Genomic DNA, 41729 nt, shown 5'->3' with positions numbered 1-41729 from the left:
ACTGCGTCTTGCTCGACAATCCAAAAATAATTGAGAGGCTAGGACTTTTGTCCCACTCTCTTTTCCTTATTTGCTAGGATGAGAGTCTTAGGAGATAGGAGATTCCGCCCTATTTATTGGAAGAAATCGCTTAAAGCCACAGGAAAAGCTAGCAATTTCATCTAAAAAGTGATAAAATAAACAATGTAAGTGGGATCAATCCCACAAAAATTTATAGGAGGCCTATTACACATGGCAATCGTTTCAGCAGAAAAATTTGTCCAAGCAGCTCGTGACAATGGTTATGCAGTTGGTGGATTTAACACAAACAACCTTGAGTGGACTCAAGCTATCTTGCGTGCAGCAGAAGCTAAGAAAGCTCCAGTACTTATCCAAACTTCTATGGGTGCTGCTAAATACATGGGTGGTTACAAAGTATGTAAAGCCCTTATTGAAAACCTTGTAGAATCAATGGGTATCACTGTACCAGTTGCAATTCACCTTGACCATGGTCACTACGACGATGCTCTTGAATGTATTGAAGCTGGTTACACTTCAATCATGTTTGACGGTTCACACCTTCCAGTTGAAGAAAACCTTAAATTGGCGAAAGATGTCGTTGAAAAAGCTCATGCTAAAGGTATCTCAGTAGAAGCTGAAGTTGGTACTATCGGTGGTGAAGAAGACGGTATCATCGGTGATGGTGAATTGGCACCAATCGAAGATGCTAAAGCAATGGTTGCTACAGGAATCGACTTCTTGGCTGCAGGTATCGGTAACATCCACGGTCCTTACCCAGCAAACTGGAAAGGTCTTCACCTTGACCACTTGCAAAAATTGACTGAAGCTGTTCCAGGATTCCCAATCGTATTGCACGGTGGATCAGGTATCCCTGATGATCAAATCCAAGCAGCGATCAAACTTGGTGTTGCGAAAGTTAACGTGAACACTGAATGCCAAATCGCATTTGCAAATGCTACTCGTCAATTCGTACGTGAATACGATGCAAACGAAGCAGAATACGACAAGAAGAAACTCTTCGACCCACGTAAATTCTTGAAACCAGGTTTCGAAGCAATTACAGCAGCTGTTGAAGAACGTATCGACGTATTCGGTTCAGAAGGCAAAGCTTAATTAAAAACAGGAAAGCAAGGTCCCGTGTGGATCTTGTTTTTTTGTATTGAGAAGTCGGATGCGGGTATTCTTTTGGGAGTTATGAAGCCTCTTGCTTACAGGTTTTATTTTTTGTACAATATGCCTATGAAAAAATTTAAACAGTTTAGCTGGATCATTTTTGTTATTCTTATCCTTTTTCTAGGAGGTACATTTGGTTTTCACCAACTTAGTTTACAAAAAGAAAGTAAGCTTCTCACACCTATAGGTAAGAAGGTTGTAGTCAATGGACATCAAATGAATGTATATGTTCAAGGTGAAGGATCTGAAACGATAGTATTTCTTTCAGGTGCAGGTATTGCTTCACCTATATTAGACTTTAAGAATCTAACAGATTCCCTATCCAAAAAATACAAAGTAGTCGTCGTAGAGCGGGCTGGCTATGGTTATAGCGAGGATAGTAATCAATCCAGAGATGTGATGGAAGTTTTGTCTGAGACCCGTCAAGCTCTATCACAAGCAAATGTAACAGGTCCTTTTATCATTCTGTCTCATTCAATGGCTAGTCTTGAAAGTCTGGCTTGGCAGGAAAAGTATCCTGATGAAGTGAAAGCCTTGGTTGGTCTGGATTGGGCATTACCAGCAAGTTATGAGGATTTAAAGGATAATCAGGCCTTGCTTACTGTGGCTTATTGGAGCAGTAAGATTGGCTTATTACGCTATTTCCCTGAGTCCTTTTATATAAAAAATCCAACTCTGACTGAAACTGAACGACAACAATATAAATTACTAGCATATAAGCAGTTGATGTCACAAGCCATGCTTCATGAATCCCGTTTGGCAAAGAAAAATGCCAAGAAAGTTCCATCTAGCATTAATCCGAAAATTCCAGCCTTACTCCTAGTTTCTAACGGTGAAGGCACGTCCTTTAGCCAATCAGAGTGGCAACGTTATGCAGAGAGATTTGCAAGCGACCAGTCTAATGTTCAAGTCGTCTATATGGATGCGCCTCACGACCTCTATCATTATCAAAGCAATGCTATTGTTTCTCGCATTAAAGAATTTTTGGAGAATAATTGAGGGCTTAAAAATCCATTGAGACTGATGATAATAATTAAATACTGAAGGATTAACAGTAGAATCGTTAATTTTTTCAATTAAAAAAATTCTTTTTCTTAACAAAAAACCTGCCCGTGAGGGTGGTTTTTTTGGTGTTTTAAGGAAACTATTTAACAGAATTTTTGATTAAAAGTTTCATTTTAAGAGAGAAATCTCTAATTTCATAATCAATAAGCAAACGCTTGCATTCCTATTTTTATTAGATTATAATAGGTTGGTATAAAGCCTTCTGTAATAATATTGAGAAAGTGTAGAAAGTAAGGATTTAGAATATTTGTAGTCAAAAATACAATGTTGCTTCTTACGATAGGGAGATAGATATGGCAATGATAGAAGTGCAACATCTTCGGAAAAATTTTGTGAAGACAGTTAAGGAGCCGGGGTTAAAGGGAGCCTTACGCTCCTTTATTCATCCTGAAAAGCAGACCTTTGAAGCGGTCAAGGATTTAACTTTTGAAGTTCCAAAAGGGCAGATTTTAGGATTTATCGGGGCAAATGGTGCTGGGAAGTCAACCACCATCAAAATGCTGACAGGAATTTTGAAGCCCACATCTGGCTTTTGTCGGATTAACGGCAAGATTCCCCAGGATAATCGCCAAGATTATGTCAAGGATATTGGAGTCGTTTTCGGACAACGCACCCAGCTATGGTGGGATTTGGCTCTGCAAGAGACCTACACGGTTTTGAAAGAGATCTATGATGTCCCAGACTCGCTCTTCCACAAGCGGATGGATTTTTTGAATGAAGTCTTGGATTTGAAGGACTTTATCAAGGATCCCGTGCGGACTCTTTCGCTAGGTCAACGGATGCGGGCGGATATTGCGGCTTCCTTGCTTCACAATCCCAAAGTTCTCTTTTTAGATGAACCGACTATTGGTTTGGATGTGTCGGTCAAGGACAACATTCGTCGGGCCATTACCCAGATTAATCAGGAGGAAGAGACAACTATTCTCTTGACTACTCATGATTTGAGTGATATTGAGCAACTCTGTGATCGGATTTTTATGATTGATAAGGGGCAAGAGATTTTTGATGGAACGGTTAGCCAGCTCAAGGAGACCTTTGGAAAGATGAAGACTCTCTCCTTTGACCTGACGCCAGGTCAAAATCATCTAGTCTCTCATTATGAGGGCTTGCCTGATATGTCCATTGATAGACAAGGAAATACTCTCAATATTGAATTCGATAGTTCCCGCTACCAGTCGGCAGATATTATCAAGCAAACCTTATCTGATTTTGAGGTCCGTGATTTGAAGATGGTAGATACGGATATTGAAGATATTATCCGTCGCTTCTATCGAAAGGAGCTCTAAGATGGTCAAATTGTGGAGACGTTATAAACCCTTTATCAATGCAGGGATTCAGGAGTTGATTAGCTATCGAGTCAACTTTATTCTTTATCGGATTGGCGATGTCATGGGTGCTTTTGTGGCTTTTTATCTATGGAAGGCTGTCTTTGATTCCTCCCAGGAGCCTTTGATTCAGGGCTTCAGTATGGCGGATATCACCCTCTACATCATCATGAGTTTTGTGACTAATCTTCTGACTAGGTCGGATTCTTCCTTTATGATTGGTGATGAGGTCAAGGATGGTTCCATTATCATGCGCTTGTTGCGACCAGTGCATTTTGCGGCTTCTTACCTCTTTACGGAGCTTGGTTCCAAGTGGTTGATTTTTATCTCTGTTGGACTGCCATTTTTAAGTGTCATTGTTTTGATGAAAATCTTATCTGGGCAAGGGATTGTAGAAGTGCTGGGACTAACTACCCTTTATCTTTTTAGCTTAACCCTGGCCTATCTGATTAACTTTTTCTTTAATATCTGCTTTGGATTTTCAGCCTTTGTATTTAAAAATCTTTGGGGTTCCAACCTACTTAAGACTTCCATAGTGGCCTTTATGTCTGGGAGTTTGATTCCCTTGGCTTTCTTTCCAAAGGTCATTTCAGATATTCTGTCCTTCTTACCTTTCTCATCCTTAATTTACACTCCGGTCATGATTATTGTTGGGAAATACGATGCTAGTCAGATTCTTCAAGCACTTTTGCTTCAGCTTTTCTGGCTTATAGTGATGGTGGGCTTGTCTCAGTTGATTTGGAAACGAGTCCAGTCATTTATCACCATTCAGGGAGGTTAGTATGAAAAAATATCAACGCATGCATCTGATTTTTATCAGACAGTACATCAAGCAAATCATGGAATACAAGGTCGATTTTGTGGTTGGTGTGTTGGGAGTCTTTCTGACTCAAGGCCTGAACCTCTTGTTTCTCAATGTCATCTTTCAACACATTCCCTCCCTAGAAGGTTGGACTTTTCAAGAAATTGCCTTTATCTATGGATTTTCCTTAATTCCAAAGGGACTAGATCATCTCTTTTTTGACAATCTATGGGCTTTAGGTCAACGACTAGTTCGAAAAGGGGAGTTTGACAAGTATCTGACTCGTCCTATCAATCCTCTCTTTCACATCCTCGTTGAGACCTTTCAGATTGATGCCTTGGGTGAACTTTTGGTCGGTGGAATTTTACTAGCGACAACGGCGACTAGCATTGCTTGGACTCTTCCAAAATTCCTGATTTTTCTAGTTTGTATTCCTTTTGCGACCTTGATTTATACTTCCTTGAAAATTGCTACAGCCAGCATCGCTTTTTGGACCAAGCAGTCAGGTGCCATGATTTACATTTTCTATATGTTTAATGATTTTGCCAAGTATCCTATTTCTATTTACAATTCGCTCCTTCGTTGGTTAATTAGCTTTATTGTACCTTTCGCCTTTACGGCCTACTATCCTGCCAGCTATTTCTTGCAGGACAAGGATGGACTCTTTAATATTGGTGGTTTGATTCTGATTTCCCTTGTTTTCTTTGTTATTTCCCTCAAACTTTGGGATAGGGGATTGGATGCCTACGAAAGTGCTGGTTCGTAAGAGGTAAAGTAAGACTAAAATCAAGAAAGGAACTTATGATGTTTGTAATTAAAGAAGTCAAGGGTGAAGATCAAAAAATGGCAGTTGTCGCTGAGATTTTAAGGGATTTGCCAGAATGGTTTGGAATACCAGAAAGCACGCAAGCCTACATCGAAGGAGCCAAGGACTTGCAAGTGTGGGCCACCTATCAGGAGGATGATTTGCTTGGCTTTGTAAGCTTGTCCTATTCTAGTGAAGATTGTGCAGAGATTGATTGTCTCGGTGTAAAAAAAGCTCATCAAGGCAGGGGGATTGGAAGTCAGTTGCTTGCTACTTTGGAAAGTGAAGCCTGCAAAAAAGTCGACTATTTACAGGTAAAAACAGTGGCAGAAGGTTCTAATAAGAACTACGATCGAACAAATGTCTTTTATCGCAGTCTTGGTTTTAAAAAATTAGAGATTTTTCCGCAACTATGGGATCCACAGAATCCATGTCAGATTCTGATTAAAAAGATCAACTAAAAGTGCTTGACATCCGCTATCAGAGTGCTATACTAAGAAGGTAATCGCCGATTTAGCTCAGTTGGTAGAGCAACGCACTCGTAACGCGTAGGTCACAGGTTCGATCCCTGCAATCGGCATAGAAAAAATCTGCTTTGAAGGAGCGAGACGACGAATGATGGTGATCACATATTCGTTCGGTCTCGCTCTTTTTTTGACCGCATAGGCACCTTTTTTGACCACTTAGTCAAAAGTCCTTGTCTCCGTAGGAGCTCTCTGCTATCATAGAATCATCAAAGGAAGAAATACTTCCGAATAATCAAAATGAGGTATATGATGATGAAAAAACTACTTGGACTTGGATTTATTTTGGTTGCTCTTGCAGTTGTGACAATGGGAATGGTTGGTTTTCCAAAGCTTGATGTGAATATCTGGCCTTTATTCCCCGTTCTCTTATTTGCTTTCTTTACTCTTGAAAATCTGATGAAACAGGACTACAAGGCAAGTGTCATCTGTGCTTTAATTGCTCTGATGATTGCAAACGCGATCTACGATCTCTTGCCGGTTTCAAATGGCTTAGTGATCACAGCGGGTGTCCTTGCTTGTGTGGGTCTTAGTTTTCTTTTACCGGATAAGGAAAGCAACAAATAAAGAAAGAGAGTGGGACAGAAATCGGTCATTCGTTAGAATTCGATTTCGTCGTCCCACCTCCGCACAGTTGAGTAGGACTATAAAAGCTGATGAAATCAGCGTAGTAGAGCCCACTCAACCACTGCGTCTTGCTCGACAATCCAAAGACAATTGAGAGGCTAGGACTTTTGTCCCAGCCTCTTTACTTCTCAAAAGCTACCTCTTGATGGGCAAAACGTGCCACTTACTGAAAAGCCCTTGTTTTGTTTTCAACAGCTGTTATAATGGTACTATCAAAACGTTGGGAAAGGAGTTTTATGAAAGTTAGAATCGAATTGGATTCATCAATGGACGAGCCTGAGATCTTGATTCGAGCTCCTCGCTTGACCCCGGAGTTGACCCAGCTACAAGAGAGCATCCTCGAACAAAAGATCGCTCCACTAGCCTTCTACAAGGATCGAAGCGAGTATTTTCTAGATGTAGCATCGATCCTCTTTTTTGAGACGGATGGGGAGAAGATCTACGGGCATACTAGGGACGAGGCCTATGAGGTCAAGCAGAAGCTCTATGAGTTGGAGGAGCTGCTTCCCATCGCCTTTTGTCGGATTTCCAAATCCACTATTGTCAACGCAAAGCAGATCTACTCTCTGGAAAAGTCTTTTTCAGGAACCAGCACGGTCAATTTCTACCAGACCCACAAGCAGGTTCATGTATCCAGGCGCTACTATCAACTCTTAAAAGAACGACTAAATGAAATGAGGTAATATCATGAGAAAAAAATTAATTGGAGTATTCTTAATCCTATTAGCAGCCTTAATCCTTTTACAAGGCTATTTTGTAAAATGGGACATCAGCATCTGGACCTTAGCTTGGGTCACCTTGCTTGCAGTCCTGTCCCTCTCTAGTTTCTTGAAGCGCCATTTTGGTTGGGGCTTTACCTATGGACTGTTAGCCCTCTTTTGTCTCAATGGGCAATACCATTTTCTTCCGGTGTCCAATTCGGTGGTTATCCTTTCTTCAATCCTAGCAGTGATCGGTCTCAATATTTTATTCAGCCCCTCTAAGAAGATAAAGGAACGTTTTGAATCTTATTCCACTGGCTCGATGAGCAGGGCGGATGGCAATGACATCGATGTCTCTTTTTCCACAGTGACAAAATATCTCAATGACCAACACTTTACTCATGGAAGTGCGGATGTGAGCTTGGGAGAAGCTTCTATCTATTTTGACAATTGCCGCATCGAAGGTCCATCTGCCCAGTTTGTTGTCGATGTTTCCCTTGGAAGTTTGAGTCTCTATGTACCAAGTGATTGGCGGGTCCATGTAAATGTGGATAATTCCCTCTCAGCAATCCAACATCAGGAAAATCCAAGTGCTCTGACAAGCAAGGATTTCTACATTACGGGCGATGTTTCCTTAGGAAATCTGGAAATTATCTATGTCGGAGCGAATTCGTTTTCTTAAGTCGGAAATGAAAAACTTTGGCCAAAAGCTTGCCAAGAGAGATTTTTTTTGGTAATATAGTACGGTATGTGGTGCTAGCACATCCGTTATATTAGATCTAATAGGAGGAAACACAGAAATGGCTAAAGTATGTTATTTCACAGGTCGTAAGACTGTATCAGGTAACAACCGTTCACACGCTATGAACCAAACAAAACGTGCCGTAAAACCAAACCTTCAAAAAGTAACTGTCCTTATTGATGGTAAACCTAAAAAAGTTTGGGCTTCAGCTCGTGCATTGAAATCTGGTAAAGTAGAACGCGTTTAATAAAGAATATAGAACCTCATAGAGGTTCTTTTCTTTTTCTCTAGAGACAGCTGTCACAGCGGGAGAAGAATAGTCCCTACCCTTTTACAGCTGATCTTTTTTATGGTAAAATAGAATATAAAATACTTTTGAGGTAGAAATTATGACAGTAAAAATCAATACAAAGGACGGTCAAATTGAATTGACTGATGAGGTTATCGCAACTGTTGTAGGCGGTGCTGCTACTGAGATCTTCGGTGTGGTTGGAATGGCCAGCAAAAATGCGATCAAAGATAATTTCCAAGCCCTCCTAGGGAAAGAAAACTTCTCTAAAGGTGTTGTTGTCAAAACAACGGAAGCAGGAACTATCGCAGTTGATGTTTACACTGTTTTGAGCTATGGAACAAAAATTAGCGAAGTCTCAAAAAATATTCAAGAACGTGTGAAATTTAGTTTGGAAAATCAACTTGGAATCACTACGGATACTGTGAATGTCTATATTCAAAATATCAAGATTGTGGGAGAATAATCGTGGCTAATATTACTACAAGTTTATTTCAAGAAATGGTTCAAGCGGGGGCTACGCGCTTAAATAAACAAGCGGAATATGTAAACTCTTTGAACGTCTTTCCTGTACCAGACGGGGACACAGGAACCAATATGGGAATGACCATCGAAAATGGGGCCAAAGAAGTATCGGACCGTTCTGCTTCAACTGTTGGAGAAGCAGCAGGGATCTTCGCTAAAGGTCTCTTGATGGGGGCGCGTGGGAACTCAGGAGTTATCACTTCTCAATTGTTCCGCGGATTTTCTCAAAGTGTCAAAGACAAAGAAGAATTGGATGGAGCAGCACTTGCAGCAGCCTTCCAGTCTGGTGTAGAAGTTGCTTATAAGGCCGTTATGAAGCCGGTTGAAGGAACCATTTTGACGGTTTCTCGTGGGGCAGCCATTGGGGCCAAGAAGAAAGCAGAATCTACCAATGATGCAGTAGAAGTTATGCGTGCCGCTCTTGAAGGAGCTAAAACAGCTCTTGCGAAGACTCCAGATATGTTGCCAGTCTTGAAAGAAGTTGGCGTGGTAGACTCTGGTGGTCAAGGGTTGGTCTTCATCTATGAAGGATTCTTGTCAGCCTTGACAGGTGAATTCATCGCTTCTGAAGAGTTCCAAGCAACACCTGCAACCATGTCAGAAATGATTAATGCAGAACACCACAAGTCAGTCGCTGGCCATGTGGCTACTGAAGACATCAAGTTTGGTTACTGTACAGAAATCATGGTCGCTTTGAAACAAGGTCCAACCTATGTCAAAGACTTCGATTACGATGAATTCCGTAACTATTTGAACAACCTTGGGGATTCCCTATTGGTGGTGAATGACGATGAGATTGTCAAAGTTCACGTCCATACAGAAGATCCAGGTCTTGTCATGCAAGAAGGTCTTAAGTACGGAAGCTTGGTCAAGGTCAAAGTCGACAACATGCGCAACCAACACGAAGCGCAAGTTGAAAAAGAAGAACGTCAAGCCAAACCAGTTGAAGAAAAAGAATATGCCATCATCGCAGTTGTAGCGGGTGATGGATTGGCTGATATTTTCAAAGCGCAAGGAGTAGATTACATCATCTCTGGTGGTCAAACCATGAACCCATCAACAGAAGACTTTGTCAAAGCGGTTGAAGAGTTGAATGCGCGCAACATCATTATCTTGCCAAACAACAAGAATATCTTAATGGCTGCTCAATCTGCAGCAGAAGTGATTGATCAACCTGCAGCAGTTGTTGAGACCAAGACCATCCCTCAAGGATTGACTAGTCTTCTTGCCTTTGATGAAAGCAAATCGATCGAAGAGAACTACGAACGCATGAGCGCTTCATTGGGTGATGTTGTGTCTGGTAGTGTGACAACAGCGGTTCGCGATACCACTATTGATGGGCTTGAAATCCATGAAAATGATAATCTTGGAATGGTCGATGGCAAAATCGTTGTTTCAAACCCAGATATGATGGAAACCTTGGAAGAAACATTCGCTTATATGTTGGATGAAGACAGTGAAATTGTGACCATCTATGTCGGTGAAGACGGCAGTGAGGAGTTGGCAAATGAATTGGCCCAAGCCCTTGCTGAGAAGTATGAGGATGTAGAAGTGGAAATCCACCAAGGTGGCCAACCCGTCTACCCATACTTGTTTAGTGTAGAATAATTGAACAGAAGGTTCCTTTCGGAACCTTTTTTGTATATAGAAAAACGAGGAGATTCCCTATGAAATCAGTGTGATTCAGAGGGATTGAGACTGAAGTGACCCTCCACGGAGGCTTTATTTGTGAGAAAAAGGAGTTTCTGCAAAAAGTCTCACATTCATCAGATTTTTATTCAAATGGAAGAGCTTGAAAAGAGGGGAAAATGCTTTGAACAGTGGAGTTTTTAGACAAGAAAGACGCGATATGTTATACTGGTATCAGTATGTGAAAGGAGAGTTATAAAAATGAAGAAATTTTTTGTAACCCTTGGGCTAGCCATTTTGGTATTGACTGGTTGTTCGCAATCCCAAACGAAGAAAACTACAACCGCTAGCTCATCTAGCAGTTCCACTGTTAAAAAAGAAGTAAAAAATGAAGAAAAAACCACAACCTTAGTTGGAGATATCAAGGGAACAAAACACCGGGATATCATCAAGTCTAAGGGAGATAAGGTTGAAAACCTTCGCATCGAAGTGACGGCCGATCTGCCCCAACAACTTGGGACCATCGCAGCAGAGAAGTCGCCTGAAGAACTCACAGCAGCCATTCAAGCTTTACTGGAGCAAAATGAAGACTACAAGAAGCTGAAAACCGTTCCTGGTTTTAGCTTGGAGTATAGCGTTACACCAGAGAAGAAATTGCTCTCAACCAGTGTGATTGACCTCAACCAAATTGACGCCAAGTCTCTAGAAGAAATTTCTTACTTCAAAGATGCTGGTCTCAATGATTTGAAAAACATGAAGGCAGATGCCTTGGTGAAGGCCTTGAAATTGCATGGCATGAAAGAAGAAGGCCAGTAAGAAGAATAGAAAAGTCGAGTGAAGTCACTTGGCTTTTTTTAGTGACTTTTGTCATGTGAGCGAGTGACAAAATCATCTAGTTGCCTCTTCTTCCTTTTCATATAATAAAGTCAGAAAGTAAGAGGTAAGGAAAAATGAAACAATGGTTCTATAAAGTGTTTACGTTAACAGTGGTGGGGATGGTCGTCTATTTGATCTTTTCAAAGGATGATAGTCTCTATTACCATTTCCCTTGGGAATTATTTGCTGGGATTGGCATCATGAGCTGGGCGGTTCAAGAAGGATTGAAAATGGTCAAGGCGGTAAAAAAGGAAATGGAGCAATGAAAAAAACGGGAGCGACCTTGGTCGTCTTTGTCATCATTCCAGCTAGCCAAGCCTGCTTGAAAGGAGAGTATCATGAGCATCATTAGAGTAGAGAACTTGAAAAAAAGGATCAAAGGAAAAGTCATTTTAGAAGATCTTTCTTTTGCGGTTGAACGGGGGGATTGTCTGGCCTTGATCGGGCCAAACGGAGCTGGGAAAACAACCTTGATGAACTGTCTTCTGGGAGATATGAAAGCGACGTCTGGGATCATTGAAGTAGAGGGGAAGGCTCCTGGTCATCCTCAGTTAAAGGCTAGTGTGTCCTATCTCCCTCAAGAGAATGCCATTGTGCAAAAGCTAACCGTGCAGGAACTGATCAACTTCTTTCGCTCTATTTATCCCAACCCCTTAACAGGAGAAGAAATTGATGATCTATTGCGATTCAGTCTGGAACAAAAAAAGCAATTGGCCAGTAAGTTATCTGGTGGGCAAAAGCGTCTCCTATCCTTTGTGTTGACCTTGATTGGTCGTCCGAGTCTTTTGTTTTTGGACGAGCCAACTGCTGGAATGGATACATCCACTCGCCAACGCTTTTGGGAGATCGTTGGGCATTTAAAGGAAGAAGGTGTGACCATTGTCTATTCTTCGCATTACATCGAGGAAGTAGAGCACACGGCTGATCGAATTTTGGTCTTGCATCAGGGGCATTTGCTTCGGGATACGACGCCTCTCGCTATGAGAAGCGAAGAAGTTGAAAAACATTTCACCCTGCCTTTGCGTTACCAAGCTCTAGTGGCAGAGATGGAAGGTGTTAGTGAAGTAATCATTAAACCCGATGCTCTTCAGATTGTGACACGTGATGCCAATAGTTTGTGGACTCGCTTGCAAGAAGAAGGATGTTCGATCCAAGAAATCGAAGTAAGCAATCGAAGTTTATTGGATTCTATTTTTGAAAATACAAAGGAAGTAGGTAGAGAAGATGAAACGCATGAAAGCTCTCGGCGTGGTTGAGTGGCATTTGACCAGTCGCCAAGCTATTTATTACTTGTTATCAATTGGGATGCCCACGGCCTTTTATCTCTTCTTTTCAGGGATGTACCAGGAAACACCAGGAGCACCTGCTCACTTTATGAGGGATTATCTCCTCTCCATGACGGCATTTTCTATGATGTCTACGGCTATCTTTTCTTTTCCAACCGTTCTTGAAACCGATCGACTCAATAATTGGCAAAAAGTCTTGCGCCATACCCCCGTATCTATGGTAGAATATTATCTAATAAAGGTTGTGGGTCTCTTTGTCGATTTTCTCCTATCGATTGGAGTTGTCTTTACCGTGGGCCATGTGGTGCGGCATGTGAATATGCCCCTACAGGATTGGGTCTTAGCAGCCTTTATTCTCATCCTAGGAAGTCTAGCGTTTGTGGCTCTCGGTCTGATTTTGACCCTGCTTCCTTCCAGTCAATTGATGTCTGTTGTGGGCAATCTCCTTTACATGGGGCTGGCTGTCATGGGTGGACTATGGATGCCCATTAGTCTCTTTCCAGAATGGATGCAAGCCATTGGCAAATGCCTTCCAACCTATCAATTGATGGAGCTGATTAAGACCTTTTTAAACAAGGGACAGGTCAATGTCTTTGCGAGTGTCTATTTAACCTTGTTTACCCTGGTCTTGTTTGCCCTTGTTATCGTTTATCGTCGTCATTCTGAGGTTCGTTCATGATTGAAAAACTCAAACATATTCACCATATGTTTTACGTAGGCTTAATCTTTATGGCCTTTCCCTTTGCTTCTATTTTCTTAGGGCAGATTCCCTGGTGGCATTTCTTTTTAGCCATCTTCTTTATGATAAGCTATCTAGGTATCCTCATTACTGAAAATAAGAAACTGACCTGGCTTTTTTGGATTTATCTTCTGCTGTATATTGCAGGAAATACCTTTTTTGTTGGAACTAGCTTTTGTTGGTTTTACTATTATGTGAGCAATATTTTGATCTATCGTTTTGGGATTCGCGATTTTCGCTCGCCCTTTCTTTGGACGGCTGTTGGATCACTACTGATCCTTTTTGGAGCTCTATTATTTAATAGGGAGATGAGAGAAAATGATTGGCTTTTTGTCCTGATCGTCTCTTTGTTTATCGCGGTTATGACCTTTAGTATGGTTCGGATGGAGATGATGGAAGAGTTGAAAGTTGACCATGCCAAGCAAAACGCCCAGATCAATCTCTTGCTGGCAGAAAACGAGCGCCATCGGATTGGCCGTGATCTGCATGACAGTCTAGGACACACCTTTGCCATGCTCAGTGTCAAGGCGGACCTAGCTGATCAATTCTTGGCATTGGGTCAGGTTGAGAAGGCCCAGGAGCAGGTGCAAGAGATTCAAGCCATCAGTCAAGAGTCCATGCACCAAGTCCGTGAGATTGTGGAGAATTTGAAGCAGCGAACCCTGGCAAGAGAGCTAGAAACCGTCAAGCAAATGCTGGAAGTAGCTCAAATCAAAGTGGAGATTCAGAACGAGCTTGATACAGCCAGCATCTCGCCGATCCTAGAATCTGCTCTAGCCATGGTGTCTCTGGAATTAGCCACCAATATGATCAAACATGCCAAAGCGACACAGGCCCTTCTCTTTTATCGCTCTACCGAGACAGGAGTGGAAATGGTCGCAGAAGACAATGGCATCGGCTTTGCCACAGTCTCCGATAAAGACCTGCACTCGATTCGCGAACGGATTGCCTTGTTGGGAGGAGAGCTGGAGATCAGTCATCAACACAAGCCGACCAGGATAGAAATACGGATCCCCTATCAAGAAAGGAAATAAGATGCGCTTATTAGTTGCTGAAGACCAAAGTATGTTGCGCGATGCCCTTTGCCAGCTCTTGCTCCTGCAAGAGGATGTGGAAGATGTCTTGCAGGCTGGCGATGGACAAGAGGCCATTCGTTTACTCGAAACACATCCAGCCGATATTGCGATTTTAGATATCGAAATGCCCATCAAAACAGGGTTAGAAGTGTTGGAATGGGCTAAAAGTCAACAACCCCAGCTCAAGGTCGTCATCGTTACCACCTTTAAGCGACCGGGCTATTTTGAGCGGGCCCTCAAGGCTGGAGTCGATGCCTATGTCTTAAAAGAACGCCGCATTACGGATTTGATGGCCACTCTTCATGCAGTTTTAGCAGGGCAAAAAGAATATTCGCCTGAATTAATGGAAGGGATCTTGACCCATCCCAATCCTCTGAGCCCTCAAGAAAAGGCAGTTTTAAAAGAAGTCGCAAAAGGGGCTTCTAACCAAGAAATTGCTGATCGCTTATTTCTCTCAAACGGGACCATCCGCAATTATATGTCAGCCATTCTGACCAAGTTGGATGCGGAAAACCGGACCGAGGCGGCAAAAATTGCCCAAGAAAAGGGTTGGTTATAAGGAAAAAAAGTTTCTAGGAGTTCCTAGAGACTTTTTTCTGATAGACCTAGCATTTTTAGAAAAACTCTCATTCTTCGGATTTGGATAGAAAATTCAGAAAATTTACTATTTTTCCTTGAAATATTTTCTAAAAATGGTATGATAGTAGCATGCTAATTTGATATACAAAGTACTGGAAAGGAGAGACATGGAGAAAATTACCTTAGAAACTGCAAAAACCGGTTCAGAGCTCGTTCTTGAAACCCTGCGTGATTTGGGCATTGACACGATTTTTGGTTATCCTGGTGGAGCGGTTTTGCCTTTATACGATGCCATCTATAGCTTTGAGGGTATCCAGCATATCTTGGGTCGTCATGAACAAGGATGCTTGCATGAGGCTGAAGGCTACGCCAAATCAACTGGAAAGCTGGGTGTCGCAGTCGTCACGAGTGGACCGGGGGCGACCAATGCCATTACAGGGATTGCAGATGCCATGAGCGATAGCGTTCCCTTATTAGTTTTCACTGGTCAAGTCAATCGTGCTGGGATCGGGAAAGACGCCTTCCAAGAAGCAGATATTGTGGGAATTACCATGCCCATCACCAAGTACAACTATCAAGTACGTGAGACGGCAGATATTCCGCGAATTATCACAGAAGCTGTCCATATTGCGACGACTGGACGCCCTGGTCCGGTGGTAATTGACCTTCCAAAGGATGTGTCTGCTTTAGAGACAGATTTTATCTATGAACCAAGTGTGAAGCTTCCAAGCTACCAGCCTACCATTGAACCCAATGAATTGCAGATCAAAAAGATTTTGAAGCAATTGAGTAAGGCTAAAAAACCAGTTCTTCTTGCTGGTGGTGGGGTGAGTTACGCTGGAGCTGCAAAAGAGTTGATTGCTCTAGCAGAGCGCTATCAGATTCCAGTAGTGACCAGTCTGTTAGGTCAAGGAACGATTGCAACCAGTCATCCTCTTTTCCTAGGGATGGGAGGAATGCACGGATCCTTCGCGGCCAATATCGCTATGACAGAGACAGATTTCATGATCAGTGTTGGTTGTCGATTTGATGACCGTTTGACAGGGAATCCAAAGACTTTCGCTAAAAATGCTAAGGTTGCCCATATTGACATTGATCCTGCAGAGATTGGGAAGATCATTGCTGTCGACATTCCTGTTGTTGGCGATGCAAAGAAAGCCTTGCAACAATTGCTAGCAGAGCCAACGGTTCATAACAACACAGAAAAATGGATCGAAAAGGTGACCCAAGATAAGAACCGGGTTCGTTCATACGACAAGAAAGAACGGGTTGTGCAGCCACAAGCTGTGATCGAACGCATTGGAGAGTTGACCAAGGGGGACGCTATTGTCGTCACAGACGTTGGACAACACCAAATGTGGGCAGCTCAATACTATCCTTACCAAAATGAGCGCCAATTGGTAACATCTGGTGGTCTAGGAACGATGGGATTCGGTGTTCCTGCAGCTATCGGAGCGAAAATTGCCAATCCAGATAAAGAAGTTGTTCTCTTTGTCGGAGATGGTGGGTTCCAAATGACCAACCAAGAATTAGCGATCTTAAATATTTATAAGGTTCCGATCAAGGTTGTTATGCTCAACAATCACTCGCTTGGGATGGTCCGCCAATGGCAAGAAGCCTTCTATGATGGTCGGACGTCAGAGTCAGTCTTTGATAGCCTTCCGGATTTCCAATTGATGGCGCAAGCCTACGGGATCAAGAATTATAAATTTGATAATCCTGAAACTCTTGAGAAGGATTTGGAAGTCATCACAGAAGATGTACCAATGTTCATCGAAGTAGACATTTCTCGGAAAGAGCATGTGTTGCCGATGGTACCAGCTGGTAAGAGTAATCATGAGATGTTGGGGGTGAAGTTTAATGCGTAGAATGTTAACAGCCAAACTTCAAAACCGCTCAGGTGTTCTGAACCGCTTTACAGGAGTCTTGTCGAGACGTCAAGTCAATATCGAAAGTATCTCTGTTGGAGCAACAGAAAACCCTAATGTATCGCGGATTACCATTATCATTGATGTTGCTTCGCATGATGAAGTAGAGCAAATCATCAAACAGCTCAACCGCCAGATTGATGTGATTCGCATTCGTGATATCACTGACAAACCACACTTGGAGCGCGAAGTGATTCTGGTGAAAGTTTCTGCACCAGCTGAGAAGCGGGCAGAAATCTTGGCCATTATTCAACCTTTCCGTGCGACCGTGGTCGATGTGGCCCCAAGCTCTATCACCGTTCAAATGACGGGAAATGCAGAAAAGAGCGAAGCCCTCATTCGTGTTATTCGACCGTATGGGATTAAAAACATCGCCCGCACCGGCGCAACCGGATTTACTCGAGATTAATTCTCGACTGAAAATTGTTATCCTCGCCTTAAAAAGGCAAATTAAAATAGAAAAGAGATTTTACTTATGGCAGTTCAAATGGAATATGAAAAAGACGTTAAAGTTGCAGCATTAACTGGAAAGAAAATTGCTGTGATCGGTTATGGTTCTCAAGGACATGCACACGCACAAAACTTGCGTGATTCAGGTCATGATGTCATCATCGGTGTGCGCCCAGGGAAATCATTTGATAAGGCAAAAGAAGATGGTTTTGATACCTATACAGTAGCAGAAGCAACTAAATTGGCTGATGTTATCATGATCTTGGCACCAGACGAAATCCAACAAGAACTTTACGAAGCAGAAATTGCTCCAAACCTTGAAGCTGGTAATGCGGTTGGTTTCGCACACGGATTTAACATCCACTTCGAATTCATCAAAGTTCCTAAAGATGTTGATGTTTTCATGTGTGCTCCTAAAGGACCAGGTCACTTGGTACGTCGTACATTTGAAGAAGGTTTTGGTGTTCCTGCACTTTACGCAGTATACCAAGATGCTACTGGTAATGCGAAAGATATCGCTATGGACTGGTGTAAAGGTGTTGGTGCGGCACGCGTTGGTCTTCTTGAAACAACCTACAAAGAAGAAACGGAAGAAGATTTGTTCGGAGAACAAGCTGTACTTTGTGGTGGTTTGACTGCCCTTATCGAAGCTGGTTTTGAAGTGTTGACTGAAGCTGGGTATGCTCCAGAATTGGCCTACTTTGAAGTTCTTCACGAAATGAAATTGATTGTGGACTTGATCTACGAAGGTGGCTTCAAGAAAATGCGTCAATCAATCTCGAACACTGCTGAATACGGTGACTATGTATCAGGCCCACGTGTCATCACTGAGCAAGTGAAAGAAAATATGAAATCTGTTCTTGCTGACATTCAAAATGGTAACTTCGCTAACGACTTTGTTAACGACTACAAAGCTGGACGTCCAAAATTAACTGCTTACCGTGAACAAGCTGCTAACCTTGAAATTGAAAAAGTTGGTGCTGAATTACGTAAAGCAATGCCGTTCGTTGGTCAAAACGACGATGACGCCTTCAAAATCTACAACTAATTGTCTGTAGAAGACTAAGCAAGTTGGGACACCCTGGCTTGCTTTTTTCATCAAAACACAGCAACAGAGGTATGAAATGATAACAGCAAAAGATGTGGCTAAGGCCCATAAAATATTAAGAGGGGTCGTTGTTAATACGCCTCTTGAATACGACCACTATTTATCTGAAAAATATGGGGCAAAGATTTATTTGAAAAAAGAAAATGCCCAACGTGTTCGTTCTTTCAAAATTCGTGGTGCTTACTTTGCGATCTCTCAATTATCAAAAGAAGAGCGGGAACGTGGGGTAGTGTGTGCTTCTGCGGGAAACCATGCGCAAGGGGTTGCTTATACTTGTAATGAAATGAAGATTCCAGCGACCATCTTCATGCCGATTACGACACCGCAACAAAAGATCGGCCAAGTCCGATTCTTTGGTGGGGATTATGTAACAATCAAGTTGGTCGGGGATACCTTTGATGCATCAGCTAAGGCGGCCCAAGAATTTACGCTTGCAGAAAAACGGACCTTTATTGACCCGTTTGATGATCCACACGTACAGGCTGGCCAAGGAACAGTGGCCTATGAAATTCTTGAGGAAGCTCGAAAAGAATCGATTGCCTTTGATGCTGTCCTTGTCCCTGTTGGTGGAGGAGGCCTCATTTCAGGTGTTTCTACCTATATCAAAGAAACGGATCCTCGGATTGAAGTCATTGGGGTAGAGGCTGAAGGAGCACGCTCCATGAAGGCTGCTTTTGAAGCAGGTGGTCCCGTCAAATTACCAGAAATCGATAAGTTTGCAGACGGGATTGCTGTGCAAAAGGTGGGACAATTGACTTATGAAGTGACCCGTCAACATGTGGAAACTTTGGTTGGGGTCGATGAAGGCTTGATTTCAGAGACTTTGATTGATCTTTATTCCAAACAAGGGATCGTAGCCGAACCAGCGGGAGCAGCTAGTGTGGCATCCCTTGAAATCTTGCGCGAATACATCAAGGGGAAAACCATTTGTTGTATTATCTCAGGTGGGAATAATGATATCAACCGTATGCCTGAGATGGAAGAACGTGCCTTGATCTACGATGGGGTCAAACACTACTTTATCGTCAATTTCCCACAACGTCCAGGGGCCCTTCGTGAATTTGTAAATGATATCTTAGGGCCAAATGATGATATTACACGTTTTGAATACATCAAGCGTGCTAGTAAGGGAACAGGCCCTGTCTTGATTGGGGTTACTTTGGCCAATAAGCATGACTATGCAGGTTTGGTCAATCGTATTGAGCGTTTTGATCCCTCTTTCATTAACTTGAACGGAAATGAAACTCTCTATAATATGCTGGTCTGAGTATCATACAGAAACAATCGACCATTTAAGCAATATATTTTTAAGGAATATATTGCTTTTTTATCAACACTTGTGATATGATATGCGTAAATTAAAAGGAGGAACTTTTTATGCCTGGATTTATTATCTTTGTTTTATTCTTGCTACTGGTTGCAGGATTCATTGTGATTAGCTCACTATATGTGGTCAAGCAACAATCCGTTGCCATCATTGAGCGCTTCGGACGTTATCAAAAAATTAGCGATAGTGGCATTCATATGCGAGCGCCTTTTGGTATCGATAAAATTGCAGCACGAGTTCAATTGCGCGTCTTGCAGAGTGAGATCGTGGTTGAAACAAAAACTCAGGACAACGTATTCGTTACCATGAATGTGGCGACACAATACCGAGTGAACGAAAGCAACGTAAAGGATGCCTACTACAAGTTGATGCGTCCAGAGTCACAGATTAAATCATACATTGAAGATGCTTTGCGTTCTTCTGTTCCCAAGTTGACCTTGGATGAATTATTTGAGAAAAAAGATGAAATCGCCCTTGAAGTTCAAAAACAAGTGGCAGAAGAAATGTCAACTTATGGATATATTATTGTAAAAACCTTGATCACCAAAGTTGAGCCAGATGCCGAAGTGAAACAATCCATGAACGAGATCAATGCGGCGCAAAGAAAACGCGTGGCAGCTCAGGAATTGGCAGAAGCAGACAAGATCAAGATCGTTACTGCTGCCGAAGCTGAGGCGGAAAAAGACCGCTTGCACGGGGTCGGTATTGCCGAGCAACGGAAGGCTATTGTCGATGGATTGGCAGACTCTATTAAAGAGTTAAAAGGTGCGAATGTAGACTTGACCGAAGAGCAAATCATGTCTATTCTGTTAACCAATCAGTACTTAGATACCTTGAATAATTTTGCTGATAAAGAAGGGAATAATACGATTTTCCTACCAGCAAACCCGGATGGAGTCGAAAACATTCGTACACAAATATTATCAGCCCTGAAAGCAAAGTAAACTTTTTCTCATTTTTTAAAAAAGGTTCGTATTTTCAGCAATTTTAGTTGACAAAATGTGCAAAACAATTTATATTAGTATTGGAAATAATAATATAGGAGAAAGATCATGGCTAAATCGAACTTTGAAAAAGTAGAATCAGTTGTTGGATGGGTACGCGATAAGAAAATTACGGGCTATCGTATCAGTAAAGAAACAAATGCCCGTGAAATGTCTATCATTGCCTTGGCTCAAGGACGTGCAAAAGTGAAGAACATCTCTTTTGAAACTGCACTCGGATTGATTGATTTTTATGACAAAAATCATCAAAAATTCGAAGATTAATTTGTTGTTCCAATTAAAAACCAGAGAGGCTTCCTCTCTGGTTTTTTCTATGCCTTAAAAGAAGAGGAGGTACAAAAAACAGCTTGCTTCCATACTGGTAAGCAAACTGTTTCAAGAGATTAGTGTAAGAAGCGTTGAAGGAATTCCTTGGTCCGTTCTTCTTTGGGATTACTAAAGATTTCTTTTGGATCCCCCTGCTCAGCAATGACCCCCTTGTCCATGAAGATGACACGGCTAGAGACATCGCGGGCAAATTCCATTTCGTGGGTTACGACGATCATGGTCAAACCTTCTTTAGCGAGGTCCTGCATGATTTTCAAAACTTCCCCAACCATTTCAGGGTCCAGGGCGGAAGTTGGTTCATCAAAGAGGATAGCATCAGGATCCATGGAAAGGGCACGTGCGATAGCGACCCGTTGCTTTTGACCACCTGAAAGTTGTTTCGGACGGGCAGCCCAATATTGAGATCCCATACCGACTTTTTCAAGGTTTTCTTTGGCAACTTTTTCTGCGGTTTCACGATCACGCTTGAGGACGGTTGTTTGTGCAACGATCGTATTTTCCAAGACGTTTAAATTTTCGAAGAGATTAAAGCTTTGGAAAACCATTCCTAATTTCTCGCGGTAGTGGGTAAGATCATACTCAGGATCAAGAACATTTTGTCCACGATAGAGAATCTCTCCAGCTGTAGGAGTTTCTAGAAGATTGATGGAGCGAAGGAAGGTTGATTTTCCGCTACCAGAGCTCCCGATGATGGAGATCACCTCTCCTTTTTCAACCGTAAGGGAAATATCTTTCAAAACCTCATTTTGACCATAAGATTTTTTTAAATGTTGGATTTCAAGAATTTTTTCTGCCATTATTTCACCTCATTGACTTGCATTTGATTGGCACCTGTAGTATAAGTATCAGAATCTAAGCGACGTTCGATATAGCGAAGAATTCGTGTGATGGTAAAGGTGAGAACGAAGTAAATCACAGCGATGATCGTAAAGGTTGGGAAGTATTGGTAGTTTTGAGTTGCGACCGTATTTCCTGTAAAGTACAGTTCAACTACAGAGATAACATTTAAAACAGATGTATCCTTGATGTTAATAACAAATTCATTCCCTGTTGCTGGCAAGATATTGCGAACAACCTGTGGAAGGACGACCTTGCGCATGGTTTGTCCATGGGTCATTCCTAGAGCAGTCGCTGCTTCAAACTGACCTGGATCCACTGCTAAGATCCCACCACGAACAATCTCACTCATATAAGCTCCGGTATTGATGGATACGATAAAGATGGCGGCCCAGGTACGATCCAAGGAAATGTTAAAGGCTTGGGCGGAACCGTAGAAAATGACCATGGATTGAACGATCATCGGAGTTCCACGGAAGATTTCAATGTAGACATTGAGGAACCAACCAAAGGCAGTTTGGCATCCAGCAAGGAATTTATTTTTAGCCTTCGGAGCTGTCCGGAAGACACCGATTAACAAACCGATAATCAACCCAGCGATAGTTCCAGTCATAGAGATTAAGAGGGTCATTCCAGTTCCCCGTAAGAACTGTGGGCCATTATCCTTTAAAATCTTCATCATTTGGCTAAAGAATGTCTGCTTATCATCACTAGCATCACTGGAAGCTGGTTGCTTCTTAATCATATCATCCATGAGTTTGACTTGGTCTTCAGACGAAATCTTAGCTAGTGCGGCATTGACTTGGTCAAGTCTAGTATCACCCTTCTTCATCCCGATAGCGATGGTCGCATCTTCTTCTCCAACTTCAAATCCTTTTTTGAATTGGATCATCTTAAATTTTGAATTAGCGGACTCAGCGGTTAGGGCTTCTGGTCGTTCGGAAACATAAGCATCGATGACGCCGGATTCAAGCGCTTGACGCATTTGAGCAAAGTCTCCCATGGCGGTTTCTTGTTTCACACCCTTTAGTTGGGAAATGAGAGAATAGAGGTAGACCCCTTGTTGAGAGGTTACCTTTGCATCCTTAAAGTCATCTAGGCTAGTAGCATTTGCATAGTTTCCATCTTTACGAACGAGCATGACCGGTTCACTGGTATAGTAGCTCTTGGAGAAGGCGACCTCTTTTTTACGTTCAGCGGTTGGACTCATCCCAGCGATAATCATATCGATTTTACCAGAAGTGAGGGCTGGAATTAAACCGTTCCAAGATGTTTTTACGATCAGAGGTTTTTTACCTAACTCCTCAGCAACCTTTTTGGCGATTTGGACATCGTACCCATTGGCATATTGATTGGTACCGTCAATTTTAACAGCTCCATTTGCATCATCTTCTTGGGTCCAGTTAAAAGGAGCGTAGGCTGCTTCCATTCCGATTCGTAAATAGTCATCTGCATGAGCAACCTGTGTGATCCCCAGGCAAATGAAAAGCCCTGTTAAGAGCGCGAATAATGTTTTTTTCATTTTTTCTCCTCTTCCTTATTTTAACTTCTCCTATTGTACAGTAAAATAGGCTGCATTTCAAACATGGTCCTCTTTTTATTTAAAAAATGCTATAATAATACAAAGGAGCGTGATCAAATGAAAAAGTATTTGTATGTTATTTTCGCCTTCCTGGCCTGCCTTTTTGTTAGTCAGAATGTCCATGCATCTAGCCCACCTTATGATGTACTTTACTATGGTGGAACCTTGACCTTGGACACCTGGGACGACGCCACCTATGAGGAAGAACTAGTTTATTATTTCAAAGATTCTTATAGAGGGCAGTATGTTAGCCTAGGAACTGCGGGGAACATGCCACAAGGCTTTGCAATTGAGATACCGCCAAAGGTTGAGGTGGAAGGTCGTGAGCTTCAAAGAGAACCCGAGATTACGAATCTAGGTGATGGCTACCGAGTGAAAATTTATAACAGTGGTGTAGCGACAGATACAGTCAAAATAAAAGTCACATGGAAATTAAAAAATCTTCTTTATTCACACAAGGATATCTTGCAGTTGAACTGGAAACCAATTACGGATGGCGATCAGAAGGTGGACGAAGTTCAATTTCGTGTCATTCCTAAGTTTGCACCAGCCAATGCCCAATCGGAACTGTATATCCATACAGCCTTTATGGGACCGGATGTGACTGTAAAGAAAGAAGATGGAATCTATTCTGCCACTTTCTATAACCTAGGCAAAGGAAAAGCTGTGGAGTTGTATGGTTACTGGTTGAAGTCAGACCTAACTACCTTGTATGATTCTGGTCGAAATACAGGATTGACCAAATTGGATGAATTTCACAAGAACCAAGCTAAAATTGAACAGGAAAAATACTGGACACGCATGTTTTGGAACTGGATCTTACCAGCCTTCATTATTGCACTCTGGCTTCTTTCTCTCTTGGGTCGCAAACGGTTCAAAAAAATGATTTGGCCTGGTGTGACTTATCCGACTGATACTCGTCTTTATGAAATTCCACAGGATATTGCACCTCTTGTCATGAGCTCGGTTGTTTATTCAGCTGAATTAGACGAGGCCTCCCCTACCAATAAAGAGAAGGCAACTCCGCCGGTGTTTACATTTGAAAAAATGCTTCAAGCTACATTGCTGGATTTGATGGATCGTGGAGTGATTGTCTACGAGCAACAAGGAAATGAAGTCGTTTTGACCAGAAAGTCTCATGGGCATGTAGATGATTTTGAACGTTCCTTTATGAATATGGCTTTTGGGGATCAAGTTTCCTGTCCTGTTAACCGTCTCTTTGAGAATTATAAATTTAGTGATGATGTATACAAACATGCCAAAAAAGCAGATCAAGATGCCATTCGTTCACTAGGAAGTTGGGCTCAAGGCCGCTTTGATACGGCTGTCAACCAAGTGGCCAGAGATGTTCATCGCAAGGTGGAAGATCTCCATTTGCCAAGCTACTATCGCCCTTTAGAGGCAAAAGAAGAAGCGCAAGCTAGACGAAGTCTCTTCTTTGGTTGGGCTGCTTGGTTTATCGCCCTTGGAGCAGAAATCTTTGCCATCTTTGGGATGGGTTGGTTCTCTGTTCCTTGTTTGATAGGGATCCTCATACTTTGGTTTATGCCAGTGCGCTTCAATGGTGTCTTTAAAGCCTGCCTACGAGATGGTGTTGTCAATCTTGCGGGTGCTGAGCAACGCTATTACTGGGATAGTTTTGGTCGGATGTTGAAAGAGATTGCCCACCTCAACGATGCAGAGTTGCAGTCTCTGGTCCTATGGAATCGCTTATTGGTCTATGCGGCCTTGTATGGTGTAGCTGATCAGGTCACAAAGGTCATGAAGCTTCGGAATATTCATTTAGAAAATCAAGCCTTAAACGCCTTCGTTTACACCCCGTTCTATCATGATGTGACCCACTCAAGTCATGCCATGTCTACTTATGGATCGACAGCATCGACAGCTAGTCATTTCACAGTTTCCTCTGGTAGTGGAGGAGGTTTCTCTGGCGGAGGAGGCGGAGGAGGCTTTGGTGCCTTCTAAGTAGCACTAAGAATGGTCTTGGTAGCTCTTTCCCTTCTAGTTTAGAAGGCCTGGTCCAGTCCATAGATTTATGATATAATAGAGCAAATGTAAGTTTAGGAGAAAAAGATGTTTCTGATCGAATTAATCAAGGCGGTTCTTTTTGGGATTGTCGAGGGGATTACAGAATGGTTACCGATCTCAAGTACAGGTCACTTGATTCTGTTACAGGATTTTGTGCAGTTTAAAAATCAAGATCCAGCCTTTATGGAGATGTTCAATGTTGTGATCCAATTGGGAGCGATCCTAGCGGTTGTGGTGATTTATTTCGATAAATTGTATCCCTTCAAACCTGGTAAATCTCCACTAGAAGTACGTCGGACCTGGCAATTATGGGCAAAAGTTGCGGTTGCAACGCTCCCGCTTGTCTTTGTTTTTAAATTAGATGATTGGTTTGAGGCGCATTTTCACAATTCGATTTCCGTTGCGATTATGTTGATCACCTACGGGATTGCCTTTATCTATCTGGAAAGACGGGAACAAGTTGAGCCAGCAGTAACGGAATTGCATAAGTTACCTTATCGAACAGCTCTTTATATTGGACTCTTCCAAGTTTTATCGCTATTTCCAGGAACAAGCCGTTCAGGTGCTACGATTGTAGGTGGCTTGATCAATGGTGTTAGCCGTCCAGTAGTGACAGAATTTACCTTTTATTTGGGGATCCCAGCCATGTTTGGGGCTAGCCTCTTAAAGGTTGGAAAATTCGCTCTTGGTGGGCATTCACTAGCGCTGGGGCAACTCTTTATTCTACTGGTAGCGATGGGAGTGGCCTTTGTGGTCAGCATGTACGCTATCCGCTTCTTGACAGATTATGTGAAAAATCATGATTTCACCGTCTTTGGGAAATACCGGATTGTTCTTGGTTCCATCTTGCTATTGTATGGACTCTTCCGTGTTATTTTCTAAGAGAAGGCTTGAACTTGATCAAATTATTTTCGAGGTTGGAGACTCTTGTCCCGACCTCTTTTCTATGCATCCTTTTTTTGAATTCTATCCAATTTTTTAGTATAATAGTAAGACTAGAAGTATGAGGTTATGCTATGAAGATGAAGCAAATTAGTGATTCAACTATTAAGATCACGATCCAACTAGAAGACTTAGAAGAACGTGGGATGGAAATTGCTGATTTCCTTGTCCCACAAGAAAAAACAGAAGAATTTTTCTACGCCATTTTGGATGAACTCGAAATGCCAGAAAGCTTCCTGGATAGCGGGATGCTGAGTTTTCGTGTGACACCAAAACCAGACAAATTGGATGTTTTTGTTACCAAATCAAAAATTGACCAACAATTGGATTTTGAGGATTTGTCAGATCTTCCTGATATGGAAGAGTTGTCGCGCATGACGCCAGATGAATTTATCAAAACCCTGGAAAAAACAATCTCTGATAAGACAAAAGGGGATGCAGAAGCCATTCACCATTTGGAACAAGAAGAGTTGCGGGACAATCAAGAACAAGATCCTACATCTGAAGCACCAGTAAGTCAGTATATTTATTACATTTTGCGTTTTTCAAATATCCAGCAAGCAGTTGCCTTTTCAAAAACGGTCAGCTTTCCAGTGGATACCTCTGAATTATACAAAATGGGATCTGATTATTATTTAACCGTCTTGATCGATACAGAGGATCAACCAAATCAATATCCAACCTGGTTACTTGCCATCATTCGGGAGTATGCGGATGATTCAGAAGTGACACGAGCTGTTCTGCAGGAACATGGTCACTTACTAATGGTGTCTGGTGCAATTGAGAATTTGAAGAAAGTTGCTAGCTTATGATGTCTTTTTCCTTGCAATTTGTTCTGGTGCTGATTGGAACTTTTATGATTGCCTTGGTATTGACGCCCTTGGTTCGCTTGTTCTCCTTTAAGATTGATGCCGTAGATTATCCGAATGCGCGTCGGATCAATACCAAGCCCATGCCAAGCGCGGGTGGACTGTCTATTGTGATTGCTTTTTCAATTGCGACTCTCATCTTTATTCCTATGCTGACATCCACTACCGCACCAATCAAAAGTTACCTATCTTATACCTTGCCGGTCGTGGGCGCAGGATGGATTATCGCTCTCACAGGCTTGATCGATGATGTAAAAGAGTTGTCTGCCAAGAAAAAGATGATCGGCATCCTGCTGGCAGCGAGTCTGGTCTGGTTTTTGACAGATTTTCGGCTGAATGATTTTAAGATTCCATTCGGTGGTCCCTTACTTCATTTTGAACCATGGCTATCGTATCTTTTGACGGTGATTTGGATTGTTTCTATTACCAATGCGGTCAATCTGATTGATGGATTAGATGGCTTGGTGAGTGGGGTCTCTATTATTTCCCTAGTGACAATGGGGATTGTGTCCTATTTCTTTCTACCAGTCCCCAATCTCTTTCTGACCATGACGATCTTTGTCTTGGTTGCGTCCATCGCAGGTTTCTTTCCCTTTAACTACCATCCGGCCATTCTCTATTTGGGAGACACCGGTGCCTTGTTTATCGGATTCATGATTTCTGTTTTGTCCTTGCAAGGTTTGAAAAATGCAACGGCAGTTGCTGTCGTTACCCCTATGATCATTTTGGGAGTACCGATTACAGATACCTTTTTAGCCATTATCCGTCGGACCCTGTCTGGTCAAAAATTTTATAAACCGGATCGCAATCACTTGCACCACCGACTTCTTTCTCTGGGCTTGACACATCGGGGAACTGTACTTGTGATCTACGGAATTTCGATGATCTTCTCCTTGATTTCTCTCTTGCTCAACATCTCGAGTCGCATTGGGGGCGTCCTACTTGTGATCGGGCTCTTGTTTGGAGTAGAGTTGTTAGCAGAATTGATTGGGATTCTGGGGCCACATCATAGTCCTTTGTTAAATGTTCTGCGCTATATAGGGAATTCTTCCTATCGGGAGGAAGTTCGTCAAAAACGAAAAGAAAAAACTAAATAAGAATAGTTCTAATCAAAAGAAAAGCCATTTAGGCTTTTTTTTGATATACTTGAAAGGTAAAAAAATACTTTGTGATGAAGGAATCGATGCTTTGAGAACCTTCTAGACTTCAAAGTAAAAAGAAAGGGAATGCAATGTCGACATTAGAAATTAAAGACCTTCACGTTGAAATTGAAGGCAAAGAAATTTTAAAAGGTGTAAACCTGACCCTAAAAACTGGTGAGATCGCAGCCATCATGGGACCAAATGGAACAGGGAAATCTACTCTGTCAGCTGCCATTATGGGAAACCCAAATTATGAAGTAACCAAAGGGGAGATTCTCTTTGATGGTGTCAACATCTTGGAATTGGAAGTAGACGAACGTGCACGGATGGGCTTGTTCCTTGCCATGCAATACCCTTCAGAAATCCCAGGAATTACGAATGCAGAATTTTTACGTGCAGCCATGAATGCTGGTAAAGAAGAGGACGAGAAGATCTCTATTCGTGATTTCATCAAAAAATTGGATGAAAAGATGGAATTGCTCAACATGAAAGAAGAAATGGCAGAACGCTATTTGAACGAAGGCTTCTCTGGTGGTGAGAAAAAACGCAATGAAATCCTTCAATTGTTGATGTTGGAACCAACATTTGCCCTTTTGGATGAAATTGACTCTGGTTTGGATATCGATGCTCTTAAGGTCGTATCTAAAGGGGTTAATGCAATGCGGGGTGAAGGTTTTGGAGCGATGATCATCACCCACTACCAACGTTTGTTGAACTATATTACTCCTGACGTCGTTCATGTGATGATGGAAGGCCGTGTCGTGCTTTCAGGTGGACCAGAATTGGCTGCCCGCTTGGAACGTGAAGGCTATGCTCAACTCGCAGAAGAACTCGGTTACGACTATAAAGAAGAACTATAACCTGATGACAAGTGATCAAATGTTGTCATAAAATCAAACAGATAGTATCTTTATTAGGAGAAAAAAATGAGTATTGAAAATATTACCCTCTTTTCGGAACTGCATGCTGAGCCAAGCTGGCTGCTAGATTTACGAAAAAAAGCTTTTGATAAGATCGATCAGTTGGAATTGCCAGCTATCGAACGCGTCAAATTCCATCGTTGGAATCTTGGGGACGGGACGATCACAGAAAGTGAAGCTTTAGCCAATGTCCCTGATTTTACAGCCCTCGATTCGAATTTAAAATTGGTCCAAGTTGGGACTCAGACTGTATTTGAACAGGTCCCACAGGCGCTAGCAGAGCAAGGAGTTGTTTTCACAGATTTCCACTCTGCTTTAGAGGAAATTCCGCAGGTGGTAGAAGACTACTTTATGTCTTCAGTCAAATACGATGATGACAAGCTGGCAGCTTACCACACAGCTTATTTTAATAGTGGGGCGGTCCTCTATATCCCAGATAATGTTGAGATTGCAGAAGCAATTGAAGGGATTTTTTACCAGGATAGTGATAGTGATGTACCTTTTAACAAACACATTTTGATTATCGCTGGTAAAAACAGTAAGTTCAGCTATTTGGAACGCTTGGAATCAAAAGGTGATGGCACAGCAAAAGCAACTGCTAATGTGACGGTTGAAGTGATCGCCCGCTCAGGTGCTCAAGTGAAATTTGCGGCGATTGACCGCCTGGGTGAAAATGTCACAGCCTACATCAGTCGCCGTGGGAAACTAGGACAGGATGCCAGCATTGATTGGGCCATCGGTGTTATGAATGAAGGCAATGTTGTTGCAGACTTTGACAGTGACTTGGTTGGAAATGGAAGTCATGCTGATTTGAAGGTCGTTGCCTTATCAAGTGGTCGTCAGGTGCAAGGGATTGATACGCGCTTGACCAACTTTGGTTGTAACTCAATCGGAAATATCTTGCAACACGGTGTCATTCTTGAAAAAGGAACCTTGACCTTCAATGGAATCGGTCATATTATCAAGGGTGCTAAAGGAGCAGATGCCCAGCAAGAAAGCCGTGTCTTGATGTTATCGGATCAAGCACGTTCAGATGCCAACCCAATCCTCTTGATTGATGAAAATGACGTCACAGCAGGCCATGCTGCATCGATCGGTCAAGTGGACCCAGAAGATATGTATTACCTCATGAGTCGTGGTCTGGATCAACACACAGCGGAACGCTTAGTGGTGCGTGGTTTCTTGGGATCTGTTATTGTTGAAATCCCAGTTAAAGAAGTACGTGATGAAATGATTGCCACCATTGAAGAAAAGTTATCTCAACGCTAAGGAGAAACAATGCTAGATAAAAATACAATTGCTCAAGATTTTCCCATTCTCGATCAACTAGTCCATGATGAGCCTTTGGTTTATCTAGATAATGCAGCGACGACGCAAAAACCTAAACGTGTTCTTGAAGCCGTTAATCACTATTATTTGCAAGATAACGCCAATGTCCATCGTGGAGTCCATACTTTGGCTGAACGAGCGACAGCAGCCTATGAGGCGGCGCGTGAGAAAGTCAGAAAATTTATCAATGCTTCATCAACCAAGGAGGTGCTCTTTACAAGAGGGACAACGACTGGACTCAACTGGGTAGCCCGCTATGCAGAAGAAGTCCTAAAGGAAGGGGATGAAGTCCTGATTTCCATCATGGAACATCACTCCAACATCATTCCTTGGCAACAAGCCTGCAAGAAGACAGGAGCAAAACTGGTCTATGTCTATCTAAAAGATGGCTTGCTGGATATGCAGGACTTAAAGAGCAAGCTTAGTGAGAAGACAAAATTTGTCTCCATCACCCATGCTTCGAATGTCTTAGGGGTGGTCAATCCGATCAAGGAAATTGCTCGATTAGCTCATGAAGTTGGAGCGATGATGGTTGTAGACGGGGCTCAATCAACCCCTCATATGGCCATTGATGTACAAGACTTAGATGCGGATTTCTTCGCTTTTTCTGGCCACAAGATGGCTGCACCAACAGGGATTGGTGTCCTCTATGGGAAGGAAAAAATCTTAGAGCGAATGTCTCCGATCGAGTTTGGGGGCGAGATGATTGACTTTGTTTACGAACAATCTGCCTCTTGGAAGGAATTACCTTGGAAATTTGAAGCTGGAACACCTAATATGGCGGGCGCAATTGGTCTTGGTGCAGCAATCGATTACTTAGAAGAGCTGGGTATGGACCAAGTAGAAGCGCATGAGCAAGAATTGATTGCCTATGTGTTTCCAAAATTACAGGCTATCGAAGGCTTGACCATCTATGGTTCCCAAGACTTAGCCCAACGTTCTGGCGTCATTTCCTTCAATCTAGGAGATCTCCATCCGCATGACTTAGCAACAGCACTAGATTATGAAGGGATTGCCGTTCGTGCAGGTCACCACTGTGCACAACCGCTCCTTCAATACCTACAAGTCCCAGCGACAACGAGAGCAAGTTTTTATATCTACAACACCAAAGCGGACTGTGATAAATTAATTGAGGCATTGATCAAAGCAAAGGAGTTTTTCAATGGCACTTTCTAAATTAGATTCGCTGTACATGGCGGTCGTAGCCGATCATTCAAAACACCCCCACCACCAAGGACAAATTGAAGATGTTGATCAGATCCAACTCAACAATCCAACTTGTGGAGATGTGATCCAGTTAAGTGTGAAATTTGATGAGAATGACAGGGTGGAAGATATTGCCTTTGTGAATTCAGGCTGTACGATCTCAACCGCTTCAGCTAGTATGATGACGGATGCTGTAATGGGAAAAACAAAAGAGGAAGTTGAAGAATTGGCACAGGTCTTTTCAGAAATGGTCCAAGGCCAATCAGATCCTCGGCAAGAGGAGTTGGGAGATGCAGCCTTCTTATCTGGAGTCTCAAAATTCCCACAACGGATTAAATGTGCGACCCTCTCATGGAATGCTCTTAAAAAAGCGATCGAACGTAGCAAATAGTTAAAAGAAGAAACAGAGAAAGAAAGGAAATTATGGCTGAAGAAAGAGTCGAACCGAAACCAATTGATCTCGGTGAATATAAATTTGGATTTCACGATGATGTTCAACCCATTCTCTCTACCGGGAAAGGATTGAATGAAGCGGTTATTCGTGAATTGTCTGCAGCAAAAAATGAACCAGAATGGATGCTCGAATTCCGTTTGAAATCTTTTGAAACCTTCAAAAAGATGCCCATGCAAACCTGGGGAGCCGATCTATCAGAGATTGACTTTGATGATTTGATATATTATCAAAAACCTTCGGATAAACCTGCCCGTTCATGGGACGAAGTTCCAGAGAAAATCAAGGAAACCTTTGAGCGTATCGGGATTCCTGAAGCGGAACGTGCTTACCTAGCAGGTGCTTCTGCTCAGTATGAATCAGAAGTGGTTTACCACAATATGAAAGAAGAGTTTGAAAAGTTGGGGATTATCTTTACCGATACGGACTCTGCCCTAAAAGAATACCCAGATCTGTTCAAACAGTATTTTGCGAAGTTGGTACCACCAACGGATAACAAATTGGCTGCCCTCAACTCAGCAGTCTGGTCTGGTGGAACCTTCATCTATGTACCAAAAGGCGTAAAAGTAGACGTCCCCCTTCAAACTTACTTCCGTATCAACAACGAAAATACAGGTCAGTTTGAGCGCACGTTGATTATTGTGGATGAGGGAGCAAGTGTCCACTATGTAGAAGGCTGTACAGCGCCGACCTACTCAAGCAATAGCCTCCATGCAGCGATTGTTGAGATCTTTGCCTTGGATGGTGCTTATATGCGCTACACGACTATCCAAAACTGGTCTGACAATGTCTATAACTTGGTCACCAAGCGGGCCAAAGCTCAAAAAGATGCCACAGTTGAGTGGATCGACGGGAACTTAGGAGCCAAGACAACCATGAAGTACCCATCTGTTTATCTAGATGGAGAAGGAGCGCGTGGGACCATGTTGTCCATTGCCTTTGCGAATGCAGGTCAACACCAAGATACAGGTGCCAAGATGATCCACAATGCCCCTCACACTAGCTCGTCTATCGTATCCAAATCCATCGCGAAGGGTGGCGGAAAGGTAGACTACCGTGGACAAGTGACCTTTAACAAAAATTCCAAGAAATCAGTTTCTCACATTGAGTGTGACACCATTATCATGGATGATTTATCTGCATCAGACACGATTCCATTTAATGAAATCCACAACTCACAAGTTGCTTTGGAGCACGAAGCTAAGGTTTCAAAAATCTCAGAAGAGCAACTGTATTATTTGATGAGTCGTGGCCTGTCTGAATCAGAAGCGACAGAAATGATTGTCATGGGATTTGTAGAACCCTTTACAAAAGAACTTCCAATGGAATATGCCGTTGAGTTAAACCGACTCATTAGCTACGAAATGGAAGGATCTGTAGGATAATTCGTTTTAATAGCAAAATAAAATCACAATGGATTTGACTCCATTGTGATTTTTTTGCTTATAGCTTTTCGTTGACATAACGAACAAATTCATTCCACCAAACCTTTAAGAAAAAGCTTTTCTCAATGGTTCTTCCCGATACCATATCGACCGTTGGCTCTTGATCTTCTAAGTAGCCACGTCCGATTTTATCTGGATCAGTGTAGTGTAATTTTCCAAGATTTGTGCCTGATTTGACAGGTGCTCGGAATGATTCTTGGTTACTCTTGAATTGAATTTTTGGTTCCGCTTGACTGCCTTGCTTTTCAACGATATAGAAGTCTTTTTTTGCAACAGCTAAAACAGTCTCGGACTTCCCGTCCATGACAGTTGCCTTACTTTTTCCGTAGGGATCTCCTTCTTTGACGACAATGGAAGAAACAAAGGTTCGTACCACGTAGTTCATCAGAGAAGAAGTAGCCACAAAGCGTGCATATGGATCACCGTCAACTGCCTCCACTCCTAGGACAACCGTGATCATGTGGATGCCATTTTGCGTCGTCGAAGCAGCAAAGGTGATGCCACCTTTGGTAGAGTTGCTGACCCGTAGGCCATCAACGCCTGAACGGTAATTCGGCATGCCTTCTAGCATCAGGTTGGGGTTTTCAATCTGTGTGTTCGAAAAAAGAGCTGTCGGTTTTGAAGTATATTTGGTCACTTCAGGAAAATCCTGGAGTAAGTGCTTGGCAATAACAGCAATATCATAAGCACTCAATTGATTTTCGTCTTCTTTCCCGTCAGGATCTCCGCTGATGGTTTGAGTATTTAATCCGGTAGCATTGATTAAATGAGGAGATTGAATGCCCCATTCAGAAAGTTTCTGCTTCATTTTTTCAACGAAGCTTTTCTCAGAGCCACCCACTTTCTCAGCTAAGGCCAAGGCAGCGGTGCTAGAATTTCCAACTAAAAGAGCAGTCAATAACTGATCAACCGTATATTGGTTCGCCTCCATAGGAAGAGTACCAGCACCTTCGATATCATTTAAGGCCAGAGCTTTCTCAGACAATTTAATAGGATCTTTCAGAGAAAGTTTTTTTTCATGAATGGCTTCGAAAATCAGATAAGTGGTCAAGAGTGTAGATAGCCCCCCCACATCTCGCTTTTTCTCCGAATCCTTCTCATATAAGATTTTACCTGTATCAGCTTCAACAGCAATAGCACTTTGAGCAGGAAGATCCAGATCATCTGCTAGAACGACTTGATAAGGTAAACTGCATAACAGCAGCATGAAGGTTAAAAAAGAAAGAAAGAATTTTTTCACAGTTGTTTCCTCGTTGCTTAGTCCTCTCTATTGTATCATACAAATGATCAATGGAAAATTGTAAAATCATCAATTAGGCTAAAAAGTCAGTCATAGCAAGGTTTTTGAATAGTGATAAATCGAATATTCAGAAAATTTAGTTTACTTTTTTTTCTACTTGTGATATAATCTTAAACAAATCTAAAAAAACTATTGGAGAATTCCTATGAAAAAAGGTAAAGTATTTGCAGTTGCCGGAGTAACACTTCTTGCAGCTGGATTGTTGGCTGCATGTTCTAGTTCAAATACTAGCAAAGCAAGCTCAGGCGAAGACAAGAACTATGGTTATGTCTACACAGATGATCCTCAAACTTTGGACTACACTGTATCTTCTAAAGCTGCTACACACGATATTACTACAAACGTCGTAGATGGTTTGATGGCAAATGACAAGTATGGTAATCTCGTACCATCACTTGCAGAAGATTGGTCTGTTTCAAAAGACGGTTTGACTTATACCTACAAAATTCGTAAAGGGGTTAAGTGGTACGATGCAGACGGTGAAGAACATGGCGAAGTGACTGCTCAAGACTTCGTGACTGGTTTGAAACACGCTGCTGATAAAAAATCGGAAACTCTTCCACTCGTTCAAGGCTCAATCAAAGGTTTGGATGATTATGTCCAAGGAAAAATCACAGACTTCAGCCAAGTTGGTGTCAAAGCGGTTGATGATTACACACTTCAATACACATTGAACAAACCTGAAACTTTCTGGAACTCTAAAACGACTAACGGAATTTTGTTCCCAATAAGCACAGAGTTCTTGAAGAGTAAGGGAGATGATTTTGGTCAACCAAACGATGTGAAGTCAATCCTTGCAAACGGACCATTCCTTTTGAAATCCATTACTTCAAAATCATCTGTTGTATTTGAAAAGAATGACAACTACTGGGATAAGAAAAACGTTCACCTGAAAGAAGTAAAATATACTTATTACGATGGATCAGACCAAGATTCATTGGCACGTGGATTCTCTGATGGTGCTTATACAAAAGCTCGCCTTTTCCCTGCAAGTTCAAACTTTGCAACTGTAGAGAAAAAATATAAAGACGATATCTTTACTACACCAGCAGGATCAGGTGTAGCAGTACTCGGATTTAATTTGGATCGCCAATCTTATAACCACACTGCTAAGAAATCAGATGCTGAAAAATCTTCTACTAAGAAAGCAATCTTGAACAAAGATTTCCGTCAGGCCATCACTTTTGCCTTGAACCGTGAAAACTACTCAGCACAAGTCAATGGTAAAGAATTTGCTAAACCAGCTATCCGTAATACCTACACAGCACCAGCCTTTGTCCAAGTAGATGGAAAAGACTTCGGAAATGTAGTTGCAGATAAGTTGACTACTTATGGAGACCAATGGAAGGGTATCAACCTTGAAGATGGTCAAGATGGTCTTTACAACAAAGATAAAGCGAAAGCACAACTTGAAAAAGCCAAAGCTGAACTTCAAAAAGATGGTGTTCAATTCCCAATTCATATTGATGTACCGGTAGCACAAAATTCTACAAACTTTGTTTCACGGATGCAATCTCTGAAACAAACTGTGGAAGATACTCTTGGTAAAGACAATGTCGTTCTTGATCTTCAAATGATGGACTCAGACGAAGTGTTGAATATTACTTTGAATGTGCCATCAGCTGCAGACGCAGACTGGGATCTTCAAGGAATGGTCGGATGGAACCCAGACTATGATGATCCATCAACTTACCTTGATACTCTTCAACCAGCTTCTGAGGACCAAACAAAAGTTTACCTTGGTTTTGCAGGTGGTGTAGATAACCCATCAGCAAAAGCAGTCGGTTTGGATGAATTCGCTAAACTTCTTGACGATGCAAATAACGAAACACAAGATGTTGTGAAACGTTATGAAAAATACGCAGCAGCTCAAGCTTGGTTGACAGATAGTGCGATTGTTATTCCAACGATGTCAAGTACAGGTGCTGCAACAGTTGTTTCTAAGGTAGTTCCATTCTCTGAACCATCATCACAAACAGGTAACAAAGGTTCAACATACTTGAAATACGTTGAAGTTCAAGATGAGCCAGTTACTAAGAAACAATACGAACAAGCACGTGAAAAATGGCAAAAAGAAAAAGCTGAGTCAAACAAAAAAGCTCAACAAGATCTTGAAAAACACGTTAAATAATTAAATTATTGCTTTTCATTAGAACTTTCTCTTCTAGGGGAGAAAGTTCTTTTGGACATTAAAGGAATGAAATATGAAAAAATATGTTTTTATGCGTATTTTGCGTTCGTTAGTGTCGATCTTTCTCGTCACGACATTAACCTACATGATTATCTATACGCTAACACCGAGAAATCTCATCTTTAAAAATGACCCCAACTACAATAAAGTAGCGAAGACAAAAGATTCGAAGATCAACTACGAAAATACTGTCTACGATCGCATGGGTTATTTGGAATACATGGATTCAAAGAGCTTGCAACAAAAAGCAAGTAAAGAAGATTCTTCCGTAACGGTTGATGCGACAACTGCTAATGAAAAGATCTACAAAAAATATATTGAAAAATTAGGTCATGGTTGGCAGTTGAAACGTTTCCCAGAGAGTAAGTCTTTCTATGCGGTGCGTGAAATTCCGGTTTTTGAACGTGTCATCAGCTTCTATGCGAATTTGATTCAGTTTGATCATCCAGGTTGGGTGAAAGATGCCTCAAATCCAAATCTCAAACGCTATATCCGTATTGAAAATGATCCATCTATTGGATGGTCTGTAGTGGGTTCTGGTACGAAACACAAATACCTCTTGTACTTTAATGGTCAGTTCCCATATGTACACCAAAACTTTGTAACCTTAAACCTTGGAAATTCATATCCAACTTATTCAAATACCCCTGTTCTTCAAGTTATTACCCAAGGACAAGGAACGACTAAGAAGACTGAAGTGAACTTCCCAACAGGTAAAAAGACATCTTCCATCGATATCTACTCACGTACCTACAAATCACCAAGTAAGGCAGATTCACAAGATATCAGTCGATTTGGTAAAGGGGATGCCTATACAGCAACGTTGAGCAACTATGAGAATCCATCCATGATTGCATCTTCTTCAATCATTGGTTTGATTGGTATTGCGATTGCCTACTTGATTGCGATCCCACTAGGATCTTATATGGCTCTTTTCAAGGACTCATGGTTTGATAGCATCTCTACTGCGGTCTTGACATTTATGATGTCTCTCCCAACCATTGCCCTTGTCTATATCGTGCGTCTAGCAGGTTCATTCTTTGGACTTCCAGACTCATTCCCAGTACTTGGAGCACAGGACTGGCGTTCATATGTATTGCCGTCTCTGATTCTTGGTTTATTGAGTGCGCCATTTATCGCCGTTTGGATTCGTCGTTATATGATCGATATCCATTCGCAAGATTTCGTCCGTTTTGCTCGTTCAAAAGGATTGTCAGAACGTGAGATCTCAAGAAAACACATCTTCAAAAATGCGATGGTTCCACTAGTTTCTGGAATTCCAGGGGCTATCATTGGAGTTATCTCAGGTGCGACGTTGACTGAAACAGTCTTCGCTTTCCCAGGTATGGGTAAAATGTTGATTGACTCTATTAAAGCATCAAACAACACCATGGTCATCGGACTTGTCTTCATCTTCACATCACTTGGTATCTTTGCTGCCATGTTAGGTGATATCTTGATGACAGTGCTTGATCCACGGATTAAATTAACGAATACGAAAGGAGGCAAATAATGGCTACAATCGATAAAAATAAATTTCAGTTTGTAAAACGCGATGACTTTGCCTCTGAAGTAATCGATGCTCCAGCGTATTCATACTGGAAATCTGTATTCAGACAATTCTTGAAAAAAAGAACCACGATCATTATGCTTGCTATTTTGATTGGGATTCTCTTGATGAGTTTTGTCTACCCGATGTTTTCAAATTTTGATTACAACGACGTAAGTAAGGTAAATGACTTTTCAGCACGTTTGAATCCACCAAGTGCCAAAGCTTTCTTTGGTACAGATAATAACGGTAAATCCCTCTTTGATGGAGTTTGGTTTGGTGCTCGGAATTCCATTATCATTTCTTTCATCGCCACTGTTATTAACGTGGTTGTCGGAGTTATCGTTGGTGGAATTTGGGGGATCTCAAAATCCATCGACCGTATCATGATGGAAGTTTATAACGTTATTTCAAACATTCCATTTATGTTGATCGTTATCGTCTTGACTTACTCAATGGGATCTGGTTTCTGGAACTTGATTCTTGCCATGTCCTTAACTGGATGGATCGGAATTGCCTATACCATTCGTGTCCAAATCATGCGTTACCGTGATTTGGAGTACAACCTTGCCAGCCGAACATTAGGAACACCAACTTTGAAAATTGTTACGAAAAATATTTTGCCTCAATTGGTATCTGTTATCGTGACACAAACATCACAGTTACTTCCAAGCTTTATTTCTTATGAAGCCTTCCTTTCCTTCTTCGGACTTGGTCTTCCAATCACAGTTCCAAGTTTGGGACGGTTGATTTCTGACTATTCTCAAAACGTAACTACAAATGCCTACCTATTCTGGATTCCGCTTACTGTTTTGATTTTAGTATCCTTGTCATTCTTTATCGTCGGACAAAACTTGGCCGATGCCAGCGACCCACGTACACATAGATAGGAGGAGTAGATATGACATCAAATAACAATATTATTTTATCTGCTCAAGATATCGTAGTGGAATTTGACGTGCGCGATCGCGTATTGACAGCTATTCGTGGCGTATCGCTTGAGCTAGAAGAAGGTGAAGTTCTTGCCTTAGTTGGTGAGTCGGGTTCAGGAAAATCAGTTTTGACAAAAACGTTCACCGGAATGTTAGAAGATAACGGCCGTATTGCCCAAGGTTCGATTAAATACCGTGGTCAAGAATTGACAGATTTGAAATCGAATAAAGATTGGGAAAATATTCGTGGATCTAAGATCGCTACAATTTTCCAAGACCCAATGACAAGTTTGGACCCAATCAACACAATTGGTTCACAAATTACAGAAGTCATTATCAAACACCAAGGGAAAACAGCTAAAGAAGCCAAAGAAATGGCTTTGGACTATATGGAGAAAGTTGGAATTCCAGATGCTGAACGTCGTTTTGATGAGTATCCATTCCAATATTCAGGTGGGATGCGTCAACGGATCGTTATTGCCATCGCCTTGGCCTGCCGTCCAGATATCTTAATCTGTGACGAACCAACAACAGCCCTTGACGTAACCATTCAAGCGCAAATCATTGATTTGTTGAAATCCCTTCAAAAAGAATACCAATTTACAGTTATCTTTATCACCCACGATTTAGGTGTGGTTGCAAGTATTGCAGATAAAGTAGCCGTTATGTATGCTGGAGAAATTGTTGAGTTTGGTAAAGTAGAAGAAATTTTCTACGATCCAAAACATCCATACACATGGAGCTTGCTTTCAAGCTTGCCTCAATTGTCAACCTCAGATGGTGATCTTTACTCTATTCCAGGGACTCCGCCATCATTGTATGCTCCAATCAAAGGAGATGCCTTCGCACTTCGTTCAGATTATGCGATGCAGATTGATTTTGAAGAAGAGGCACCCGCTTTCAAAGTGACCGATACTCACTGGGCTAAGACATGGTTGCTCCATCCAGATGCACCAACAGTTCATAAACCAGAAGTAATCGAAAACCTTCACGAAAAGATTGGCTCAAAAATGGGCTTCACTCACATTACAGAATAGGAGGAAGGAAATGACTGAAAAATTAGTTGAAATTAAAGATTTAGAAATTTCCTTCGGTGAAGGAAGTAAAAAATTCGTTGCTGTAAAGAACGCCAACTTCTTCATTAATAAGGGAGAAACGTTCTCTCTTGTTGGTGAATCAGGAAGTGGGAAGACAACAATTGGACGTGCGATCATCGGTCTGAATGATACAAGTGCTGGAGAAATTATTTATGACGGTCGCAAGATCAACGGAAAAAACTCTCATAGTGAAAAATCAGAGTTGATCCGTAAAATTCAAATGATCTTCCAAGACCCAGCAGCAAGTTTGAATGAACGTGCAACAGTTGATTATATTATCTCTGAAGGTTTGATCAATCACCATTTGTTTAACAGCGAAGAAGAACGTCAGGAAAAAGTAAAAAATATTATGCATGAAGTCGGGCTTCTTGCAGAACATTTGACACGTTATCCTCACGAATTCTCAGGTGGTCAACGTCAACGGATCGGTATTGCACGTGCACTTGTCATGGAACCAGAATTTGTCATTGCGGATGAACCAATCTCAGCCCTTGACGTTTCAGTACGTGCGCAGGTCTTGAACCTGTTGAAAAAATTCCAAAGAGAATTAGGCTTGACCTACCTCTTTATCGCCCATGACTTGTCAGTTGTGCGCTTCATTTCTGACCGTATTGCAGTTATCTATAAAGGGGTTATTGTAGAAGTGGCAGAAACTGAAGAGCTATTTAACCACCCAATCCATCCGTACACACAATCCCTACTTTCAGCGGTCCCAATTCCAGATCCAATTCTAGAACGTAAAAAAGTTCTAAAAATCTACGATCCAGAACAACATGATTACTCTGAAGATAAACCACAAATGGTTGAAATTAAACCAGGTCATTATGTATGGGCTAACAAAGCTGAAGAAAACAAATACAGACAAGAATATAAATAGAGAGGATTCCCTCTCTATTTTCTTTATTTAAAAAAACTTTCAAAAAAATAAAATTTTTTGGAAAAAAGTATTGACAGTAAGGAGAGGTCATGATATACTAATATAGTTGTCGCGCGAGAGCGACA

41 protein-coding genes and 1 tRNA gene are annotated in these 41729 nt (G+C 41.8%); 39 read left to right on the top strand and 3 right to left on the bottom strand.

Annotated elements, in window-relative coordinates; translation table 11 throughout:
- Positions 1-231: 231 nt before the first annotated feature.
- The 25 genes from LIZ08_RS08125 (at position 232) to LIZ08_RS08005 (ending at position 20844) form a co-directional block, all read left to right on the top strand.
- Positions 232-1113, top strand: coding sequence for a class II fructose-bisphosphate aldolase (locus tag LIZ08_RS08125; RefSeq protein WP_003004573.1), 882 nt, complete (start codon positions 232-234; stop codon positions 1111-1113).
- A 120-nt stretch (positions 1114-1233) separates the two neighbouring features.
- Positions 1234-2172 carry an alpha/beta fold hydrolase gene (locus LIZ08_RS08120; protein ID WP_195487463.1) on the top strand — a complete coding sequence of 313 codons (939 nt, stop codon included), beginning with the start codon at positions 1234-1236 and terminating at the stop codon, positions 2170-2172.
- 359 nt (positions 2173-2531) lie between these two features.
- Entirely contained in the window at positions 2532-3524 is a 993-nt protein-coding gene (locus LIZ08_RS08115) for an ATP-binding cassette domain-containing protein (protein WP_195487441.1), read from the top strand.
- 1 nt (position 3525) lies between these two features.
- A complete protein-coding gene (locus tag LIZ08_RS08110; protein ID WP_003017344.1) occupies positions 3526-4344 on the top strand; it encodes an ABC transporter permease in 819 nt (272 codons plus the stop codon).
- Between the two features lies 1 nt (position 4345).
- Positions 4346-5131 carry an ABC transporter permease gene (locus LIZ08_RS08105; RefSeq protein WP_003017328.1) on the top strand — a complete coding sequence of 262 codons (786 nt, stop codon included), beginning with the start codon at positions 4346-4348 and terminating at the stop codon, positions 5129-5131.
- Positions 5132-5169: 38 nt separating this feature from the next.
- Entirely contained in the window at positions 5170-5631 is a 462-nt protein-coding gene (locus LIZ08_RS08100) for a GNAT family N-acetyltransferase (RefSeq protein WP_195487464.1), read from the top strand.
- A 46-nt stretch (positions 5632-5677) separates the two neighbouring features.
- Positions 5678-5750 (top strand) — tRNA-Thr (locus LIZ08_RS08095).
- Positions 5751-5949: 199 nt separating this feature from the next.
- Positions 5950-6261, top strand: coding sequence for a LiaF transmembrane domain-containing protein (locus LIZ08_RS08090; protein WP_195487465.1), 312 nt, complete (start codon positions 5950-5952; stop codon positions 6259-6261).
- 296 nt (positions 6262-6557) lie between these two features.
- Positions 6558-7004 carry a LytTR family DNA-binding domain-containing protein gene (locus LIZ08_RS08085; protein ID WP_195487442.1) on the top strand — a complete coding sequence of 149 codons (447 nt, stop codon included), beginning with the start codon at positions 6558-6560 and terminating at the stop codon, positions 7002-7004.
- Between the two features lie 4 nt (positions 7005-7008).
- The gene (locus tag LIZ08_RS08080; RefSeq protein ID WP_195487443.1) at positions 7009-7704 is read left to right on the top strand and encodes a LiaF transmembrane domain-containing protein; all 696 of its coding nucleotides are present in this window, start codon (positions 7009-7011) and stop codon (positions 7702-7704) included.
- A gap of 118 nt (positions 7705-7822) precedes the next feature.
- Positions 7823-8011 (top strand): 50S ribosomal protein L28, encoded by a 189-nt coding sequence (rpmB, locus tag LIZ08_RS08075; RefSeq protein ID WP_001140948.1) that lies wholly within the window; start codon positions 7823-7825, stop codon positions 8009-8011.
- Positions 8012-8153: 142 nt separating this feature from the next.
- Positions 8154-8519 (top strand): Asp23/Gls24 family envelope stress response protein, encoded by a 366-nt coding sequence (locus LIZ08_RS08070; RefSeq protein WP_003004393.1) that lies wholly within the window; start codon positions 8154-8156, stop codon positions 8517-8519.
- 2 nt (positions 8520-8521) lie between these two features.
- Entirely contained in the window at positions 8522-10186 is a 1665-nt protein-coding gene (locus LIZ08_RS08065; protein ID WP_195487444.1) for a DAK2 domain-containing protein, read from the top strand.
- Between the two features lie 282 nt (positions 10187-10468).
- Positions 10469-11023, top strand: coding sequence for an SP0191 family lipoprotein (locus LIZ08_RS08060; protein ID WP_195487445.1), 555 nt, complete (start codon positions 10469-10471; stop codon positions 11021-11023).
- A gap of 134 nt (positions 11024-11157) precedes the next feature.
- Positions 11158-11349, top strand: a complete 192-nt coding sequence (locus tag LIZ08_RS08055) for a hypothetical protein (RefSeq protein WP_023027681.1) — start codon at positions 11158-11160, stop codon at positions 11347-11349.
- Positions 11350-11421: 72 nt separating this feature from the next.
- Complete coding sequence (locus LIZ08_RS08050; RefSeq protein WP_195487446.1) at positions 11422-12339, top strand: ABC transporter ATP-binding protein; 918 nt, start codon at positions 11422-11424, stop codon at positions 12337-12339.
- Positions 12308-13048, top strand: coding sequence for an ABC transporter permease (locus LIZ08_RS08045; RefSeq protein WP_195487447.1), 741 nt, complete (start codon positions 12308-12310; stop codon positions 13046-13048). Before LIZ08_RS08050 ends, LIZ08_RS08045 begins: the two co-directional genes overlap by 32 nt.
- Positions 13045-14142 (top strand): sensor histidine kinase, encoded by a 1098-nt coding sequence (locus LIZ08_RS08040; protein WP_049475098.1) that lies wholly within the window; start codon positions 13045-13047, stop codon positions 14140-14142. Before LIZ08_RS08045 ends, LIZ08_RS08040 begins: the two co-directional genes overlap by 4 nt.
- 1 nt (position 14143) lies before the next feature.
- Positions 14144-14743, top strand: a complete 600-nt coding sequence (locus tag LIZ08_RS08035) for a response regulator transcription factor (protein WP_049483533.1) — start codon at positions 14144-14146, stop codon at positions 14741-14743.
- Positions 14744-14930: 187 nt separating this feature from the next.
- Positions 14931-16631 carry an acetolactate synthase large subunit gene (locus LIZ08_RS08030; protein ID WP_003004603.1) on the top strand — a complete coding sequence of 567 codons (1701 nt, stop codon included), beginning with the start codon at positions 14931-14933 and terminating at the stop codon, positions 16629-16631.
- Positions 16624-17100, top strand: coding sequence for an acetolactate synthase small subunit (ilvN, locus tag LIZ08_RS08025; RefSeq protein ID WP_023919316.1), 477 nt, complete (start codon positions 16624-16626; stop codon positions 17098-17100). The genes LIZ08_RS08030 and ilvN overlap by 8 nt, the downstream gene beginning before the upstream one ends.
- Positions 17101-17166: 66 nt before the next feature.
- Entirely contained in the window at positions 17167-18189 is a 1023-nt protein-coding gene (gene ilvC / locus LIZ08_RS08020) for a ketol-acid reductoisomerase (protein WP_227038634.1), read from the top strand.
- A gap of 76 nt (positions 18190-18265) precedes the next feature.
- Positions 18266-19516: a threonine ammonia-lyase IlvA gene (ilvA, locus tag LIZ08_RS08015; RefSeq protein ID WP_003015520.1), complete on the top strand. Its 1251-nt coding sequence runs from the start codon at positions 18266-18268 to the stop codon at positions 19514-19516.
- Between the two features lie 110 nt (positions 19517-19626).
- Entirely contained in the window at positions 19627-20520 is an 894-nt protein-coding gene (locus LIZ08_RS08010) for an SPFH domain-containing protein (protein WP_049475093.1), read from the top strand.
- A gap of 108 nt (positions 20521-20628) precedes the next feature.
- The gene (locus tag LIZ08_RS08005) at positions 20629-20844 is read left to right on the top strand and encodes a hypothetical protein (protein ID WP_003004771.1); all 216 of its coding nucleotides are present in this window, start codon (positions 20629-20631) and stop codon (positions 20842-20844) included.
- A 119-nt stretch (positions 20845-20963) separates the two neighbouring features.
- Here the strand turns inward: LIZ08_RS08005 and LIZ08_RS08000 are convergent, their stop codons facing one another.
- Together LIZ08_RS08000 and LIZ08_RS07995 are read right to left on the bottom strand one after the other, a co-directional pair.
- Positions 20964-21704 carry an amino acid ABC transporter ATP-binding protein gene (locus LIZ08_RS08000; RefSeq protein ID WP_003010256.1) on the bottom strand — a complete coding sequence of 247 codons (741 nt, stop codon included), beginning with the start codon at positions 21702-21704 and terminating at the stop codon, positions 20964-20966.
- Entirely contained in the window at positions 21704-23266 is a 1563-nt protein-coding gene (locus LIZ08_RS07995; protein WP_125826530.1) for an ABC transporter substrate-binding protein/permease, read from the bottom strand. Before LIZ08_RS07995 ends, LIZ08_RS08000 begins: the two co-directional genes overlap by 1 nt.
- 117 nt (positions 23267-23383) lie before the next feature.
- Between LIZ08_RS07995 and LIZ08_RS07990 the strand changes: the two genes are divergently transcribed.
- The 9 genes from LIZ08_RS07990 to sufB all read left to right on the top strand — a co-directional run bounded on the left by LIZ08_RS07990 (position 23384) and on the right by sufB (position 33598).
- The gene (locus LIZ08_RS07990) at positions 23384-25291 is read left to right on the top strand and encodes a DUF2207 domain-containing protein (protein WP_227038633.1); all 1908 of its coding nucleotides are present in this window, start codon (positions 23384-23386) and stop codon (positions 25289-25291) included.
- A gap of 108 nt (positions 25292-25399) precedes the next feature.
- Positions 25400-26236 carry an undecaprenyl-diphosphate phosphatase gene (locus tag LIZ08_RS07985; protein ID WP_013904699.1) on the top strand — a complete coding sequence of 279 codons (837 nt, stop codon included), beginning with the start codon at positions 25400-25402 and terminating at the stop codon, positions 26234-26236.
- Positions 26237-26370: 134 nt separating this feature from the next.
- Positions 26371-27108 carry an adaptor protein MecA gene (gene mecA, locus LIZ08_RS07980; RefSeq protein ID WP_003004768.1) on the top strand — a complete coding sequence of 246 codons (738 nt, stop codon included), beginning with the start codon at positions 26371-26373 and terminating at the stop codon, positions 27106-27108.
- Entirely contained in the window at positions 27105-28262 is a 1158-nt protein-coding gene (locus LIZ08_RS07975; RefSeq protein WP_227038632.1) for a glycosyltransferase family 4 protein, read from the top strand. Before mecA ends, LIZ08_RS07975 begins: the two co-directional genes overlap by 4 nt.
- Before the next feature lie 134 nt (positions 28263-28396).
- Positions 28397-29167, top strand: coding sequence for a Fe-S cluster assembly ATPase SufC (gene sufC, locus LIZ08_RS07970; protein WP_003004238.1), 771 nt, complete (start codon positions 28397-28399; stop codon positions 29165-29167).
- 66 nt (positions 29168-29233) lie between these two features.
- On the top strand, positions 29234-30496 hold the full coding sequence (sufD, locus tag LIZ08_RS07965; protein ID WP_195487455.1) for a Fe-S cluster assembly protein SufD: 1263 nt from the start codon (positions 29234-29236) through the stop codon (positions 30494-30496).
- 9 nt (positions 30497-30505) lie between these two features.
- The gene (locus tag LIZ08_RS07960) at positions 30506-31732 is read left to right on the top strand and encodes a cysteine desulfurase (protein ID WP_227038631.1); all 1227 of its coding nucleotides are present in this window, start codon (positions 30506-30508) and stop codon (positions 31730-31732) included.
- The gene (sufU, locus tag LIZ08_RS07955) at positions 31719-32153 is read left to right on the top strand and encodes a Fe-S cluster assembly sulfur transfer protein SufU (protein ID WP_003010276.1); all 435 of its coding nucleotides are present in this window, start codon (positions 31719-31721) and stop codon (positions 32151-32153) included. Before LIZ08_RS07960 ends, sufU begins: the two co-directional genes overlap by 14 nt.
- 32 nt (positions 32154-32185) lie before the next feature.
- Positions 32186-33598: a Fe-S cluster assembly protein SufB gene (gene sufB / locus LIZ08_RS07950; RefSeq protein WP_003010279.1), complete on the top strand. Its 1413-nt coding sequence runs from the start codon at positions 32186-32188 to the stop codon at positions 33596-33598.
- A 58-nt stretch (positions 33599-33656) separates the two neighbouring features.
- Here the strand turns inward: sufB and LIZ08_RS07945 are convergent, their stop codons facing one another.
- On the bottom strand, positions 33657-34898 hold the full coding sequence (locus LIZ08_RS07945) for a serine hydrolase (RefSeq protein WP_125826536.1): 1242 nt from the start codon (positions 34896-34898) through the stop codon (positions 33657-33659).
- A 205-nt stretch (positions 34899-35103) separates the two neighbouring features.
- Here LIZ08_RS07945 and LIZ08_RS07940 point away from each other — a divergent pair, with 205 nt between their 5' ends.
- The 5 genes from LIZ08_RS07940 (at position 35104) to LIZ08_RS07920 (ending at position 41604) form a co-directional block, all read left to right on the top strand.
- Positions 35104-37089: a peptide ABC transporter substrate-binding protein gene (locus LIZ08_RS07940; RefSeq protein WP_227038630.1), complete on the top strand. Its 1986-nt coding sequence runs from the start codon at positions 35104-35106 to the stop codon at positions 37087-37089.
- A gap of 73 nt (positions 37090-37162) precedes the next feature.
- A complete protein-coding gene (locus tag LIZ08_RS07935) occupies positions 37163-38662 on the top strand; it encodes an ABC transporter permease (protein ID WP_155169260.1) in 1500 nt (499 codons plus the stop codon).
- The gene (gene oppC, locus LIZ08_RS07930; protein WP_003010290.1) at positions 38662-39588 is read left to right on the top strand and encodes an oligopeptide ABC transporter permease OppC; all 927 of its coding nucleotides are present in this window, start codon (positions 38662-38664) and stop codon (positions 39586-39588) included. The genes LIZ08_RS07935 and oppC overlap by 1 nt, the downstream gene beginning before the upstream one ends.
- A gap of 11 nt (positions 39589-39599) precedes the next feature.
- Complete coding sequence (locus LIZ08_RS07925; RefSeq protein WP_003010293.1) at positions 39600-40667, top strand: ABC transporter ATP-binding protein; 1068 nt, start codon at positions 39600-39602, stop codon at positions 40665-40667.
- A 10-nt stretch (positions 40668-40677) separates the two neighbouring features.
- Positions 40678-41604 (top strand): ATP-binding cassette domain-containing protein, encoded by a 927-nt coding sequence (locus LIZ08_RS07920; protein ID WP_003010296.1) that lies wholly within the window; start codon positions 40678-40680, stop codon positions 41602-41604.
- The last annotated feature ends 125 nt before the right edge of the window (positions 41605-41729 follow it).

Source organism: Streptococcus sp. 210928-DFI.4.42, assembly GCF_020554365.1.
Taxonomy (GTDB): domain Bacteria; phylum Bacillota; class Bacilli; order Lactobacillales; family Streptococcaceae; genus Streptococcus; species Streptococcus parasanguinis_S.
The sequence above is the reverse complement of the archived record's forward strand: the minus strand, read 5'-3'. Positions and strand labels throughout refer to the sequence as shown.

What these genes read in the sequence shown, in the direction of transcription:
- LIZ08_RS08125 (WP_003004573.1), top strand. Translation starts at nt 232, where the DNA reads ATGGCAATCGTTTCAGCAGAAAAATTTGTCCAAGCAGCTCGTGACAAT.
- LIZ08_RS08120 (WP_195487463.1), top strand. Translation starts at nt 1,234, where the DNA reads ATGCCTATGAAAAAATTTAAACAGTTTAGCTGGATCATTTTTGTTATT.
- LIZ08_RS08115 (WP_195487441.1), top strand. Translation starts at nt 2,532, where the DNA reads ATGGCAATGATAGAAGTGCAACATCTTCGGAAAAATTTTGTGAAGACA.
- LIZ08_RS08110 (WP_003017344.1), top strand. Translation starts at nt 3,526, where the DNA reads ATGGTCAAATTGTGGAGACGTTATAAACCCTTTATCAATGCAGGGATT.
- LIZ08_RS08105 (WP_003017328.1), top strand. Translation starts at nt 4,346, where the DNA reads ATGAAAAAATATCAACGCATGCATCTGATTTTTATCAGACAGTACATC.
- LIZ08_RS08100 (WP_195487464.1), top strand. Translation starts at nt 5,170, where the DNA reads ATGTTTGTAATTAAAGAAGTCAAGGGTGAAGATCAAAAAATGGCAGTT.
- LIZ08_RS08090 (WP_195487465.1), top strand. Translation starts at nt 5,950, where the DNA reads ATGAAAAAACTACTTGGACTTGGATTTATTTTGGTTGCTCTTGCAGTT.
- LIZ08_RS08085 (WP_195487442.1), top strand. Translation starts at nt 6,558, where the DNA reads ATGAAAGTTAGAATCGAATTGGATTCATCAATGGACGAGCCTGAGATC.
- LIZ08_RS08080 (WP_195487443.1), top strand. Translation starts at nt 7,009, where the DNA reads ATGAGAAAAAAATTAATTGGAGTATTCTTAATCCTATTAGCAGCCTTA.
- rpmB (WP_001140948.1), top strand. Translation starts at nt 7,823, where the DNA reads ATGGCTAAAGTATGTTATTTCACAGGTCGTAAGACTGTATCAGGTAAC.
- LIZ08_RS08070 (WP_003004393.1), top strand. Translation starts at nt 8,154, where the DNA reads ATGACAGTAAAAATCAATACAAAGGACGGTCAAATTGAATTGACTGAT.
- LIZ08_RS08060 (WP_195487445.1), top strand. Translation starts at nt 10,469, where the DNA reads ATGAAGAAATTTTTTGTAACCCTTGGGCTAGCCATTTTGGTATTGACT.
- LIZ08_RS08055 (WP_023027681.1), top strand. Translation starts at nt 11,158, where the DNA reads ATGAAACAATGGTTCTATAAAGTGTTTACGTTAACAGTGGTGGGGATG.
- LIZ08_RS08050 (WP_195487446.1), top strand. Translation starts at nt 11,422, where the DNA reads ATGAGCATCATTAGAGTAGAGAACTTGAAAAAAAGGATCAAAGGAAAA.
- LIZ08_RS08045 (WP_195487447.1), top strand. Translation starts at nt 12,308, where the DNA reads ATGAAACGCATGAAAGCTCTCGGCGTGGTTGAGTGGCATTTGACCAGT.
- LIZ08_RS08040 (WP_049475098.1), top strand. Translation starts at nt 13,045, where the DNA reads ATGATTGAAAAACTCAAACATATTCACCATATGTTTTACGTAGGCTTA.
- LIZ08_RS08035 (WP_049483533.1), top strand. Translation starts at nt 14,144, where the DNA reads ATGCGCTTATTAGTTGCTGAAGACCAAAGTATGTTGCGCGATGCCCTT.
- LIZ08_RS08030 (WP_003004603.1), top strand. Translation starts at nt 14,931, where the DNA reads ATGGAGAAAATTACCTTAGAAACTGCAAAAACCGGTTCAGAGCTCGTT.
- ilvN (WP_023919316.1), top strand. Translation starts at nt 16,624, where the DNA reads ATGCGTAGAATGTTAACAGCCAAACTTCAAAACCGCTCAGGTGTTCTG.
- ilvC (WP_227038634.1), top strand. Translation starts at nt 17,167, where the DNA reads ATGGCAGTTCAAATGGAATATGAAAAAGACGTTAAAGTTGCAGCATTA.
- ilvA (WP_003015520.1), top strand. Translation starts at nt 18,266, where the DNA reads ATGATAACAGCAAAAGATGTGGCTAAGGCCCATAAAATATTAAGAGGG.
- LIZ08_RS08010 (WP_049475093.1), top strand. Translation starts at nt 19,627, where the DNA reads ATGCCTGGATTTATTATCTTTGTTTTATTCTTGCTACTGGTTGCAGGA.
- LIZ08_RS08005 (WP_003004771.1), top strand. Translation starts at nt 20,629, where the DNA reads ATGGCTAAATCGAACTTTGAAAAAGTAGAATCAGTTGTTGGATGGGTA.
- LIZ08_RS08000 (WP_003010256.1), bottom strand. Translation starts at nt 21,704, where the DNA reads ATGGCAGAAAAAATTCTTGAAATCCAACATTTAAAAAAATCTTATGGT.
- LIZ08_RS07995 (WP_125826530.1), bottom strand. Translation starts at nt 23,266, where the DNA reads ATGAAAAAAACATTATTCGCGCTCTTAACAGGGCTTTTCATTTGCCTG.
- LIZ08_RS07990 (WP_227038633.1), top strand. Translation starts at nt 23,384, where the DNA reads ATGAAAAAGTATTTGTATGTTATTTTCGCCTTCCTGGCCTGCCTTTTT.
- LIZ08_RS07985 (WP_013904699.1), top strand. Translation starts at nt 25,400, where the DNA reads ATGTTTCTGATCGAATTAATCAAGGCGGTTCTTTTTGGGATTGTCGAG.
- mecA (WP_003004768.1), top strand. Translation starts at nt 26,371, where the DNA reads ATGAAGATGAAGCAAATTAGTGATTCAACTATTAAGATCACGATCCAA.
- LIZ08_RS07975 (WP_227038632.1), top strand. Translation starts at nt 27,105, where the DNA reads ATGATGTCTTTTTCCTTGCAATTTGTTCTGGTGCTGATTGGAACTTTT.
- sufC (WP_003004238.1), top strand. Translation starts at nt 28,397, where the DNA reads ATGTCGACATTAGAAATTAAAGACCTTCACGTTGAAATTGAAGGCAAA.
- sufD (WP_195487455.1), top strand. Translation starts at nt 29,234, where the DNA reads ATGAGTATTGAAAATATTACCCTCTTTTCGGAACTGCATGCTGAGCCA.
- LIZ08_RS07960 (WP_227038631.1), top strand. Translation starts at nt 30,506, where the DNA reads ATGCTAGATAAAAATACAATTGCTCAAGATTTTCCCATTCTCGATCAA.
- sufU (WP_003010276.1), top strand. Translation starts at nt 31,719, where the DNA reads ATGGCACTTTCTAAATTAGATTCGCTGTACATGGCGGTCGTAGCCGAT.
- sufB (WP_003010279.1), top strand. Translation starts at nt 32,186, where the DNA reads ATGGCTGAAGAAAGAGTCGAACCGAAACCAATTGATCTCGGTGAATAT.
- LIZ08_RS07940 (WP_227038630.1), top strand. Translation starts at nt 35,104, where the DNA reads ATGAAAAAAGGTAAAGTATTTGCAGTTGCCGGAGTAACACTTCTTGCA.
- LIZ08_RS07935 (WP_155169260.1), top strand. Translation starts at nt 37,163, where the DNA reads ATGAAAAAATATGTTTTTATGCGTATTTTGCGTTCGTTAGTGTCGATC.
- oppC (WP_003010290.1), top strand. Translation starts at nt 38,662, where the DNA reads ATGGCTACAATCGATAAAAATAAATTTCAGTTTGTAAAACGCGATGAC.
- LIZ08_RS07925 (WP_003010293.1), top strand. Translation starts at nt 39,600, where the DNA reads ATGACATCAAATAACAATATTATTTTATCTGCTCAAGATATCGTAGTG.
- LIZ08_RS07920 (WP_003010296.1), top strand. Translation starts at nt 40,678, where the DNA reads ATGACTGAAAAATTAGTTGAAATTAAAGATTTAGAAATTTCCTTCGGT.